The following is a 55,824-nucleotide window of genomic DNA, read 5'->3' as shown; positions in this document are numbered from 1 at the left end:
GACCGGTTCGTCTGAACCCGCGCACTCAGTTGGCAATGACGCTCATGTTCCTGCCACTGGCCTTGGCGACATAGAGCGCCTTGTCCGCTGCGCCAATCAGTTCGTCAGCCTGGGCTTGTGAGGCCGGATCGTAGGCGGCGACACCCAGGCTGACCGTCACCACGCCTTCCGCGCCTTCACTGTGGCGAATACCGGCCAGCAGCACCGCGCGGCGGATTTTTTCCGCCACCAGAAACGCCCCGACATAGTCGGTCCCGGGCAGCACCACTGCAAACTCTTCGCCGCCGTAGCGAGCCGCCAGATCCCCGGGACGCTGGATGTTTTCGGTGATGATCGCGCTGATTTTGCGCAAGCACTCATCACCGGCCAAGTGACCGTAGTGGTCGTTGAACAGCTTGAAGTGATCGACATCAATCATCAGCAGTGCCAGGCCGGTCAGGCTGCGTCTGGAGCGGCCGATTTCCGAATGGATGAACAAATCGAACTGACGCCGGTTGGACAGCCCCGTCAACGCGTCCTCCAGGGCCAGCAGTTCCAGGCTGCGATTGACCTCGATCAGTTTCTCCTGGGCATCCAGCAACTGGCTCTGGATGCGGTTCTGCTGCTTCATCAGATTGATCAGGCGATAACCCAGCACACCGAGAAAACCCAGCAACAGCGCGACGATGCCGGCACTGAGCAAGGACTCCTCACGCCAGCCGGTCAGGACTTCCTCTTTGTCGACCGCGGCGAAAACGATAAGCGGATACCCCTCGACCCGGCGAAACCCCACGACCCGTTCAACGCCATCGATAACTGACTTGACCGTTGCCGTCCCTGAGCTGCCCGTGGGCAACAATTGCTTGAACAACGGGCCGTTGGCGAGGCTGGTACCGATTTCCGCTTCTTTGAATGGCCGGCGAACGACAATGGTGGCGTTGTCGGCGATCAGGTTGATCACGCCGTTGCGGCCCATGTCGATGCTGTCGTACAGGGACAGAAAATGGCTGATGTAGATCGTAGCCAGCGCCACACCGGCAAAACGGCCGTCGGCGTGATTGATCCTGCGTGACACGGTCATGATCCATTCGCCGCTGGAACGGCTTTTGATCGCCGGACCGATGTGCGGCCCACGGTCGGGATGATCGCGATGGTAGATGAAATACTCACGGTCGCCGTTGTTGGCCTCCGGCAGGACAGCGCCGTTGGAATTGGCAATCCAGCGCCCCTTCTCGTCATAGACAAACATGCCGTGCAACTGGCTCAGCTCACTGCGCTGGGCACTGAGCAAGCGTTCGAGGTGAGGCAACCGGGCCGGGTCGAAGCCCTCGTTTTCCAGACGCTCCACCAGCGTAAACAGCAGCGTGTCGGCTTGCTTGATCGTCGCCTGCGCTTGCGAGGCCAGGGTCTGCGCAAGGTTGGACATCGCCACTTCCTTGTCATGCAGATGGTACTGGCGCGAATTCCAGGCTTCCCAGATCACGATGGCGATCATGGACAGGCACACTGCGACGAGCAAAACCACCGCTGAACGGACCTTGAGCGTTGCTCCGACCTGCTCGGAGACCAAAAGCACGCCGTGGCGGCTTTGTTCGATTCGGTCTTTGACGGACGGATGTCCCATGACTCTCCCTGAATCTTTTTATTATGACGATGCCCCGGCTTCGCACCGGTTACGCTGGCGTCTGCTTCACTGCCTCAAGCCACGCCGGGTTCAATTGCGTCTGCTCGGTCTCGATGCCCAGCGCTTCCATCCGGGCCTTGTGCACGTCCATCTCGCGAATCAGTTGGCTGTGATCGCTGGAGTTGCCGTCCAGCTCGTGCATCTGGCTCAAGCCCAGATGATAGAAGCGCAGCAGCTTCATGGCGCCGGGATCATCCTTCGCAACCGCAGCGGTCACCTGATGCATGACGTTGGTGACACTCATCAGGCTGCGCTTGAGCTGCCAGCCGTACACGGCGGGCGCCATCCACGCCTGATGCCAGAACGTGCCGCGCATCAGCGCCACCATCAGCAGCACCGCGACAAACACGCCGCCCACGTTGAAGCGTAGATTGTCGCCCCCCGGTTCGCCGAACATCGCCACCGCCGCGGTCGACAACACCATCGCCAGCGCCAGGAAAACCAGGGCGATGATGATCGTGCTGCGGCGCGTCTGGCTTCGATAAAGCTCGGGGTTCTGCGGCTGGATTTCGAACATCGCGACGGGTTTCCTCGGGGGCATGGGCAAAAAGACTGCGGTGCATTATCGCCTCTGCGGGGGATTTAGCTATGCTGGGGCTCCTTTTCATCTTTTCATCGTCAAAGGGGAACATGGCGATAGCGCGCAGTTCGTGCCATCTTCTTTTGTGGATACATACTATTCGGATGTCATGCGTCCTCGGCGGGTGACATCGTTTTAAGGATCATTGAATGTCCCAACGACAAGTAATCAACGCCTCGGTCAGCCCGAAAGGCAGCCTGGAAACCCTCTCTCAACGTGAAGTACAGCAACTGAGCGAAGCCGGATCCGGCAGCACCTACACCCTCTTCCGCCAGTGCGCCCTGGCCATCCTCAATACCGGCGCCCATGTCGATAACGCAAAAACCATCCTCGAAGCCTACAAGGACTTCGAAATCCGCATCCACCAGCAGGACCGCGGCGTACGCCTGGAACTGCTGAACGCCCCGGCCGACGCCTTCGTTGATGGCGAAATGATCGCCAGCACCCGGGAAATGCTCTTCAGCGCCTTGCGCGACATCGTCTACACCGAAAACGAACTCGACGCCCAGCGCATCGACCTGAGCACTTCCCAGGGCATCAGCGACTACGTGTTCCACCTGCTGCGCAACGCCCGCACCCTGCGCCCCGGCGTCGAGCCGAAGATCGTGGTGTGCTGGGGTGGCCATTCGATCAACACCGAAGAATACAAATACACCAAGAAAGTCGGCCACGAACTGGGCCTGCGCAGCCTCGACATCTGCACCGGTTGCGGCCCCGGCGTGATGAAAGGCCCGATGAAAGGCGCGACCATCGCCCACGCCAAGCAGCGCATCCACGGCGGTCGTTACCTCGGCCTGACCGAACCCGGCATCATCGCCGCCGAAGCGCCGAACCCGATCGTCAATGAGCTGGTGATCCTGCCGGACATCGAAAAACGCCTGGAAGCGTTCGTGCGCGTGGGTCACGGCATCATCATTTTCCCGGGCGGCGCGGGCACGGCTGAAGAGTTCCTGTACCTGCTCGGCATCCTGATGCACCCGGACAACAAGGGCCTGCCCTTCCCCGTCATCCTCACCGGGCCGAAGCACGCCGCGCCATATCTGGAGCAACTGGACGCGTTCGTCGGCGCCACCCTGGGTGACGCGGCGAAGCAACATTACGAGATCATCATCGACGATCCGGCTGAAGTTGCGCGGCAGATGACTGCGGGCCTGAAAGCGGTGAAACAGTTCCGCCGCGAGCGTAACGACGCGTTCCATTTCAACTGGTTGCTGAAGATCGACGAAGGCTTCCAGCGCCCGTTCGATCCGACCCACGAAAACATGGCCAACCTGAAACTGAGCCGCAGCCTGCCCGCTCACGAACTGGCCGCCAACCTGCGTCGCGCGTTCTCCGGCATCGTCGCCGGCAACGTCAAGGACAAGGGCATTCGTCTGATCGAAGAGCACGGGCCGTATCAGATCCGTGGCGACGCGGCGGTGATGCAGCCGCTGGATCAACTGCTCAAGGCCTTCGTTGCCCAGCACCGGATGAAATTGCCGGGTGGCGCGGCGTATGTGCCGTGTTACCGCGTGGTTGCATAAGGAGATTCCACCTTCGAACGGTGTCGGACGCAGCCTTTGTGCTCGACACTGTTCAACTGTGGGAGCTGGCTTGCCTGCGATAGCGGCCGGGCAGGCAACAATAATGTTGAAAGTGATGGCCTCATCGCGGGCAAGCCACGCTCCCACAGGGGATGGTGTCGTGCACAAACGTCGTGCTCGACACCGTTCAACTGTGGGAGCTGGCTTGCCTGCGATAGCGGCCGGGCAGGCAACAATGATGTTGAAAGTGATGGCCTCATCGCGGGCAAGCCACGCTCCCACAGGGGATTGTGTCGTGCACAAACGTTGCGCTCGACACTGTTCAACTGTGGGAGCTGGCTTGCCTGCGATAGCGGCCGGGCAGGCAACAATAATGTTGAAAGTGGTGGCCTCATCGCGGGCAAGCCGCGCTCCCACAGGGGATTGTGTCGTGCACAAACGTTACGCTCGACACCGTTCAACTGTGGGAGCTGGCTTGCCTGCGATAGCGGCCGGGCAGGCAACAATAATGTTGAAAGTGATGGCCTCATCGCGGGCAAGCCACGCTCCCACAGGGGATTGTGTCGTGCACAAACGTTGCGCTCGACACCGTTCAACTGTGGGAGCTGGCTTGCCTGCGATAGCGGCCGGGCAGGCAACAATGATGTTGAAAGTGATGGCCTCATCGCGGGCAAGCCACGCTCCCACAGGGGATTGTGTCGTGCACAAACGTTGCGTTCGACACCGTTCAACTGTGGGAGCTGGCTTGCCTGCGATAGCGGCCGGGCAGGCAACAATAATGTTGAAAGTGATGGCCTCATCGCGGGCAAGCCACGCTCCCACAGGGGATTGTGTCGTGCACAAATGTTGCGCTCGACACCGTTCAACTGTGGGAGCTGGCTTGCCTGCGATAGCGGCCGGGCAGGCAACAATAATGTTGAAAGTGATGACCTCATCGCGGGCAAGCCACGCTCCCACAAGGGATGGTGTCGTGCACGAACGTTGCGCTCGACACCGTTCAACTGTGGGAGCGGGCTTGCCAGCGATAGCAGCCGGGCAGGCAACAATGATGTTGAAAGTGATGGCCTCATCGCGGGCAAGCCACGCTCCCACAGGGCATTGTGTCGTGCACAAACGTTGCGCTCGACACCGTTCAACTGTGGGAGCTGGCTTGCCTGCGATAGCGGCCGGGCAGGCAACAATGATGTTGAAAGTGCTGGCCTCATCGCGGGCAAGCCACGCTCCCACAGGGGATGGTGTCGTGCACGAACGTTGCGCTCGACACCGTTCAACTGTGGGAGCTAGCTGGCTTGCCTGCGATAGCAGCCGGGCAGGCAACAATGATGTTGAAAGTGATGGCCTCATCGCGGGCAAGCCACGCTCCCACAAGGGATGGTGTCGTGCACGAACGTTGCGCTCGACACCGTTCAACTGTGGGAGCTGGCTTGCCTGCGATAGCGGCCGGGCAGGCAACAATGATGTTGAAAGTGGTGGCCTCATCGCGGGCAAGCCACGCTCCCACAGGGGATGGTGTCGTGCACAAACGTTGCGCTCGACACCGTTCAACTGTGGGAGCTGGCTTGCCTGCGATAGCAGCCGGGCAGGCAACAATAATGTTGAAAGTGATGGCCTCATCGCGGGCAAGCCACGCTCCCACAGGGGATTGTGTCGTGCACAAACGTTGCGCTCGACACCGTTCAACTGTGGGAGCTGGCTTGCCTGCGATAGCGGCCGGGCAGGCAACAATGATGTTGAAAGTGGTGGCCTCATCGCGGGCAAGCCACGCTCCCACAGGGGATTGTGTCGCGCACGAACGTTGTGCTCGACACCCTCCCGGCGATCAACCGCCCTGGTTGCCGCACTCTGCAAACTTGCTGTAATCCAGCACTTTCTGTGTGCCGCTGGAGTCCAGGTACGTCATCCGCGCATTGACGATCCCGCAATGGCTGCCGCCGTCATCTACCGTTGAAATAACCTTCTTGATGTCCAGATGGGTGCCGCCGGCGTGTGTCTGCGATGGGGGCTGGACATCGGCGTGGGCGGAAAACGCAGCGATGTTCAGAATGGCAAAGACGCTGGCAGCGAAGAGTGTGTTCCGGTTCATGGTGATGTCCTCAAGGTTTCAATGGGTAGTCGGTGTGAGGCAAGTTGTCTTGTCTCGATGGAACCCATTTAATCGATCCGAGGTATCTGCCATGTGTCGCAAAACCGGGGCTTTTAAGGCGTAAGGTGTCACACGGGGTGCTCGATACACTTCGATACACCCGCCCCCGAAAAATGCTGCCGTGTATACCAATGTATCTATGACATCTTCAGATACAGTGAGATACAAAGGCCGGCAGGCAGCAGCGATGCGGCTCCCTAGAATGCGCAACGTGCGAATAACAAGAGGGTTGAGCGATGGAACATGTGAACCACATCCTGATCGTCGACGACGATCGCGAGATCCGCGAGCTGGTCGGCAATTACCTGAAGAAGAACGGCCTGCGCACCACCGTGGTTGCCGATGGCCGGCAGATGCGCAGCTTTCTGGAAACCAACCAGGTGGACCTGATCGTGCTGGACATCATGATGCCCGGCGATGACGGCCTGTTGCTGTGCCGAGAATTGCGCTCGGGCAAGCACAAGGCCACGCCGATCCTGATGCTCACCGCCCGCAACGACGAAACCGACCGCATCCTCGGTCTGGAAATGGGTGCCGACGATTACCTGACCAAACCCTTCGCCGCCCGCGAACTGCTGGCGCGGATCAATGCTGTGCTGCGTCGCACCCGGATGCTCCCGCCCAACCTGCTGATCACCGAAAGCGGTCGATTGCTGGGTTTCGGTCGCTGGCGCCTGGACACCACCGCCCGGCACCTGCTGGACGAAGACGGCACCATGGTCGCCCTCAGCGGCGCCGAATATCGACTGCTGCGCGTGTTCCTCGATCATCCGCAACGGGTGCTCAGTCGCGACCAGTTGCTGAACCTGACCCAGGGTCGCGATGCCGACCTGTTCGACCGTTCCATCGATTTGCTGGTGAGCCGCCTGCGTCAGCGGTTGATGGATGACTCGCGGGAATCGACCTACATCAAAACCGTGCGCAGCGAAGGCTACGTGTTTTCCTATCCGGTGGAATTGCTTGGCGCCGAGTCATGAAATTCGCCCTGTGCTGGCCGCGGACGCTGGCCTCTCAGCTGTCACTGATTTTCCTGGTGGGCCTGATCGTCGCCCACGGTTTGTCCTTCGGCGTGCAGTTCTATGAACGCTATCGCAGCGCCGAGGCGATGCTGTTGGGCAACCTGGAAAACGACGTGTCGATCGCGGTCTCGATCCTCGACCGCTTGCCCGCTGCCGAACGGGCCGACTGGGTGCCGCGCTTCGAACGTCGTACCTATCGCTATCTGCTGGGCGAAGGCCTGCCGGGCACACCGATTGACCCTAAAGATGCCCATGACGCGGTGCAGTCGATTGAAGATGCGGTGGGTCGGCAATATGCGCTGGCCTTCACCCGGATCGAAGGTGCGCAGCAACATTTCCAGGCGCACTTGAAGCTCGCCGATGGCAGCCCGCTGACCATTGATGTGCGGCCTTCGGTGATGCCGCTGTCCTCGTGGCTGCCGATGGTGTTGCTGGTGCAGCTGACGCTGTTGCTGATCTGCACCTGGCTGGCGGTCAGGGTCGCCATTCGCCCGCTGACCCGACTGGCTCGAGCGGTGGATACCCTCGACCCCAACACCCACGCGGTGCACCTGGACGAAAAAGGCCCGACCGAAGTCGCTCACGCGGCCAAGGCGTTCAATGCCATGCAGGCACGCATTGCGGCTTATCTTAAAGAGCGCATGCAACTGCTGGCGGCGATTTCCCATGACCTGCAAACGCCGATCACGCGCATGAAACTGCGCGCCGAATTCATGGACGACTCCAGCGAGAAAGACAAACTCTCGAACGACCTCAGCGAAATCGAGCACCTGGTGCGCGAAGGCGTGGCGTATGCCCGCAGCGTTCACGGCGCCACCGAGGCCAGTTGCCGGATCGATCTGAATTCGTTTCTCGTCAGCCTGGTGTTCGACTATCAGGACATGGGCAAGGCCGTGGAACTGAGCGGGGACACTGCCGGGGTGATTGATACTCGGCCCCATGCGCTACGTCGGGTTCTGGTCAATCTGACGGATAACGCGCTGAAATTCGCCGGCGCTGCCGAGTTGTGGGTGGAATCAAAAGTCGACGGCACGCAATCGATCAAAGTGCTGGATCGCGGGCCGGGGATCGCTGAAGAAGAGCTGGCGCAGGTCTTGATGCCGTTCTATCGCGTGGAAAATTCGCGTAACCGCAACACCGGCGGCACAGGGCTGGGCCTGGCCATCGCCCAGCAACTGGCACTGGCCATTGGCGGCTCGCTGACGCTAAGCAACCGCGAAGGCGGCGGCTTGTGTGCGGAACTGACGCTCTCGACACCGACATAGCGGCGCTGTAAACGTTGATCTCGATCCCCGATCTGCTGCGGTTTTGCGCAGCGCTACTGCTGGCTGCGACGCTCTCTTTCAGCCTTGACGTTAGCAGCGCGCTGGCCGCGGAACCCACCGTGGCGCCACTGGAACTGGTGGTGCTGGGCTCGGGCGGACCCGGCGCCGGCGGCCGTGCCGGCGCCGGTTACGTATTGCTGCTGGATGGCACGCCACGAATCCTGCTGGATGCCGGGCCGGGAACGTTCGTACGGCTGGGTGAAGCGAAGCTCGACATCCGCCGCCTGGACATCGTGCTGCTGACCCATTTGCACGTGGACCACGTGGCGGAACTGCCAGGCATCGTCAAGGCGCGGGCCGTGGCTTCACGCTCGGACATCACCTTTGAAGTGTTCGGACCGGGTGCCGCTCAACCGTTCCCTTCCACTCGCCGCTACATCGACCTGATGTTCGGCGAGCACGGCGCCTTCAGCTATTTGCAGGACTTCGCCGGCACCGTGAGTTTCAACACCACAGACCATGAGAACGTCACGGCACCCAAGACCCTCCTCAGCCGGAACGGCCTGATGATCAGCGCCGTGACCGGCCACCATCGCGACGCACCGGCCGTGATCTACCGCGTCGATTACCGGGGTAAAAGCATCACCTTCAGCGGCGATATCGATGCCCACGGCCATGCCGCGCTAACACGCATCGCAAGGAATTCCGACCTGCTGGTGTTCAACGCGCCAGTCCTCGATCCTCCCGCCTCCCCACCCGCGCTCTACAGCCTGCACACCGCGCCCGGCGACATCGGCAAGATCAGCGCCACAGCACAGGTGTCGGGCCTGCTGCTCAGCCATCTGTCCCGGGACATCGACGAATCCCGCGATACAGTCATGCAGTCGATCCACCGTGCTTACCAGGGCCCGGTGCAGTTCGCCGAGGATGGCTTGCGTATTCGGCCCTGAACGCAAACGAGCGGGTCAGGCAGGCATCGCGGTTTTTTCATGGGGATTTGTATCCTTGTGTATAGGAAGCCACGCCAGATACGCAGAAGCCGATTTCGCCCCGTTCAGGCACACATCCGCGATACACCCGAGCGTTTAACTGTGTTCACCGGATAGCAGCAGCTACCGACTCACTCAAACTCAAGCGCACGGAGAATCACCCATGTTCAACTTCTCGAAAGTCTCGTCCCTGGCACTCGGTCTGGCACTGGTAGGCGGTCTTGGCCTGTCGAACCTGGCCTCGGCCAACACCCTGAGCGCCGCGTCCCACAGCCAGGTCCAGCAACTGCTGGTGGAAGGTGGTTCGGATCGCCTGCAACAGAATCGTGTGGCTGAAGGTGGTGCTGATCGTCTGCAAGAGCTGCGTGAACGTGTGGCTGAAGGTGGCTCCGATCGCCTGATCGAAAATCGCGTCGCTGAAGGCGGTGCGGATCGTCTGCAGGAACTGCGCGAACGTGTTGCGCTGGTCAGCCCGGACAACGCCGTGAAAGGGGGTGTGGTGGTTGCAGAAAACCGCGCCGAGTTCGGTTCGAAATATCAGCGGTATTGATCTCCCGTTAATCCGCAACACCCCAAGCCCGGAGACCCCGGGCTTTTTTGTTGCCTGATCGTTCCCACCGTGGCGTGCGATACGCATAAATCCTGAGTTCTGACGCAAAAGCCCGACGATTGCGCGGGACAGTTGCAGCAGGCGCGTACTAAGATTTGCGCTTCATTTCATCAAGGACGATTCATGAAGCGCTTGGCCGGTTGTCTGCTGATTTTCCTGACGTTCACTGCGACCGCGGCAGACCTGAACATGCTCACCGACAACCACCCGCCCCTGCATTTTCAGCAGGGCAACGCGCTGGTGGGGTTTGGCGTGGATGTGGTGCAGGCGCTGGCCGACACCGCTGGCGACCAGGTGCACTTTCAGCAAGTGCCGTTGCTGCGCGCCTTGCACATAGCGAGCACCGAGCCCGCCACCGGCGTGTTCACCGTGATGCGCACCGCCGAGCGTGACAGCCAGTATCAGTGGGTCGGCCCCTTGATGGAGGTGGAAACCGCACTGTTCTCCACGGACAGCAGCCAACGGGTGCGCAGTCTGCTGGAGGCCAGCCGTCAGGGTCGAATTGCCGTTCCACGGAAATGGCTGGTCTACAGCTACTTGCAGAAACAGGACCTGAGCAATCTGTACGGCGTGGAAACCCCCGAACAAATGATGCGTCTGGCGCGCCTGGGCCGAACCGAATTTGTGGTGGCCGACACGCTGTCCGTCACCAGCATGGCCCGTGAGGAAGGTTTGCCACCCGAGCAATTGCACTATCAGATCCCGTTGATGAAGCAAGCCACCTACATTGCCTTTTCACCGCGGACCGATGCGCGCCAGGTCGCGCGCTGGCAGCAGGCGCTGGACGAGATGAGCCGGGATGGCCGGCTGGAACAACTCAAGCAGCGCTGGCTGGTGGATCGCACACCGCGCTGATGGCGGATCAACGTTCTCGATAACGACTATGCGTCAGGGTGTTTTTTCATCGTGCAGCTCCAGCACTACAGTGGACCCATCTTCTTCCCACGCTTCTGGAGCTACATCATGAAAAGCATTATCGGTCTTGGTTTCGCCCTGTCGGTTCTTGGTGCTACGTCGGCTTTTGCTGCGCCTCACGCTACTTTGCCAGTGGTTGCGGCGGCAGCGAAGGTGAGTCAGCCAGCTACTTTGAATGTGAATACGGTGGGTGTTGATCGTAAAGACAGCCAGGCGAGCACACTTTATGTGGCTGAAAACCGTCCTGAGTTTGGTTCCAAGTATCAGCGTTATTGATTGGGCGGCTTGTGCTGCTGGAAACACGAACCCCCGGGAGATTTGGTCTTTCCGGGGGTTCTTTTTTTGGGGCATATCCGTTGCTGCGGTAACGGCGGCTATTGGTTTCGCCCTTACGGCGGGGCGACCATCGCCAATGCAACCGAGGCGGCCTACCGGCCGGCCTGGCTCTTCAAACGGGCGCGCTTCGCTGACTTGATCATTCACATTCTTCTGGACCAACCTCGATTAACTGTGGGAGCGGGCTTGCTCGCGAAGAGGCCGTATCAGTCGACATTTATGTTGAATGTAAGTCCGCCTTCGCGAGCAAGCCCGCTCCCACAGGGGATTGTAGGGGGCATGAAATTGATATTCACCCCCAATGATCCTGACGAACTTCAGGCCGGCTCTCAGGCCGCCTCGCTTTGCTTTTGATCTTGATCTGCCCCGTCGGAAGGCCGTACGTCAGGGGCGCTTGGTTACTTGGCGCTTTTCCAAGTAACTCGCTGTAAGAGCGAAACCGCCAGCCGCCGTTACCGAAGAAACGGATATGACCCCTACCCCATCCCAGCCAAACGCAGAGCCAAAGCCTTGGCCTGACTAGCCACATCAGTCACCGCCGTACTCTCCCACCACATCCCCCGCAACGGCGGCCCCATGGCAAACAACCGACCGACAACCCGCCCATCTTCCCCCAGCACCGCGCCATCAACCGCCGCCGCAATCCCCAACGCCAACGGCCCTGGCCGCACCAACCCGCGCGCCAGCAACTGCTGCGGCAACGGTCGCGCCACCCGCCGCCAGTCGTACTCGATGCCGCTGGAATTGATCAACGCCGCCCCGCTGACAACAACCGTTTCACCTTCACCACGACGACGGACCCGAATGCTCACCTCACCCCCCGAAGAAGGCTCAAGCCCCTTGAACGAAGCCGCCTGAATCCGCAACCGCCCTTCCCCGTGCAATCGCGCCACCAGTTCCGCACTCAACGGCGGCGAACGATGGTGATGACTCTCCCACCACGGCCGCACATGCCGCACAAACTGTCGACGCTGCACGTCCGTCGCCTGATTCCACAAACGGCCAATGTGCGCCCGCACGGTGTCGAGCGGGGCCTGCCAATCGATGCCCCGAGCGATAGCGTCCCGGCAGTGCCGACGCAGTTCGCGCACCAACTGTCGCGGCGTACGAATGCTGTGATCCTCGGCCAGAAAATCCGCCCAGGCCGGCGGTTGCCGACGCACGTGCGGCAGCAGCCCATGCCGGGAAAACACTTCGATCGGCCCGCGATGCCCGGCCTGTTCCAGCGACACCACGGCATCGACCATGGTCAGCCCCGAACCGATGATCAGCACCGTCGATTGCGGGTCGAGCTGACGCATGGCCGCGACGTCCCACGGATCGAGTGCCGCAGCGTTCAAACCGCTGGACTCGGTCTGCGGCGTGCGTGCGGCAGGGAACATTCCCGTGGCCAGCACTGCATGCCCACCCTGCAATCGCTGGCCGTCACTCAATCTCAGCCGCACCGAATCGTCCAGCGCTTCCAGGTCAACCACCTCGGCCCGTACATGTTCGACGGTCGAGCCATTCAAGGCGCCCACCGCTTGCGCTTCGGCCAGGCGTTGCTGCACATACACACCGAAGAGTCCCCGTGGCGGAAACAGCTCGCTGACCGGCACATGCTGCTCATCCGACTCCGGCCAGCCACCGGCCGCGATGTACGCGGTCAGCCATTGGGTCAGGTCATCGGCGTTGTCCGGGTCGACGCTCATGCGCGCCGCGTTGCCGTTGAGTGTATGGCCCAGCTCGACCGCGCTGTACGCCTCGCCCCGGCCAAGCTCGGCGCGGGGCTCGATCACCAGCAACGAGCGCTTGCCGGGCAGGCGCAACAACTGCGCCGCCAGCATCGCGCCGCTGAGGCCGCCGCCGATGATCAGGATGTCTGCGTGGCGGATGACGTCGGTCGCCTGTCCGCTTCGGGTTTCAGTCATGGCATTCCCAATGATCAATGTTTACCTAGATAAAAATCGTGCAGATCGCCCCGCGCCAGCAACGCTTCGCTGCTGCCGGACAACACCACCCGGCCGGTGTCGAGGACGTAGGCCTGTGATGCGTACTTGAGCGCCACATTAATGTTTTGCTCGGCAATCAGGAAGCTCACCTGCTCCTCGCGATTGAGTTGCGCGACGATCTCGAAAATCTCCTGGACGATAATAGGCGCCAAACCCATGGAAGGTTCATCAAGCAGTACCAAAGTAGGACGGGTCATCAACGCCCGGCCGATGGCGACCATCTGCTGCTCGCCACCGGAGGTCAGTCCGGCCTGGGTCTTGCGCTTGGTTTTCAGGCGTGGAAACCAGGCGTAGATCCGCTCCAGGTCCCGGGCCATGTCCTGGCGACTCAACCCCCGTACAAAACCGCCACTGCGCAGGTTGTCTTCGACCGTCAGCTGCGGAAACACGTGTCGTCCCTCCAGCACATGCACCATCCCTTGGCGCACCCGCACACTCGGATCGACACCCGCCGTATCGCGACCGAGGAACTCGATCGTGCCGCGACTGACCTCCGCCCGCTCGGCCCGCACCAACCCGGAAATCGCCTTGAGCGTGGTGCTTTTGCCCGCGCCGTTGGCGCCGAGCAAGGCGACGATGCCGCCCTTGGGCACCGTCAGCGACACCCCGGCCACCGCCAGGATCGCGCCGTCGTAGATCACCTCGATGTCGTTGACTCGCAGCAGTTCGTTGGCAGCAATATCACTGGCGGCTTCGCTCATGGGTTACTCGTCCCCGGTGCAGGTGCGTGGCGTCAGGCCTTTTTCCTTGGCGAAGGCCGCGGATTTTTCGTCGATCAAGGGCCGCAGCAAGGCGCGGTCGGCGGCGATCCAGTCACTGATCAGCGTCCAGTTGGCGCCGTCCCACTGCTGGACCCGCGCCGAACCGCCGCCTTCGTGATCCTTGCACGACAGTTTGAGGTTCTGCATCAGGCCGAAATAGCCCATGTCCTTGAGCCGTGCGTCGTCAATGTTCAGGTGTTCCAGCCCCCAGCGTCCTTCCTCGCCATTCAACGGACGCTTGCCAAATTTGCCCTGGGCCGTGCGGATCGCTTCGACCATCACCGCCGCGTTCACCAGCCCGGAGTTGTAATAGACGCTGCCGAAATTCTTCAGGTCCTTGAGGTCGCTTTTGCCCTTGTCGAGAATGTATTGCTTGAGGCGCTTGTGGATCTCGAAGTCGGTGCCGGCCGGGTATGGCGTCAGCGCCAGGTAACCCTTGGCGGCAGCGCCTGCGGGCAATACGTCCTCGCTCGAACTGGCCCAGATGTCGCCGACGATATGGTCAACCGGAAAGCCGAAACGCGCCGCGGTTTTCACCGCTACCGGCGTCGACACGCCCCAGGTGCGCAGGAACACCCAGTCCGGGTTGACCTGGCGAATCTGCCGCCATTGTGCCGATTGCTCGTTGCCCGGATCGGCCACCGGGATCTGGATATTTTCGAAACCGTATTTCTCCGCCAGCAACTTCAGCGGCCCAAGGGTTTCGCGACCGTAGGCCGAGTCGTGGTAGACCGTGGCGATTTTCTTGCCCTTGAGCTTGTCGAAGCCGCCCTCGCGCTGGGCGATGTAATTGATCAGGCTCGACGCCTCGCTGTAGAAGGTCAGCATCACCGGGAAGTTGTAGGGGAACACCGTGCCGTCGGTGGCTTCGGTGCGCCCGTAGCCGAGGGTGATCAGCGGGATCTTGTCGACTTCCGCGCGCTCGCTCAGCGCATACGCCGCCGGGGCGCCGTTGGGTGAATAGATCGCCACCGGGGCGCCATCCAGGCCGTTCTTGAAGCGCTCGTAGCACTCGATGCCTTTCTCCGCCGTCCACTCGGTTTCGCATTCCTGCCAGACCAGTTTGACGCCGTTGATCCCGCCTTCCACCTCATTGATGTAGTTCAGGTAATCGAGCATGCCGGCCCAGACCTGCACACCGCTGGAGGCATAAGCGCCGACGCGGTAAGTGGCCAATGGAAAGAATTGCTGGTCTGCCGAGGCCTGGACCACCGGCACCGCACTGCTGAAAACGGCCAGCGTCAAAGCGGCGCCGACCAACGAACGTTTCAAGGATGCACGCATGTTGTCTCTCTAATAGTGGGAAGGATTCAGAAGCGCAGCGGCCAGTGACTCAGCCGTTCACGAAGGTTGCCCAGCAGGCGGATCAGGCCTTCCGGCTCCTTGATCAGGAACAGGATGATCAGCACGCCGAAGATGATTTTTTGCAGGTTCTGCAGTTGCCCCGCGTCCACCGATCCACCGAACAGCGCTTGCCCGGCGTGGCTGAGCAGGATCGGCAACAGGCTGATAAACGCCGCACCGACGAAGTTGCCGGCAATGCTGCCCATGCCGCCGATAATGATGATGAACAGGATCTGGAACGATCGATTGATATCGAAGCTGCTGGCGCTGGCCGTACCCAGATAGGCGAAGGCCCACAGCGCCCCGGCGATGCCGAGGTAGAACGAGCTGACGGCGAACGCCAGGTGCTTGTAGCGCACCACCGGAATGCCGATCACGGCGGCGGCAGTGTCCATGTCGCGGATCGCCATCCAGTTGCGGCCGATCTGGCTTTTCACCAGGTTCACCGCCACCCAGGTCAGCAACAACACGGTCGTCAGGGTCAGGAGATAACGGCCGAGTGGCGTGTTCAGGTCCTGACCGAACAACGCCAGTTTCGGTGCGGAAATGGTCCCGGACGAACCGTAGTTGTAGAACCAGGGGAATTTGACGAACAGCCATTCGAGGAAAAACTGCGCAGCCAATGTGGTGACCATCAGGTAAAACCCTTTGATCCGCGAGCTCGGCAGGCCAAAGATGAAACCCACCACGGCACTGATCAATCCGCCGCCGAGCAACGCGACGGGCAGACCGAGTTCAGGCAAGCGCAGCAAAAATCCGTAGGTGGCGAACGCCCCGACCGCCATGAACCCGGCCGCGCCGACCGAAGTCTGGCCGGTGTAGCCGGTGAGCAAGTTCAGGCCGAGGCCGGCCAGGGACAACACCAGAAACGGGATCAGGATCGCGTTCAGCCAATAGTCGTTGCCGGTCAGCGGGACGACAACGAAGGCGATCAATAACAGGCCAAGCAGTCCAAACGGCACACGACGCTGGGTCAACACCGATGGCGCGGTTTCGCGGGTAAGGGAAATCGACATGGGTTCAGACTCGCTCGATGGCGCGCTCGCCGAACAGGCCGGCGGGACGGATGTACAGGAAGGCCAGGGCCAGGACGTAGGCGAACCACGGCGTGATGCCGCCACCGATCAGCGGACCGATGTAGACCTCGGCGAGGTTCTCCGCCGCGCCGACAATCAACCCGCCGACGATGGCGCCGCCAATCGAGGTGAAGCCGCCGATGATCAACACGGGCAAGGCCTTGAGCACCACCAGCGACAGGGAAAACTGCACGCCCTGGCGAGCGCCCCAGAGCAATCCCGCCACCAGCCCGACAATGCCCGCCACGGCCCAGACGATCTGCCAGATGCGGTTGAGGTTGATGCCGATCGATAACGCGGCCGTCGTGTCATCGGCGACCGCGCGCAGCGACACGCCAATGCGGGTCTTGTTGAACAACAGCGCCAGCACCGTCACCAGCACAATGGCGGCGGCCGCCGCGATCAGATCGAACTGGCTGACCATCATCCCGCCGATGAACACCGGCACGTCGTCGATGCCCAGGTCCAACGCCCGCACTTGCGAACCCATCAAGCCTTGGGCCAGGCCCTCGATGATGAACGACAACCCGAGGGTCGCCATGAACAAGGTGATCTGCGAGCGATTGACCAGTGGCCGCAGCACCAGCCGTTCGATCAGCAACGCGCCGATGATCATCACCACCACCGTCAGCAACAGTGCCAAAGCGAATGGCACACCCTGATCGTGCAGGCTGACGAAGGTCAGCGCGGCGAACAGCAGCATCGCGCCCTGGGCGAAATTGAACACGCCGCTGGCCTTGTAGATCAGCACGAAGCCGATGGCGACCAGCGAATACATGGTCCCGGCGAGCAGGCCGCCGAGCAGGGTTTCGAAAAAGAACGTCATCAGTGCACCACTCCCAGATACGCCGCGATCACTTCCGGATCGGCCTGCATTTCGGCGGGCGTGCCGTCGCCGACCTTGCGTCCGTAATCGAGGACCACGACGTGGTCGGACAGGCCCATGACCACGCTCATGTCGTGCTCGATCAACACCACTGTGGTGCCGAGGTCGCGGTTGATGTCGGCGATGAAACGGGCCATTTCCTGTTTCTCTTCGGCGTTCATCCCGGCCATCGGCTCATCCAGCAGCAACAGGCGCGGACCGGCGATCAGGGCGCGGCCCAGTTCCACTCGTTTTTGCAGGCCGTAGGAAAGGTTTCCCACCGGCACATCGCGGTGGGCTTGCAGTTCAAGGAATTCGAGAATGCCCTGGGCTTGCTGGCGGAAGTCTTCAGCCTCACGCCGTGCTCGCGGCAGGTTGAGCGCCTGTTCGATGAAGCTGCTGCGCAGGTGCCGCGACAGGCCGGTGAGGATGTTGTCGATCACGCTCATCTTCTTGAACAGCGCGTTGTTCTGGAACGTCCGGCCAATGCCCCGGCGCGCTGCGCTCAACGGGTCGATGCGTTTGAACGGCTGCTGCTCGAAGACGATCGAACCGGCGTCGAAGCGGTACACGCCGTTCAGCACATTGAGCAGCGAACTCTTGCCCGCGCCGTTGGGGCCGATCAGCGCGCAGATCTCGCCCCGACGCACGTCGAAGGACAGTTCGTTGATCGCTTTCACGCCTTTGAAGGACAGGGAAATGCCGCTGACTTGCAGGATGGAATCGGTCGAAGTCATGCGATGTCCCGTTTGAATTCAGATAACCAGTCCGGCGCAACGTGTACGTCTGGAGTGCGCGTGGCTTGCCAGATGAAATGCAGGTTGTGGAAACCGAGCAGTCGACGAACGCGATTTTTGATCAGGCGTTGCAGGCCTTTTTCCGGATGGGCGATGGCCCAGTCGCACAGGCGCCGGCGCCAGGTGCCTTGTGGGGCGAGGCGGCTTTCGATTTCCGCCGCCAGCAGGTGCAGGCGTTCCGCCGAGAGCAACAGCCCGGAAGGCGCCACTTCGCGACGGTCGCGGCTGGCGCTGCCGGGGCTTTCCGGGAAGGCCAGGGAGTGGCCGCTGGTCAGCCACTGCTCAAGCAAGACCGTGAGGCCGGCCTGCCATTGCGTGCCCTCTTCGCTCCACAGTTGCGGGCTCTTGCTCCAGCGGTTGAGCCGTTGCGGGGTTTCCACCGGGCCGAGCAGGTCGTTGAAGTTCAGCAGGGATTGGCCCTGATTGAGCCAGAGTTGCTGCGTCTGCCGACCTTTGACGAAGGCGTGAGTGGGACGGCTGCGCCACAGGGCTTTGTGCAGGGTTTCGGGGTCGAGGTTGTCCGGCAGCGTCAGCAATTGCCCGCCGATGTGTTGGGCGGCCAGGGTCAGCAGCAACAGATCCGGCTCGAACGCACCGCTGAGGGCCAGCCGTGAATCCTCGGTGAAACCTTGCTGGCGCAAACCGTCGGCCAGACGCTCGACATCGCGCAAGACATCGATCCAGCGCCAGACACACCACTGGCCGTGGCGCTTATGGCGCAGTGCCGGTTGCAACGGACTGATCTGCGCCCAGTGGCGCAATTGCTCCAGCGCCCGGGGCACCGCGACCCGCCACTCGGCAGTGTCCGCAACGGGCGGACGTTTGAGTTCATGCACGCTCATGGGTTGACCTCCTGTTCATGGGCAAAAGCGTGCGGTGGTCCGCTGGGCTGAAGGATTAACGCAATCTCGAAAACACCACTTCCCCTGTGGGAGCGTGGCTTGCCCGCGATGGCGGTGCGACAGACAACATCAATATTGCAAGTGCCGGCCTCATCGCGGGCAACCCCGCTCCCACAGTGGTTATTGTCTGTCCGGACATTTGTGTACGACTCGATCAACTGTGGGAGCGTGGCTTGCCCGCGAAGGGGCCTACGCCGACGCCACTTGCTTCTCCTGCTGCCGCAACGCCCCCAAGTCCCGATACCCCGCCCCGGGATGAATCTCCGGCAGCCGCGCCCCCTCCCCAAACAACTTCTCGCGCAAGGTCCCCGGCGCGTACTCGGTCTTGTACACCCCGCGCTTCTGCAACTCCGGCACCAGCAACTCGACAGCGTCGATAAAGGTTTCGTGAGTCAACGCATAAGCCAGGTTGAAGCCATCCACATCGGTCTCCTCAACCCACTCCTGCAACAGATCGGCAACCGTCTCGGGGCTGCCGACAAACAACGGGCCAAAACCACCGATGCCCACCCAGTCAGCCAGTTCGTTCGGCGTCCAGACCTTGTTCGGATCGGCTGTGGAGAACGCTTCCACCGCCGATTGAATGGCGTTGGTGTGCACATGCTTGAGCGGCTCATCCGGTTTGAACTGACTGAAATCGATCCCCGTCCAGCCCGAAATCAGCGCCATGGCCCCTTCGTAACTGACCCAGGTTTTGTATTCCTCGAACTTGGCTTTGGCCTTGGCATCGGTCTCGCCGAGGATCACGGTTTGCAGGTTGAAAATCAGGATTTTCTTCGGATCACGCCCGGCCTCGGCGGCACGACGACGGATGTCGGCGACGGTCTTTTTCAGCAGCACTTTCGACGGCGCCGCCACAAATACGCACTCGGCGTGTTCAGCGGCGAACTGTTTGCCGCGACTCGATGCGCCGGCCTGATACAGCACGGGCGTGCGTTGCGGCGAAGGTTCGCAAAGGTGAATGCCCGGCACCTGGAAGTGTTTACCAACGTGGCGGATTTCATGGATTTTGCTCGGATCGCTGAAGATCCTGCGCTCGCGATCCCGCAGGATCGCGCCCTCTTCCCAACTGCCTTCCCAGAGTTTGTAGCAAACCTCCAGATACTCTTCGGCGAAGTCGTAACGGGCGTCGTGTTCGGTCTGGTTTTTCTGGCCGAGGTTCTTCGCGCCGCTTTCCAGATAGGAGGTGACGATGTTCCAGCCGGCGCGCCCCTTGGTGAGATGGTCGAGGGTCGACAGGCGCCGGGCGAACGGGTACGGATGTTCGAACGACAGCGACGCGGTCAGGCCAAAACCCAGATGCTCGGTGACCAGCGCCATCGGCGGAATCAGTTGCAGCGGATCGTTGACCGGCACCTGCGCCGCCTGACGAATCGCCGCGTCGCCGTTGCCGTTGTAGACGTCGTAGATGCCCAGCACATCGGCAATGAACAAGCCGTCGAACTTGCCGCGCTCTAGGATTTTCGCCAGGTCGGTCCAGTATTCGAGGTCCTTGTACTGCCACGAGCGATCCCGCGGATGCGCCCACAAACCCGGCGACTGGTGGCCGACACAGTTCATGTCAAACGCGTTGAGACGAATTTCACGGGCCATCAAACGGCACTCCGCAAGCTGGGTGGATGGATGCCGTTGAGGCGGAAGTTACCGATGAGATGGAGTTTCCAGCGCAGCGGATCGTGCAGTGATCCGTGCAACACCGTGCGTTGGCCGGTGAGTTCGAATTCAGCGTTGCTGACGGTGTTCAACGCCTCTGCACTGGCCAGATGCGACTCGGCGATGGCGACGCTGATTTCGGTGTCGTCTTCGTGACTGTTCAGAAAACCTTCGGCACGCTCCAGCAGTGCGGCAGCCACCTCGATGCGTATGTGCAAATCACCGAAACGGCTGATGACGTAAGGGTCATCCTTGATCTGGCTTTGTTGGCGAACGAAACGCAGGGTCGCGTCGAGCAAACTGCGGGCGTTGTACAAGTCGTGCTGACTTTTGGCCAGGGGTTGCCCGGCAGCAATCGATTGGGTCAAGGCATTCATGGTGGGCTCCTCAGTTCCAGGCGTGGCGCGCGGGCTTCACGCCGTTGAGCAGGTAGTTGCCGATCAGGTGGTATTTCCAGCGCGCCGGGTCGTGCAGCGTGTGAGTGCGCGCGTTGCGCCAGTGGCGGTCGAGGTTGTACTTGCCGAGCACCGAGCGGGTGCCGGCCAGTTCGAAGAGTTTGCTGCTGGCGAGCAAGGCGATCTCGGCGGACAGGACTTTGGCCTGGGCGACCACCACCGAGGCATGGGCCACCGTGTCTTCATTGGCGTTGAGCAACGCCGCGTCGATGGCCTGGCCGGCCTTCTTGAGAATCGCTTCGGTGCCGTGGACGCGCCATTCGAGGTCACCGATGGCGGCGATACTGAACGGGTCCTGCCAGCCGTGATCCTGGCCGCTGTCGATCCATGGCCGGGATTCGCGGGCGTAGCGCTTGGTTTCTTCCAGCGCGCCAACGGCGATGCCGGTGTCCACCGCGGCTTGAATGATTTGTGAAATCGGGCCGTCGGCGGTGGGTTCGTCGAACGCTTTGTGAGCCGGGATCACCGCACTCAGCGGGACCTTCACCGCGTTCAGGGTGACGCCGCCACTGGCGGTGGTGCGCTGGCCAAAACCGTCCCAGCTGTCGATCACGGTCAAACCGGGATTGTCGCGCTCGATGAACGCGATGAAGGCCTGGTTCTGCGCGTTGACCGCAACGGCCGGGACGATGTGCGCGAACAGTGCGCCAGTGCAGTAAAACTTCTCGCCGTCGATCTGCGCGGTGTCCTGATCGAAACCAATACGGGTTTCGAACGCCCCGGCGTTTTTGCTTTTGGATTCGGAGAAAGCGTTGCCGAACCGGTAACCCTGCAGGACTTTGCCGAAGTAGTAGCGCTTCTGCTCTTCAGTGGCGGTTTGCAGGAGGATGTCGAGCACGCCGAGGTGGTTCTGCGGGATCTGGCCGAGGGAGGAGTCGGCAGCGGAAATGATCTTGATCACTTCCGCCACCGTCACATAAGAAACGCCGGCGCCGCCGTATGCCTTGGGAACGGTGATGCCCCAAAGGCCGCTGGCGGAGAACTCGTCGAGCTCGGCGATCGGCAGGCGTCGCTCGCGATCGCGCAAGCTGGCTTCGACGGCGAAACGTGCAGCGAGCTTGTGAGCGACGGCAATCGCCTCGGCGTCCGAGCGGATCACGTGGGCAGTGCGAGGGGGTTGGGCAGAGGCTGTCATGTGCCGACTCCGGGATTCTGGTGGATGCACCAGAGCTTTTGCAGGAGTCGTGCCTGAAATTAATTTCGTTTAGTTTCAAGAGGTTGATGAATTATTCGAGAAATACGCGCAGCTTCAAAACAGCAATGTGTCTATCCGGTGTTGATCGGCGAACAGTTAGATCACCACGTTTCTCACGAACCGCGCCGCCACCGGCCCGTCGTTGCGATAGGCATGCGGCTGGTTGCTGGCGAACATATAGAACTCACCGGCGGCAATCTCATGAGGCGTGTCGCCAATCATCAGAGTCAGGCAACCTTCGAACACGAAGATCTGCTCGCTCCAGCCGTCGGCATCCGGTTGCGACGGGTAAAGTTCTCCCGGTTGCAGGCACCATTCCCATTGTTCCACTTCGCGGGTGGCGGTGGCTTTGGAGAGTAGAACGGCTTTGCTGCCGGGAATCGTCCCGGCCCAGGCCACTTCATTGATGCGGCTCGGATCGCGGGCATCCGGAGCCTGGATCAGGTCGCTGAACGCGACGTCCAGCGCTTCCGCCACGCGGTCAAGCGTGGTCAGGCTGACATTCTTCTCGCCGGCCTCGATGGCCACCAGCATGCGGCGACTGACCCCGGACTTTTCCGCCAGGGCGGTCTGGCTCATGTCGGCCGCATGGCGCAGGCGCCGAACGTTCAGGCTGACGTGCTGAAGGACCGAAGCCCGTTGCGTTGAATCTTTGTGCACTATATTGCTCACTTGGTGGGGTTGGGCAGTATACTGCGCAACATTCGACGCATTGTGCGTCGCCCTCAGGTAGCGCGCAAGGTCATGACGTCGTTGAACTCCTCCCCGGCTTCTTCCCGATTCTCCCGGTTCAGCAAGGCCGAGTGCGTGCTGGTGCTGATCACCATGGTCTGGGGCGGCACCTTCCTGCTGGTGCAGCACGCCATGACCGTCAGCGGTCCGATGTTCTTCGTCGGCCTGCGCTTTGCGGCGGCAGCGATTATCGTCTCGCTGTTCTCCTGGCGTCATTTGCGGGAACTGAGCCTGTTCGAACTCAAGGCCGGCGCCTTTATCGGCGTGGCGATCATGCTCGGCTACGGCTTGCAGACTGTCGGGTTGCAGAGCATTCCCAGCAGCCAGTCGGCCTTCATTACCGCGTTGTACGTGCCCTTCGTGCCGTTGCTGCAATGGCTGGTGCTGGGACGCCGTCCGGGGTTGATGCCGAGTATCGGCATCATGCTGGCCTTTACCGGGCTGATGCTGTTGTCGGGACCTGCGGGTGCGTCGTTCAATTTCAGCCCCGGTGAAATCGCCACGCTGATCAGCGCCATTGCGATTGCCGCTGAAATTATTCTGATCAGCACTTACGCCGGCCAGGTCGATGTTCGGCGGGTGACAGTGGTGCAATTGGCGACCACGTCGGTGCTGGCGTTTTTGATGGTGGTGCCGACCCAGGAAGTCATTCCCGACTTCTCATGGTTCCTGCTGTGCAGCGCCCTCGGCCTCGGCGCGGCGAGTGCGGCGATACAGGTGGCGATGAACTGGGCGCAGAAGAGTGTTTCGCCAACCCGGGCGACATTGATTTATGCGGGAGAGCCTGTGTGGGCCGGTATTGTCGGACGGATCGCCGGGGAGCGGTTGCCGGCGATTGCATTGGTGGGCGCGGGGTTGATTGTCGCGGCGGTGATTGTGAGTGAGTTGAAGACCAAGGGTAAGGCTGCGTCGGCTGAGGAAGAGTTGGAGCGGGAGACACAGGGTTAGGACATAACATTTGTAGCGCCAAGTCGACTGCCTTCGCGGGCAAGCCTCGCTCCTACAGGTTTTGAGTCGTTCGCAAGTTTGGGTATCCACACAAAACTGTAGGAGCGAGGCTTGCCCGCGAAGGGGCAGACCCGCTGAACACATCCCTCTGAAACAATGTGAACCAGGCTTTTTCCATCTACCGTGTAGGATTCTGCGACAGCTTGCCGTTTGGCGATCCGGGGAGTGGCACGTATGATGCTTCACAAACTTCCGCAGATTAGAAGCCTATGTCCCTGATAGTTCTACTGCTTCTGCCTTTTATCGGCAGCTGTGTTGCGGCTTTGCTGCCGCACAACGCGCGTAACACCGAATCGCTGTTGGCTGGCCTGGTTGCCTTGATTGGCACCATTCAGGTCGCCCTCCTGTACCCGCAAATCGCCCATGGCGGCGTGATCCGCGAAGAATTTTTCTGGTTGCCCAGCCTGGGCCTGAACTTCGTTCTGCGCATGGACGGGTTTGCCTGGCTGTTCTCGTTGCTGGTGCTGGGCATCGGCACGCTGGTGTCGCTGTACGCCCGTTACTACATGTCGCCGGACGATCCGGTGCCACGGTTCTTCGCGTTTTTCCTGGCGTTCATGGGGGCCATGCTCGGGTTGGTGATTTCCGGCAACCTGATCCAGATCGTGTTTTTCTGGGAGCTGACCAGCCTCTTTTCATTCCTGTTGATCGGCTACTGGCACCACCGCGCCGACGCACGTCGCGGCGCCTACATGGCGCTGATGGTCACAGGTGCGGGCGGCTTGTGCTTGCTGGCGGGGGTCATGCTGCTTGGCCATGTGGTCGGCAGCTATGACCTGGACAAGGTCCTGGCCGCCGGCGATCTGATTCGCGCACATGCCCTCTACCCTGTTTTGTTACCCCTGATCCTGATCGGCGCCCTGAGCAAAAGCGCGCAGTTCCCCTTCCATTTCTGGCTGCCCCACGCGATGGCGGCGCCGACTCCGGTCTCGGCCTATCTGCATTCGGCGACCATGGTCAAGGCTGGGGTTTTTCTTCTGGCGCGGTTGTGGCCTTCGTTGTCCGGCAGTGAAGAATGGTTCTACATCGTCAGCGGCGCCGGCGCGTGCACCTTGTTGCTCGGCGCGTATTGCGCAATGTTCCAGAACGACCTCAAGGGTCTGCTGGCCTACTCGACCATCAGCCACCTCGGCCTGATCACCCTGCTGCTGGGCCTGAACAGTCCGCTGGCCGCCGTGGCCGCCGTGTTCCACATTCTCAACCACGCCACGTTCAAGGCGTCGCTGTTCATGGCCGCCGGGATCATCGACCACGAGAGCGGCACCCGTGACATTCGCAAGCTCAGCGGCCTGATCAAACTGATTCCGTTCACCGCCACCCTGGCCATGGTCGCCAGCGCCTCGATGGCCGGTGTGCCGCTGCTCAACGGCTTCCTGTCGAAAGAGATGTTCTTCGCCGAAACCATGTTTATCAATGCGACCGCCTGGGTCGAGATGACCCTGCCGATCGTCGCGACCATCGCCGGCACGTTCAGCGTTGCCTATTCACTGCGCTTCACGGTTGACGTGTTCTTCGGCCCGACCGCCACCGACCTGCCGCACACCCCGCACGAGCCTCCGCGCTGGATGCGGGCGCCGGTGGAGCTGCTGGTGTTCACCTGCCTGATCGTGGGGATTTTCCCGGCGCAAGTGGTCGGCTCGTTGCTGGCCGCTGCGGCCCTGCCCGTCGTCGGCGGCACGCTGCCGGAATACAGCCTCGCCATCTGGCACGGCTGGAACGCGCCGATGATCATGAGCCTGATCGCCATGTCCGGCGGCATCGTGCTTTACCTGCTGCTGCGCAACCAGCTCAAGCGCGGACGGTTCAAATACCCACCGGTCATTGGCCTGTTCAACGGCAAGCGCCTGTTCGAGCGCAGCCTGGTGATCATGATGCGCCTGGCCCGTCGCCTGGAGCGGCGGATCAGCACCAAGCGCCTGCAAACCCAACTGTTCCTGATGGTGCTCGCCGCGGTACTGGCCGGGCTGATCCCGATGCTCCACAGCAGCCTGAGCTGGGGCGACCGGCCGAAGATTCCGGGCTCGATCGTGTTCGTGACCTTGTGGCTCCTGGCGATTGCCTGCGCCCTCGGCGCGGCGTGGCAAGCCAAGTATCACCGGCTCGCGGCCCTGACCATGGTCAGTGTCTGCGGATTGATGACTTGCGTCACCTTCGTCTGGTTCTCCGCGCCGGACCTGGCGTTGACGCAACTGGTGGTCGAAGTGGTGACCACCGTGCTGATCCTGCTAGGCCTGCGCTGGTTGCCTCGGCGGATCGAAGAAGTTTCCCCACTACCGAGCACACTGCGCAAGGCGCGCATCCGGCGTCTGCGCGACTTGCTGCTGTCGATCGCTGTAGGCGGTGGGATGGCGTTACTTTCGTACGCAATGCTGACGCGTCAGACACCCAACGATATTTCCTCGTTCTACCTCAGCCGCGCCCTGCCTGAAGGCGGTGGCAGCAACGTGGTCAACGTGATGCTGGTGGACTTCCGCGGCTTCGACACCCTCGGCGAAATCACCGTGCTGGTGGCGGTGGCCTTGACCGTGTTCGCCCTGCTGCGACGCTTCCGCCCGCCAAAAGAAAGCCTGCAATTGCCCGCCCAACAGCGTTTGCTCGCGCCGGACGTGGTCACCGATCTGGTCAACCCGCGTCAGGCCAGCGACACCGCACTCGGGTTCATGATGGTGCCGGCGGTGCTGGTTCGCCTGCTGCTGCCGATCGCGTTCGTGGTGTCGATCTACCTGTTCATGCGCGGGCACAACCAGCCCGGCGGCGGGTTTGTCGCAGGACTGGTGATGTCGGTCGCGTTCATCCTGCAATACATGGTCGCCGGCACGCAGTGGGTCGAGGCGCAAATGAGCCTGCGACCGCTGCGCTGGATGGGCACTGGTTTGCTGTTCGCCACAGCCACCGGGCTCGGGGCGATGGCGGTCGGGTATCCGTTCCTGACCACCCACACCTGGCATTTCGAACTGCCGCTGCTCGGTGACATCCACATCGCCAGCGCGCTGTTCTTCGACATTGGCGTGTACTCGGTGGTGGTCGGCTCGACGCTGTTGATCCTCACCGCCCTCGCACACCAATCGGTACGCGGCCACAAAACCGCGGCCCTGCCCAGATCCGTCGCCACGAAAGGAGCCGTCTGATGGAAGAAGTCATCGCAATCGCCATCGGCGTACTGGCCGCGTCCGGCGTCTGGCTGGTGCTGCGGCCACGGACGTTCCAGGTGGTCATGGGCCTGTGCCTGCTGTCCTATGGCGTCAACCTGTTCATCTTCAGCATGGGCAGCCTGTTTATCGGCAAGGAGCCGATCATCAAGGACGGCGTGCCCCAGGATCTGCTGCATTACACCGACCCGCTGCCGCAAGCGCTGGTGCTGACCGCCATCGTGATCAGCTTCGCCATGACCGCGCTGTTTCTCGTGGTGCTGCTCGCTTCTCGCGGCCTGACCGGTACCGACCATGTGGATGGCCGGGAGCCAAAAGAATGAATGCGATGACGCACCTGATCGCGGCACCGATTCTGCTGCCGCTGCTGACCGCCGCGATCATGCTGATGCTGGGCGAGAAACATCGCCCGCTGAAGGCCAAAATCAACTTGTTCTCCAGCCTGCTCGGTCTCGGGATATCCGTGCTGTTGCTGCAATGGACGCAAACCACCGGCGTGCCCGGCTCCATCGGCGTGTACCTGCCGGGCAACTGGCAAGTGCCGTTCGGCATCGTGCTGGTGGTCGATCGCTTGTCCGCGCTGATGCTGGTGCTGACCGGGATCATCGGCGTCAGCGCCCTGCTGTTCGCCATGGCCCGCTGGGATGGCGCCGGTTCGAGTTTCCACGCGCTGTTCCAGATTCAGATGATGGGCCTGTACGGCGCGTTCCTGACGGCGGACCTGTTCAACCTGTTCGTGTTTTTCGAGGTGCTGCTGGCGGCCTCCTACGGTCTGATGCTCCACGGTTCGGGCCGGGCGCGGGTGTCGTCGGGGCTGCATTACATCTCGATCAATCTGTTGGCCTCGTCGCTGTTCCTGATTGGCGCGGCGCTGATCTACGGCGTCACCGGCACCCTGAACATGGCCGATCTGGCCCTGAAAATCCCGCTGGTGCCGGAAGCCGATCGCGGCCTGCTGCATGCCGGCGCGGCGATTCTCGCCGTGGCGTTCCTGGCCAAGGCCGGCATGTGGCCGCTGAACTTCTGGTTGGTGCCAGCCTATTCCTCGGCCAGCGCGCCAGTGGCGGCGATGTTCGCGATCATGACCAAGGTCGGCGTCTACACCTTGCTGCGCTTATGGACTTTGCTGTTCTCCGGTCAGGCCGGCGCGTCGGCGTATTTTGGCGGCGACTGGCTGATCTACGGCGGCATGGCGACCATCGTTTGCGCCGGCGTGGCGATCCTCGCGGCGCAACGGCTGGAACGCATGGCCAGCCTGAGCATTCTGGTGTCGGCGGGAATTCTGCTGTCGGCCATCGGTTTCGCCCAGCCGAACCTGATTGGCGCGGCGCTGTTCTATCTGGTCAGCTCGACCCTGGCGTTGAGCGCGCTGTTCCTGCTGGCCGAATTGATCGAGCGTTCGCGTTCGGCCAACGAAATGCCGCTGTTCGATGACGGCGACCTGATTGCCCGGCCGCTGGAATCCCTGCAACCGCCCAAAGGCATCAACCTCGATGACGAACAGAAAGCCGTGGTCGGCCAGGTGATTCCCTGGACCATGGCCTTCCTCGGCTTGAGTTTCATTGCTTGCGCGTTGCTGATCATCGGCATGCCGCCGCTGTCCGGGTTCATCGGCAAACTGGGCTTGCTCAGCGCCTTGCTCAATCCGCTGGGGTTGGGCAATGGCGCGGATGAACCGGTGTCGAACGCCGCGTGGGGCTTGCTGGCGTTGCTGATTCTCTCCGGGCTGGCGTCGCTGATTACCTTTTCGCGCTTGGGCATCCAGCGCTTCTGGACCCCGCAAGAGCGGCCTTCGCCATTACTGCGCCGGCTCGAATGCGTGCCGATCATCGCGCTGTTGGGCTTGAGCATTGTGCTGACCTTCAAGGCCGAGCCGCTGCTGCGCTACACCCAGGCGGCCGCGCAGGCCTTGAACAATCCGCAGCAATACGTGATGGCGGTGCTCGGCACCCGCGCGGTTCCGAGCCCGGAAGCCAAGGCAGCGGTCGCGGAGGTGCAGCCATGAAGCGTCTGTTTCCTGCACCGTGGCTGTCGCTGGCGCTGTGGGTGTTGTGGCTGGTGCTGAACCTGTCGATCAGCCCCGGCAATCTGCTGCTGGGTGCGGTGCTTGGTTTTATCGCGCCGCTGATGATGCGCAAGTTGCGCCCCCTGCCGATCCGCATCCGGCATCCCGGCGTGATCCTGCGTTTGTTCTTCATCGTCGGGCGTGACGTGCTGGTCTCCAACCTCGCCGTGGCCTGGAGCGTCTTGAACGCCGGTCGGTGCCCGCCGCGTTCGAAGTTCATCAAGGTGCCGCTGGACTTGCGTGACGCCAACGGCCTGGCGGCGCTGGCGATGATCTGCACGGTGGTGCCCGGTACGGTCTGGTCGGAACTGGCGCTGGACCGCAGCATTCTATTGCTGCACGTCTTCGATCTGGAGGACGAAGCATTGTTCATCCAGCACTTCAAGGCGACCTACGAGCGCCCCTTGATGGAGATCTTCGAATGAGCCCGTTGCTGTCGAATGCGGTTCTCTTGAGCCTGTTCATTTTTTCCGTGGCGATGGTGCTGACGCTGATCCGCCTGTTCAAAGGGCCGTCGGCGCAGGACCGGGTTCTGGCGCTGGATTACCTGTACATCATCGCGATGCTGATGATGCTGACGCTGGGTATTCGTTACGCCAGTGACACTTACTTCGAAGCGGCGCTGCTGATCGCGCTGTTCGGCTTCGTCGGCTCGTTTGCCCTGGCGAAATTCCTGCTGCGTGGCGAGGTGATCGAATGAGCGCTGAACTGTCTCTGTGGGTGGAAATCCCGGTGGCGATCCTGCTGGTACTCAGCAGTGTTTTTGCGTTGATCGGCGCGATCGGACTGGTGCGGATGAAGGATTACTTCCAGCGCATGCACCCGCCGGCACTGGCCTCGACATTGGGTGCGTGGTGCGTGGCGCTGGCATCGATCATCTACTTTTCGGCGCTCAAGTCAGGGCCGGTGTTGCATGCCTGGCTGATACCGATTCTGCTGGCGATTACCGTGCCGGTCACGACGCTGCTGCTGGCGCGGGCAGCGTTGTTCCGCAAGCGCATGGCGGGGGATGATGTGCCGGCTGAGGTGAGTAGCCGGCGCAGTGAGAGCGGGAGTTAGGTTTTGATATTTGTATTGATTGATAGGGCCTCTTCGCGGGCAAGCCTCGCTCCTACGGGTTTTATGTCGATCACAAATGGGTGATCCAACTCAAAACCCGTAGGAGCGAGGCTTGCCCGCGAAGCTTTTCAAACCCAGGCAACAGCCAACAACCCCGCGCCCAACACCACACACAACGGCGAATAAACCCACGTATCCAGCCGGGCAAATTTCGAGTCTTTGACGTCTTTGAAGAACCCCACCAGGTTCGAATCGCCAATCGCCCGGGCGAACATCAGCATGGCGATGGCGCTGATCACCCATTGCAGCGATTGATGGGACACCGCCGGTATCCACCAGCCGACCCGCAAGCACACCAGCGCAGCGATCAGCAGCAATCCGAAAGCCACCAGCAACGTCAACCACCCCGAAGGCTTGAACGCGGGCCGTGATCTCGCGCCGTTCTCCCCTGGCACCTGCGGTACGGCCGCCACGGCAGCCCACTCGCCACCCAGCGCCCAGTAGACATGTATCAGGCTGATCACCGCGAAGATGGTCACCAGCCATTGAGCCAACACAAATGTCATGGTCGAGAATCCTTGAAAGGGATTTGAACAGAATCATCCTAGTCGGCATTTTTAGAAGTGCGCAGTCAGTGTGGAGCGAGCCGCCGCCAGGCAGTCCGAGGAAAGCGGCATCCGGCTTACTGCATTATTTCAATTCGGCGAACACCTTATCCGCCACATCCTTCGGCACCCACGCCTGCCACACATCCGGGTGCGCCTTCATGAACGCCTCCGCCGCCTGCCGTGGCGGGGTATGTTTCTCGCTCATTTCAGCCAGCGCCTTGTTCAACGGATCGATGGGGAAATCGACCTTGGTAAAGAAATCGGCGATCTGCGGGTACTGTTTCTGGAACGGTGTGGACACGCCAATCGACAGTTTCGAGGGCAATGAGCGGGTCGGTTTAGGGTTCGGGTTATCGGCGTCGGTCAGGGTTTTCCAGGCTTCGGCGTCGAACGGCGGCTCTTCCAGCTGAACCAGTTTGAAACGCCCAAGCAACGGTGTCGGCGACCAGTAATAGAAAAGAACCGGCTTGCCACGACGAATCGACGAACTGATTTCCGCATCCAGTGCCGCCCCGGAGCCGCTGCGGAAATTCACATAGCTGTCGTCCAGGCCATACGCCTTGAGCTTCTGCTTGTTGACCACCTCCGACGTCCAGCCGATCGGGCTGTTGAGGAAGCGGCCCTTGCCCGGGGATTCCGGATCACTGAACACACCCTTGTATTTCGGCAGGTCGCTGACGCTGCGCAGGTCCGGCGCCAGCGCCTTGATGCCTTTCGCCGGGTCGCCCTTGATCACGTATTCGGGCACCCACCAGCCTTCGGTGGCGCCCTTCACCGTATCGCCCAGGCTGACGACCTTGCCTTCGGCCTCGGCCTTGACCCAGACCGGGCTGCGACCGGCCCATTCTTCGCCAATGACCTGAATGTCATTGTTGGCCAGGGCGGTCTCCAGCGTGATGGTTGTCCCCGGCAGGGTATCGGTCGGCAACCCATAGCCCTTCTCGACGATGATCCGCAGGATATCGGTGATCAGGCTGCCGCTTTCCCAATTCAGGTCGGCGAAGTGGATTGGCGCCTGGGCGGCGAGTACCGGAACGGGCGAACCCAGACCGATAACGACCAGGACAGCGGTCAGCAACCGTTGAAATCCGTTCATGCTTTTGCACCTCGTGCTGTTCACAGCAATAGCAGGATGGCCTGATAAAGACCGCAAGCCTCAAAATACTCAGTCAACTGACTGTAGTAGAGGTTCCTGCTTTCGAGGGGTGAGGATTAATTTTCGGAAAGAGCCTGCAAGCCCGAAGCCATTACTCGCTGGCCTTGAACGTCACCAGTTCACCCTTGCGCCACTTGGCTGCCTTGGCCGTCACGGCTTTCAGGGTTTTGGTCAAGCCTTCCTGCAACTGTTGGTGAGCGGCAAACACCATCACCACGCTGTGACCTTCCTTGAACACGATCCCATGGCCGTCGGCCGTGGTCACGAAGGCGTAATCGCCGAGGCCGTACACCGTCAGTTTGATTTCGCGGAACTTGATCTCCAGCTTGCCGCCTTCACGGCTGGGCAACACCGATGCGCTGAAATGATCGCCAACCTTGAGCTTCAAGCCCGGCTTGTCGTCCACCACCAGCGCAGATTCGGTGTCGAGTTCGGCAATGTAAATGCCTTCAGCGTTCTGTTCGGTGATGTAAACAAAACGTGACTGGAACTGTTTAACCAGCTTTGCGCGCAAATCACCCAGCACGAACAAAGCATGCATATCGAGATTACTTACTGCCAAGGAAACATCCCCACATCTGAAAATGATGCTGCACGCTGTCAGGCAGCGCCCAGCAGAAAAAAGCGGCAATGCCGAAGATTGTAGCCAAAGGGCCCGGGTCGAATCCGGAAACGAGCAGAGTGCCCATCCATCGCGAGGCGTGAGAAGACTACTGGAATGTCACTCGCGGCGTCTTGCCTGGCGTTCGTCAGAAGTTGAAGGAAAACGCCCTTCTGTCCGCCGGAAAAACAGGATTACCAACCTTAGGGAAAAAACGCTGCAAAAAAAGCATTTTTCCGACATATCGCCCGCAAAAAATTGCTTTAGATGAACATCAATCACCAACCCGTGGCGGTGATTCTAGAGCAGCGATGCTCATCGAGACTACCCAAAACGACGTACACACGTCGGCAAAACCATGAAAAGGACTTCATATGTGCACACTGACACACTTCACGCCTCACACAAACCATCCATCCACGCTGCCCCCTGCGATGTTCCCGCACACGGCGTTTCACCCTGCCGAGCCCGCCATGCCGCGCTTCCAGGTGGTATTGGCCGGTAATGCCTTCTTCCACATCAAGGAAATTTCCACGGGCCACGTAAGAGGTTTCCGCAGCAATCATAACGAAGCCTGTGCGCTTGCTCGCGCGCTCGAGTTACGCAGCTGAACGTTCTGCCTCATTCCCTTCCTATAGACGTTTCGTCACGCCGACGAGTTAACTCAGCCGTCGGCAAGCAACTACTGCCATACTGCCGAACCAATGAAACCCGTTCCCAAGCCGGACGGCGTTCAACACAATAGAATATTTCCAAGGGAAGGCTGCTACGTGACGGAATTTGATATCGGTGAATTTTTTATCCGGGGCGAAGCCAGAGAAGTCGAAGGCGAATTCCAGGCCGTCATTATCATGCGCGCCAAACCGCCTCTCACCACGGTGACGTATCACCAGGTCGAGAAAGATCGCTGGTTCAAAACTTCGGACATCGCCGCCATCGCCGCCCAGGAAGCCGCCAAGGCCCTGAAGCTCGCTGTCGATGAAGGTGCGTTGAAAGCCTGAACACGACTCGCCGACGCCCTGACGGGCCGGAAGAACTGTATTAAACGATTGAAGTAACGGATTGAACAACTTCAACCGAAGTTGTGCCGGGCCAATCCCCGTCTGGAACAGGTACCTCGGCCCGCGAGGTACCTGCGGTGTGCACGCCTTGAACAGGCTGCACGGTGTCTCGACAAGGTCAGATCAGTTTGCGTTTGACTGCTTCATCCAGCGTGCTTTGGGTCAGGTGCTTGAGCAGCGCATCCCCGCGTTCATTGAATGGCAAACCGACAATCAGCAGGACCTGCAACCAGGTGCGAGTACTTTCCTGTTTGACGATCTTGCCCAGCACATTGCCTTCCTGATCCTTGAATACCGTTTCCAGCGTGAACGTGTTGCTGAACGTGGTAGGAATCACGAACAGCGTGAACCCGGTCAGCCAGGCACTGGCCAGATTCCCTTGCTCGTTGTTGGTCAAGGTACTCGATACGTACAGGCTCGAATCGACCTTGTCCGTCGTCACGCTTTTGAATTGCCCGGACTCCTTGAACGTTTCCAGAATGTGCTTTTGCACCAACTCCGCATTCCCCACACCACCCGACAGTTCGCCGTTGAACTGACTCTGGGTGGTCACATGCAGATAAGCCGTGGGCTTGTCCTGCCTGGCCTGGGCTGGCGGCCACTGTTCGACTGGCGGCAATTGATGCTGGGAGTAGGAGATGCAACCCGTCAGGGTGCTGCTGACCAACAGCAACAAAATCAGTAGGTACTTATTCATGTGCAGCCAGCTCCTTGGACGGGGTTCGCAGTTGAGGGGTGGCACTGGCCAGCAATTGAGCGATCAATTCGCGCAACTGTGTACCGCCAAGACGAGGATTGAGGTAATCGGCATTCCACAGGCCGACATTCTTGTCGAGCTTGACCTGCTCGACCGACCTGGCCAATTGCTTGCCCTGGCGGTCTTCGATGATCAGTTCGCCGGCAAGGTCGTACTTGTCGACGTAGATCGGGCCGTCGACCCAGATCCAGATCGTCAGCGTAACCAGCGCACCCGGGATGTAAGCCGGGTGCATGGTGCGTTTTCCAGCCAGTGAGGTCAGGTTGAACTTGAGGACCACGTCGTCCTCGCCGGCCTTCGCCGGGAACACCACGATCCGCTTGAAATAGTCGCTTTTATCGACATAGGCGCTGACCTGATCGGTCAACTGCCGGCTACCGGCGGCACGCTCCTTATCGTCCAGATCGGGAGCGGAAATCACCACATCGCTGATCTCGGCACTACGATCGAGGGTGGACGGCGCAGCACTCAGGGGTTCGCCGATAGGCCCCAGCGGCGTGAATGACACACAGCCGGTCAACGACAGGCCAAGCGCGATGGCCATCAAATAAGCTAGACGCTTCACTGTTTACATCCTTTTTCATGCGGGATCGGAGTCGCGTCGGCTCAAAAGAAATCGCACAAAGGATGGGACGGATCAGCACCGGAAGGTGTTAAACCTTGGGAACGAGTGTCGACTACATCCGTGTATGGACTCTTTGACTGGCGGCAGAGTGACGCCAGAAACGCGACGGCATCGTAATCCTTGAAATGCCACCAGGCAATAGCCCATTGCCATCATTGGTGGCGAATCCGGAGAAAGCTGCTAAACCCCTATCGAACTCTTGGCGCGCCGTTCTCTCAGATGCATAGCCACTGCACAGTGGATTGCGCACTGCTCGCGATCGATTAACTGCAAGGAGATGAAGATGGACTCACCGACACACGACTTGAAAGGCTTGTTCGACCAACTTGGCCTGGACTCCAGCGAAAAGGCCATCGACGATTTCATCGCCAGCCATTCCCCTCTGCCCGACGATAAAAAGCTCATCGATGCTGAATTCTGGACACCGCAACAAGCTGGCTTCCTGAAAGAGCAATTGCGTGAAGATGCTGATTGGGCGCGGGTGGTCGACGACTTGAACCTGCGGATGCATCAGGTTCACTAGTCAATGCAGGCTGTCGGGGGCTTCGGCACTTAGTTGCGCCAACCAGGCAGCCCTGCACTCTTGTGCTTCTTCGCGACTGGAGAATGCCGTCCCCCGGCGTTCGCCGTTCAGCAACACGACCCAGCAGACACTCTGCCCCGCCGCACGCAAACAGGCGGGCACGCCGCTGCCAATCATCACCGCGACATCGACTCTGGTTTGCATGCTGACCTCTTGATTTCATTAGCTACCTAACCATGCGGACAGGGTAATGAGTTCATCGGCGAGGAAAAAGCGACTGCGCTGCATAGATTAATTGCCAGAACCGCAATAATGCCGTGATGCAGATTGCTTGAGAAAATGGCTGCCGGTTCAGGTCCCGCGGATGGTCGCGGAACCCTGTGGGAGCTGGCTTGCCTGCGATGGCTGTGTGTTGGGCGATGTAGGGTTTGATGGTGTACATATCCGTTGCTGCGGTAACGGCGACTTATGGTTTCGCCCTTACGGCGAGTTACTTGGAAAAGCGCCAAGTAACCAAGCGCCAAGCGCCCCTGACGTACGGTGGCTCGCCTAGGCTCGCCATTCCCTCGCTCCGGTCCTGCTCCGTGGGCCCGCCGCCATCGGCCATCCATGGCCGGGGGCGGCTAACCCGGCATCCCTGCCGGGTTGCCCACTCCGCAGCACCTGCGCTCGGCCTTCCGACGGGGCAGATCAAGATCAAAAGCCAGATCAAAAACCAAAGCGAGGCGGCCTGAGAGCCGGCCTGAAGTTCGTCAGGATCATCGGGGGTGAACACCAATGTAACGCCCACCAACAATCCACTGTGGGAGCGGGCTTGCTCGCGAATGCGGCCTGACAGACGACCTGTTCTTGCGGATGTATCCGGAACCCTGTGGGAGACAACCTGTTTTTGCGGATGTACCCAGAACCCTGTGGGAGCTGGCTTGCCAGCGATGAACGCCCAGACGCCGCGTTCCTTCAGACCGCACGCGTCATCGTTAACGACCATCGCTGGCAAGCCAGCTCCCACAGGGGAATGCATATATCCGAAGAGCCAGGTCGGCCCGAAGGCCGCCTCGCGGTGCTGTCGCGGTCGTCGCCCCCTCGAGAGGCCGAGTGGAGGTTCTGCGCAGTGGGCAACCCGGCAGGGATGCCGGGTTAGCCGCCCCCGGCCATGGATGGCCGATGGCGGCGGGCCCACGGAGCAGGACCGGAAGGAGGGCATGGCGAGCCTTAGCGAGCCACCGAACGAAAGGGGCAAAAGCGCTTGGTTACTTGGCGCTTCTCCAAGTGACTCGCCGTAAGGGCGAAACCATTAGCCGCCGTTACCGCAGAAATGGATATGCCCCCAACCGCTCAACTCAGCGAGCATTCTCCGGCTTATACCCCAAACGCAACCCACCCCAATGCCGCCCCTTGACCATGATCGGCACCGAAAGATCATGCATCAGTTCCCCGGTATCCCGCGTATACGTCTGCAACAAAACAGCCTGTTGATGGCTGCCACACCGAATCCCGGTACGGTCGGCAAACTTGCGTTTCGTACGGTTCTGCAACGTATCAACCTGCACATCCCCCGTCAGCGGCTGGCTGAACACTTTGTTATGGGTCGGCACATAACCCTGCTGCGTACAGGCGATGGCAAACACCAGCCCTTCATGACGCGGCAACAACGGCTCCTGAATCGCCGGCAAAATCTTATCGGTGTAACGGTCGAAACGCGTCTGGAACTTCGCCGGGCTGGTATTGGGAATGGCCTGATAACTGCGATCAAACAAATCATCAAGACTGACAACGCCCTGGTCGATATCAGCTTCGAAACGCGCCGCTATCTGACTCGCGCCTTCACGGGCAAGGTCATAAATCCGCTGGTGATAGTCATCCAGTCCGACTTCGGCGAGACGCTCACTGATGGTTTCAGCCTGCCCTTCCATCTGCACCGCAGCCTGAGCCAGGCGCTGAGTCTGTTGATCGCTGATCGCCAGGTCGCCGCGCATCTGCTCGATGGCATGAAACAGGCTGTCGAGCTGCTCACGGTTGGTCTCGGCACCCCTGGCGATTTCGCCGACCTGACTTTCGACGCCAGCCGCCAGGCGCGCGATGTTTTCCAGGTGCTCACCGGTGTGCTCGACCTGTTGGACGCCGATGTCGAGATCGCTGGACAACTGGCGGATCTGCTCCACCACCTGCGCGGTGCGTTGCTGGATATCGGCGACCATCTCGCCAACTTCACCGGTCGCCGTTGCCGTACGCGCAGCCAGGCCGCGCACCTCATCCGCGACCACAGCAAACCCGCGCCCGTGTTCTCCGGCCCGGGCCGCTTCGATTGCCGCGTTCAAGGCCAGCAGGTTGGTCTGGCTGGCGATGGACTGGATCACCAGCGTGACCCGCTGGATATCGTCGCTGCGCAAGCTCAGGGCTTCGATCAGCTCACGGCTGTTGCTGGCGCGCTGACTGAGTTGATGCATGCGGCTGATGGACTCGACCAGCTCCGTGCGCCCTGCCGCGCTGCTCTGGTGAGCTTCGCTGGCGGCGCTGAGGGCGGCTCGACTGAGGGTCGAGGTCGCGTGTTCGGTGGCGATCATCACTTCGGCGTTGCTGACAATCTGTGCCGCGGCACCGAGTTGCGATTGCAGTTTGTCCGCCAACTGTTTGACCGAATAGGCCACGCCAGCGGCTGACAGAGCGTTGTGACTGGTGGTGTAGGAAAGATCGCGAGTCAGCTCGGCGATTGCGCTGGAGCTGTCGGCGGATAGTTCTTTGGGGATGGCTCGGGAACGTAGCCGAGGTAGCCAGATAATCAGCACGGCCAGCGGCAGGCCGAGGTAAAGCGACCAGCCGCCCAGCGTCATGCCACACAGCAAGAGCACCAGCGCGATGCTTTGCAGGGTCGGCGTCAGCCAGCGGTTTTCCGGTAAAGGCACTGGTGCAGGCACTGCCCCAACCAGAGATCCGTCTCTCGTCATCTTCGTCACCCCACTTAACTTCTAATTATTGTGTCTGCATTAAACGCCACTACAACGCCATTATCCATGGTCCATTAGTAGTGGGCATGCAGCAGATCAATAGAAGTGCCCGAGGTTTTTCGCAGACGAAAAAAAGCATCGCGGGCCAGCCTTGCTCCTCAGGAGTGGGACTGGCCCGCGATGCGGGGCGCTACGAAATCAGGCCTGACGCTGGTGCTTGTCGATCTGTTCGTGACGCTCTTGAGCTTCGATGCAGTACTTGGTGGTCGGGCTGATCAGCAGGCGTTTCAGGCCAATGGCCTCGCCGCTGTCGTCGCACCAGCCGAAGCTGTCTTCCTTGATGCGCTCCAGTGCCTGTTCCAACTGAGGCAACATGCGCTGGTCGCGATCGATCGCGTTCACCAGCCAGGTGCGCTCTTCTTCGACAGACGCCGCGTCAGCCGGATCGGCCGGGGTGTCCAGGCTTTCGATGGCGATGCGGTTCTGCTCGATGCGCTCGTGGGTTTCGACTTTCATGTTCTGCAACAGCTCAGAGAAAAAAGCATGTTGCTCGGCATTCATGTAGTCATCCGCCGGCATGGCCAGCAACTTGTCCTTTGTCATTGATATCTCTATAAAAAAACGTGCATTAAGGCGAATTAGGGAGCGTTCCGGCTGACCGTGTCTGGCCGTCGGAAAGGCGCCGTTTATTCCAAGCGCCACCCGGCACTCAATTTACGAGGGGCGGCAGTCTAAGGCCGACTTGAGGCCCCAGCAACTGAAAAGTCAGCGAATTTGTCCGACAAAGCCCTGAAAGTGCTCTATGGCAGCCTTTGCGGTGGTTATCGGAGTGCGTTTATAGCAAGAAATTCAATCGAGCGGCTGTATATAGAAGACAAACGGCTGCGACTGAAGGGGTTATCGACCGCATTTGCGGGTAGATGAGCCGCAAGTGCAACAGGTTTTTGCAGCACGTGGAACCTCGGCTAAGGTTATCCATCCCGAAACGGTCATCTGAAGGAGCGGTGCAATGAAACTGATCGGCATGCTGGATTCGCCCTACGTACGACGGGTAGCCATTACGGCCAAACGCCTGGGCATCGACCTCGATCACCAATCGGTTTCGGTGTTTCGGCACTTCGAGCAATTCCAGCAGATCAACCCGGTGGTCAAGGCGCCGACGCTGGTGCTGGATGATGGCGAGGTGCTGATCGACTCGACATTGATCATCGAATACCTGGAGGCGTTGGCGGCACCGGGTAAAAGCCTGATGCCCGACAAACTCGACCAACGCCTGCGTTCGTTACGCTTGATCGGCCTGGCGCTGGCAGCGTGCGAGAAGTCCGTGCAGCTTTATTACGAACGCAACCTGCGCCCCGCCGAGATTCAGTTCGAGCCGTGGGTGGAACGGGTCGAAGGGCAACTGGCGGCGGCGTTCTCGGCGCTGGAGCGGGAGTTGGAAATGCAACCGCTGAAGACTGACGGCTCGATCGATCAGGACGGGATTACGCTGGCGGTGGCCTGGAGCTTCACCCATCTGGTGGTGCCTGACCAGGTGGAGGATCAGCCGTTTCCACACATCAGCGCATTCGCCGCCTATGCCGAGGGTTTAAAAGAGTTTGTCAGTACCCCCATGCTCGAGGACTGAATCCATAGCGCTTCAGATCATAGACCCGGGAGTGCCCAGTATTTCAAGCAGTCGCTGTGCTGTCCCCCCGTGCTCCGGCTTCATCATCACACAACGGATGCCATGGAGAACCGGGGCTCCCGGGCTTTCAAACAGCATCGTCGCCACATGGATGCCGGCAGTCTTCAAACGGGTGACATCCTGCTGGACCATTGTCAGCTGGTCGACCGGATCAGCACACGCTCTGGGGACAAGGCACACGATATCGGTGTCCGGTTTCAAGAGCGGGCGATAACGGGGATGATCCAGCAATGCTTCGTAGAAGGCGATTGCCTGATCATGGCAAGTACGTAATCGCTCGCCAAACCGCCCTTCGGCAACCAACGGAAATGCCTGCAATGTGGCCCATAGTGCGGCGGCGGCTGCACCCGGTCGAGAGCACTCGAGGCTGATCAACCCAAGGTGGTCCCTTGTCTTGTCTCCATAGGTGTAGGGTGCTTCGTGGGCATACACCCGTTGCCGGTCATCGCGAAACAGCACCGCCCCGCAACCAAACCCCTGCATTCCGTGCTTGTGCGGGTCTACTACAACTGAATCGGCAAGCGTGATGGCGCGCAAGTCACTGCCAACCTTCTTGTCGAGGCATGAGGCTACAAGCCTGTAGTACCCGCCATAGGCAGCATCGACATGCAGCAATGACGAATGCGACATCGCCAGACTGGCCAGCTGCGCAATGCCATCCACCGCGCCAACGGCTGTCGTACCGCACGTCGCGACGATAACCGCAGAACCAGACCCGGCGAGCATTTCGCTGACATGTTCCAGGTCGATGCGATGCTGTTCATCGACGCGGGCTTCCAGGTAAGTCATCCCGAGAATGCCCGCTGCGCGCTTATGGCAGTAGTGAGCGCTGCGGCTGGCAATCACAACGTTACAGCCCTGCTCTCTGGCACTCCAGAGTGCTTCAAAATTACCGATTGTACCGCCACTGCACAAATGCCCTTGTGCAGTGTTCCAGCCAAACAGGTTACCGAGTTCGCTGATGCACTCATGCTCCAGCTCAGTCGTCGCGCGTCCGCCGTCATAAGAGTGGTTGTTGCTGTTGAGCTGCATGGCTAACCAATAAGCTGACGAGGAAAGCGGATGCACGTACGAGGACATATGCCCCATATAGTCAGGTGAAAAATAAGGATCTGTATTTTTCAGCCGCTGAACCAGCGATTCTAATATTTCTTGATCATGATGATCCAAGGGGATGGAGAAATCGCTACCCGGAGAAAACCCGCTTTTTAATTTATGCATCAACTCAGGCAACACACTCAGCGACTGTTGATCAATCATGCGGCCACCATCTCTTGCAAAGTAGAACGGGTAAACTCAAGCAACTCCGCTTTTCCCTGATGTAGAAAATAGCAATGCGGAAGCCCATCGGCACTGATATCCGCGTTCAATACCGATTCTTTCGAGGCAAATAAAATCGGTGATTCCTTTATGTTTAAAAAAGCTCTTCTGGAACTGATAAGCCCGGCACCAAACGCCTTGAGCTGTCCTTTCTCAAGCACCAGCCCAAATTCAAAAACATGAAACCATAGTTTCATCAACTGATCCTTAACAGCATCATCCACAGTGCTGTTCAGATGATGACAAAGGCCAAGCATTAATTGGACAACTTCGTCATCCTGCAAATAAGGAACATGGCCGATCATATCGTGCAGGAAATCAGGTTCCTCACAGTTTTCCAACTGCTCGACAGGCCTGGTAACGGGCGAGATGGGAAAAACGCCCTGGCCGACGCATTGATAAAAGCTGTCGACACCGACACCCGAGGCCTTAAGATCAAGCACCTTACCCTTCAAGCCCCGGTCACGCGTTTGGGAAAAAGCCAACATCCTGGATAGATCTTCTAATCCGAAATCGCGAAAGATAGTGAGGTATGCCTCACAGGCGATGAGTTCGGCATGCTGACACATTTCCCCATACATAAACTCAACTTCACCCCCTTTTAACAACGACCAATCATGGAGCGGGAAGTATTTTTGCATTGATGGTTCAACAGGAAGGTACGCCTCTAACGAATCCATGTATCTCTCGATAAATTTCATGAAGTAGAAGCGCAGCAATGCTATTCAAAAAATAATATCCAGCAAGCGAGAACAATAGACAGGATGTAACACCACAAGCTCAGCACTGTAAAAACACCACCCCCACCTGCACTTCCAGCACTCTCATGAGTGCACCAAATGAGAATACGCATCATCTGTATCTCAGAAAAATAGCAACTAACCCCGCAACATCGACCCACTAATTAATTTGTTTCAGCTTATATCTAATTAAAAAATCATCTTTCGAGGTTATCAGCCGCATGAAACGCAAAACGCCGCTTCTGCCCGAGGCAGAAGCGGCAGAGGCATGAGCCTCAGAGGATCAATGCATGAACAGGGCGATCAGGATGATGATCGGGATGGGTACACCGAGAAAGAACAATAGTAATGAGCGCATGATGATTCTCCAGGGTTAGCGAACAGGCACGGTGGTCACGTAATCATCTGTTTCCAGATACACCACGGCATCCCGACGACGACCGCCGAACGTGGCGGCGAGGCTGGCAAAAAACGCACCGATCAGCAGTGCAATGAACATCCACAACGATGTCCATGCAGCGACTTTGGCAGCCGTGTCGGCAGCTTGTTGAGCGGCCAGTTTCGCGTCGGCAACGGCTTTCTGGGTGCGGGCATAGACTTCATCGACACGACGTTCAGCGTCGGCCTGAGTGAGGTTGGTCCGTTGCGCCACCAGTTGCGCCAGATACGTGCGGTCTTCGGCCGCCAGTTGACCGTCGTTGCTCAGGGAGCGCACGAAGATGCGGGTCACCGTGCCGCGGGCAGCGTCATCACTGATGGCGGCCGGGCGATCGTCGCGGAACAGACTGTCGACAAAATAGCCGTACTGGTCGCTGTCGGTGTTACCGGCGGCGGTGCCGGCCGCTTGCGTCGCCGCACTGGCGGCCCCACCGACCATATTCGCACCGGCTTGCACACCGCCACTGACGACGCCGCTGACCGAGCCGACGACCAGCATCGCGGTCACCAGCGTCGCCACGCACCAGGCCAGGAAGCCGTGGGCCGTGTCGCGGAAGTAGACTTCATCGCCATGCATGTTCGCCCATTTCACCCGCAGGCGACCGGCAATGTAACCACCCAGTCCGGAAGCGACGATTTGGGTCACGGCCAGCCAGATAATGGTTGAAATGCCCAGGCCCTTGGCGCTGACGCCTTCATCGGCCCAAGGGGAAACCGCCGAAAAACCCAGACCGACTCCGAGCAGTACCAGGATCAACGACAACGCCGCCGCCGCAGCGGCACCGGCGAAAATCGCGCCCCAGGAAACGCCCGACAACGTGCTGGACTCTTCTGCGGCAGGATAGAAACCATCAGAGGATCTATTCATTGTTATGTCGCTCCAGGCAGGAAAGATGTTGTTACAACTCGTCAAAAGAGGAATTGCAGTCAACGTGCCAGTCGCAAGATCTCAATAAATTAATATTTTTCAATGACTTACAAAGTTTGAACTTCTCATGTCCATGCATTTTGCAAGGAATGGCCGCTCGCAGCGGGTTTTATGCATTGCGGATGAATTACTTGCGCTTGTAGCTCTTGTTACCGCTGGGCGTCAGGCAGTAAACCCCACCTCGTGGCCCTGTACAAAACGAGCCCGAGCCGCAGGTGCAGCCATCGGCGCTCTTCAACAAGGTTTGGGGGCGAGCCTGGTTTGAATCGCCATAAATGGACGAACAACTTTTCTTCGACGCGCTGATAGAGCCGTCATTACACAGGAACAGGTCGCCATCACAGCGATCGATACCGCCCTTCTTTCCCGAACACGGCGTGTTACCCGCCCAGGCACTACCGCTGATGACACACAGCAACAACACAATAATCGGCATCCCGCCCCGGCGAATCCATGTGCGCACAGTGCAGCTCCCTTTAAATTTATGGCTATATGATATCAACGATCCCGGCATCCCATGCGCCACATGAAAGTTAATTTAAAAAGTCGACGGCATTTCTTGGCAGAATGCCCACACACTTGCCTTGAACTGACTATCAGGTCCGCCCTATGACCCGCATATTGACCATCGAAGACGACGCCGTGACCGCCCGGGAAATCGTCGCCGAACTGAGCAGCCACGGCCTCGATGTCGATTGGGTCGACAATGGCCGCGAAGGCCTTGAGCGCGCGGTCAGCGGCAACTATGACCTGATCACCCTGGACCGCATGTTGCCCGAGCTCGATGGCCTGGCGATTGTCACAACGTTGCGAACCATGGGCGTGTCGACGCCGATCCTGATGATCAGCGCCCTCTCCGATGTCGATGAGCGCGTGCGCGGTTTGCGTGCCGGGGGTGACGATTACCTGACCAAACCCTTCGCCACCGATGAAATGGCCGCGCGGGTCGAAGTGTTGCTGCGCCGCCAGAACACCGTGACCGCCAAGGCCACCACGCTGCGGGTGGCGGACCTGGAGCTGAACCTGATCAGCCACGAAGCCAGCCGCGACGGGCAACTGCTGACGCTGTTGCCCACCGAGTACAAGTTGCTGGAATTCCTGATGCGCAACACCGGGCAGATTCTGTCGCGGATGATGATTTTCGAAGAGGTCTGGGGTTATCACTTCGACCCCGGCACCAACCTGATCGACGTGCACATCGGCCGATTGCGCAAGAAGATCGACCCGCCCGGCAATGTCCCACTGATTCGGACCGTGCGAGGCTCGGGTTATGTCATTGCCGAACCCCTCTAAAGGCTGGCGTTCTTCCAGCAGCCGGTTGCTGGCGCTCTACAGTTCGCTGTTCGTGCTCTGGAGCGGGATCCTCATGGGGGTCATGTACTACGAGGTGTCCGCTTACCTGGATAACCTGGCCAAACACTCGCTGATGCAACGCCAGCATTTGTTCTCGCGCTTTTCCGGCGAACAACTGGTGGACGCCCTCGCCGTCAGCATGACCTTCGACATTCGTGGCATCGACGCCTACGGCCTGTTCGATGCCGAGCATCGCTACCTCAGCGGCGCCCTGCGGCACATACCGGCAGGTCTGCCGCTGGACGGCAGGATCCACATGCTCGACGACTGCGCCGATTCCGACGACCCGACCCTGCCCCGCGACAGTTGCGATGCGGTGGCTACCCAGACGCGTGACGGTCGCTGGCTGATACTGGTGCGCGACAACGGCTCGCTGTTCGCCGTGACCCGGATCATCCTCCACGCATTGTTATGGGGCGTGACCCTGACCATTTTGCCGGGCATCGTCGGTTGGCACCTGTTGCGCCGCCGACCACTGCGGCGCATTCGCGGGATTCAGGCCAGTGCCGAGGCGATTGTGGCCGGGGACCTGACCCGGCGCCTGCCGTTGTCCAATCGCCGCGACGAACTGGACATGCTCGCCACCATCGTCAACGCCATGCTCGAACGCATCGAGCGTTTGATGAATGAGGTCAAGGGGGTGTGCGACAACATTGCCCACGATTTGCGAACGCCACTGACCCGCTTGCGCGCGCAGTTGTACCGTATGCAGCAGCAGGCGGGCGAAGGGTCCCCGGAAGCGGCGCAACTGGATTCCGTGTTGAGTGAAGCGGACACGCTGATGGCGCGCTTTCGCGGTTTGCTGCGGATTTCCGAACTGGAAGACCGGCAGCGGCGTTCCGGTTTTGTGCAGCTCGACCCGGTGTCGTTGCTGCAGGAACTGCACGACTTCTATCTGCCGCTGGCGGAGGAAGACGCGCTGGTTTTCCAGCTGCAATTGCCCGAATCGTTGCCTGCGCTGAACGGTGACCGGGCGCTGTTGTTCGAAGCCGTGGCGAACCTGCTGAGCAATTCGATCAAATTCACCCCGCCGGGCGGCGAGGTGATTTTGCGCGGGGTCAATGAAAATGGGCACACGCGAATCGAAGTGCTCGACTCCGGGCCGGGCATTCCTGCGGCCGAACGCGAGGCGGTGTTCCAGCGTTTCTATCGCGCCGAAGGCGGCAATCAGCAAAGCGGGTTCGGGCTGGGGCTGTCGATCGTGGCGGCGATCGCCGGGCTGCATGGGTTTACGCTTGAAGTGGGCGAAAGTGAACTGGGAGGCGCGCGGTTGGTGCTGGATTGTCGGCAGAGTTTGATTCCACAGACCTGACACAAATCTCCCGAACTGACACAAAACCTGTGGGAGCGGGCTTGCTCGCGAAAGCAGAGTGTCAGGCGACGATATCATTGACTGACACTACGCCTTCGCGAGCAAGCCCGGTCCCACAGGGGTTGGTGGTGTTTGTCAGGTCGGGTAGTTGGCCCGAAGGAGCGGGTTCGGGCTGGGGCTGTCGATCGTGGCGGCGATTGCCGGCCTGGCAGAGTTTGATTCCACAGGCCTGACACAAGTCTCCTGAACTGACACAAAACCTGTGGGAGCGGGCTTGCTCGCGAAGGCAGAGTGTCAGGCGACGATATCATTGACTGACACTACGCCTTCGCGAGCAAGCCCGCTCCCACATTGGATTTTTGGTGTTTGTCAGGTCGGGTAATTGGCTCGAAGGAAGCGGGTTCGGGCTGGGGCTGTCGATCGTGGCGGCGATTGCCGGCCTGGCAGAGTTTGATTTCAAAGACCTGACACAAATCTCCCGAACTGACACAAAACCTGTGGGAGCGGGCTTGCCCGCGAAGGCAGAGTGTCAGGCGACGATATCATTGACTGACACTACGCCTTCGCGAGCAAGCCCGCTCCCACATTGGATTTTTGGTGTTTGTCAGGTCGGGTAGTTGGCCCGAAGGAAGCGGGTTCGGGCTGGAGCTGTCGATCGTGGCGGCGATTGCCGGCCTGGCAGAGTTTGATTCCACAGACCTGACACAAATCTCCCGAACTGACACAAAACCTGTGGGAGCGGGCTTGCTCGCGAAGGCAGAGTGTCAGGCGACGATATCATTGACTGACACTACGCCTTCGCGAGCAAGCCCGGTCCCACAGGGGTTGGTGGTGTTTGTCAGGTCGGGTAGTTGGCTCGAAGGAGCGGGTTCGGGCTGGAGCTGTCGATCGTGGCGGCGATTGCCGGCCTGGCAGAGTTTGATTCCACAGACCTGACACAAATCTCCCGAACTGACACAAAACCTGTGGGAGCGGGCTTGCTCGCGAAGGCAGAGTGTCAGGCGACGATATCATTGACTGACACTACGCCTTCGCGAGCAAGCCCGCTCCCACAGGGGTTGGTGGTGTTTGTCAGGTCGGGTAGTTGGCCCGAAGGAGCGGGTTCGGGCTGGAGCTGTCGATCGTGGCGGCGATTGCCGGCCTGGCAGAGTTTGATTCCACAGACCTGACACAAATCTCCCGAACTGACACAAAACCTGTGGGAGCGGGCTTGCTCGCGAAGGCAGAGTGTCAGGCGACGATATCATTGACTGACACTACGCCTTCGCGAGCAAGCCCGCTCCCACAGGGGTTGGTGGTGTTTGTCAGGTCGGGTAATTGGCTCGAAGGAAGCGGGTTCGGGCTGGGGCTGTCGATCGTGGCGGCGATTGCCGGCCTGGCAGAGTTTGATTTCACAGACCTGACACAAATCTCCCGAACTGACACAAAACCTGTGGGAGCGGGCTTGCCCGCTCCCACAGGGGTTGGTGGTGTTTGTCAGGTCGGGTAGTTGGCTCGAAGGGCTTCGAGGCCGCCCTGGTAGATACCGGCAAACAACGCCGTCACCTCCTCCTCACTCACCCCGACCGGTGCAAACCGCCCCGACCAGGTCACCCGCGCGCCCTCATCCTGTGCTTCAACGCGAATCGTCGCCAGGTAATCAGTCGCCGGAAACGGCGCCTGCAAAATCGAGTAGCTGTACGTCTTCCCGGCGTTATCAAACACCTCGAGCCGCTCAACAACCACCGCCCCATCCGCCGTTTGCAGACTGCGCACACGCCCGCCTTCGCTCAGCTCGCTTTTGGGAATGAACGGCAGCCAGTCCGGCAGCGAATTGAAACCGCCGATCAATTGCCAGACCTGGTCGGCCGAAGCCGGGATGTCGATAAACGCTGATGCAGTTGCCATGTAATGTTCTCTCAATCAAAAAATTCAGATTGCCATGCTGTCGACGACACCGCCGTCGACTCGAAGGGCTGCGCCGGTTGTGGCCGACGACAGCGGCGAAGCGATGTAGGCCACCAGGTTGGCGACTTCCTCGACATCCGCCACGCGCTGGATGATCGACGTCGGCCGGGCCTTGCGCACGAAGGCGTCGGCTTCTTCCCGGACACTGCGCCCCGATTCGGCCGTGGCGTCCTTGAGCATCTGCTCCAGCCCATCGGTCAACGTCGGGCCGGGCAGGATCGCATTGACCGTCACGCCAGTCCCCGCCAGCCGCTTGGCCAGGCCGTGGGATACGGCGAGGTTGGCGCTTTTGGTCACGCCATAGTTGAGCATGTCGGCCGGTATCGCGATGCCGGATTCCGAGGACAGGAAGATCACCCGCCCCCAGCCCTGCTTGACCATGTCCGGTACGTAATGCCGTGACAGGCGCACACCGGAGATCACGTTGACCTCGTAGAAACGCGTCCACTCGCTGTCCGGCGTGTCGAAGAAATCCACCTCGTTAAAGATCCCGAGGTTGTTGACCAGGATGTCGGCGCGCGGCTCGGCGGCGAACAATTGTTCGGCGCCTTCAGCGGTGCCGAGGTCGGCGGTCAGGCCACGCAGTTGCGCACCCGGCACGCTCTGGCGAATGCTCGCCAGCGCTTGCTCGACCTTGGCGGTTTCGCGGCCGATCACCACCACCGTAGCGCCGGACTCGGCCAGTGCCTTGCTGATGCCCAGGCCAATGCCGGCGGTACTGCCGCTGACGATGGCCAGTTTTCCAGTCAGATCGATCTTCATGTTCAAACTCCTGTGACAGGCAATGGAGCGCGTTCGGACACCAGTTTCGCTTCGCGCATCGCTTGCCAGAACGCAGCGGGAATGACTGCCGACAACGCAGCCATATCTTCAGCAATCCGGTCCGGACGGCTGGAACCTGGGATCACCGCCGCGACGGCAGGATTCGCCAGGGAGAACTGCAACGCAGCGGCCTTGATGTCAACGCCGTGAGCCGCAGCGATACGTTTGATCTGCTCGACTTTATGGATGATCGCCGGGCTGGCCTTCTGGTATTCGAAGTGCGCGCCGCCGGCCAGAATGCCGGAGCTGTACGGGCCACCGACGACGATCTCGACATTCTGCGCCAGCGCCGCGTCCATCAGGCGTTGCAAGGCACGGTCGTGGTCGAGCAGCGTGTAGCGGCCCGCCAGCAGAAATCCGTCCGGTTGGGCTTCGGTCAGATCAAGGGTCAGTTCGCACGGCTCGACCTTGTTTACGCCCAGGCCCCAGCCCTTGATCACGCCTTCTTCACGCAAACGGGTCAGCACCTTGAACGCTCCGGTGCGGGCCTGGTTGAAGTACTCCAGCCATTGATCGCCGTAGAAGTCCTGCGCGATGTCATGCACCCAAACGATGTCCAGGCGGTCGGTTTGCAGACGCTTGAGGCTGTCTTCGATGGAACGCATCGTCGCGTCGGCGCTGTAGTCGTTGACGATCTTGTTCGGGCGACCGTGTTCGAACACCCCGCTCTTCTCGCCCAGATCACGGGCAGCGGCGTCTTCGACTTCGTCGAGAATCACCCGGCCGACCTTGCTGCTCAACACGTAGTCATCACGGTTGTATTGGGCCAGCGCGGCGCCGAGACGAATTTCCGACAGGCCCGAGCCGTAAAATGGCGCGGTATCGAAATACCGCACGCCGGCATCCCAGGCGGCGTGCACGGTGGCCATCGCCTCGTCTTCCGGGATGGCGCGGAACATGTTGCCCAGTGGGGCGGTGCCGAAACCCAGCTTGCCGGGCAGTTTGTCTTTCAAGCTCATGGGTAATTCCTCTTCGTGTCAGTGGTCAGTTCAAATGACCGATGAGCAAATCCTAGATTGCCGGGATCGGACCGTCCAAGACATAATGCGCAGCACTTGAGTCCCTATAGGTCTTACATGATCGACATCCGCCAATTGCGCTACTTCGTGGCCGTCGCCGAGGAAGAACACGTCGGTCGCGCCGCCGAGCGCCTGCATATTTCCCAGTCGCCCCTGAGCCGGCAGATCGCTCAGCTCGAAGAACGCCTGGGCCTGACCCTGTTCGAGCGCAGCCAGCAGCGCATTCGCCTGACCCGCGACGGCCAGACCTTCCTCGCCGAAACCCGCGCCCTGCTGACCCACGCCAATCGCCTGGAATCCCTCGGCAAACGCCTCGGTCGCGGCGAAGAAGGCGGCCTGTGCATCGGCTACATCGAAAACGCCATGCACGCCGGTGTGCTGCCCAATGCCTTGCGGGTGTTGCGCGTTGACCGGCCGAACGTGCACGTCGCGCTGTACAACCTCAGCTCCGCTGAACAACTCGAAGGCCTGCGTCAGCGTAGTCTCGATATCGCCCTGGTCAGCGAACCGCCCGTCGCCGACGATCCGGACTTGCTGGGTTTCCAGGTGCTCGACGACCCGATGCTGCTGGCCCTGCCCGAGCACCATCCACTGGCCCACCAAGCGACGCTGAGCCCGGCAGACCTGGCCGACCAGGAATGGATCGGTGTGCAACACCGCCAGAACTGCGCCAGCCGCGAAGACTTCGTCAGCGCTTGCATCCGCGCCGGGTTCACCCCGGACATCCGCATGGAAGCGACCGAGCCTTTCACTGCGCTTGGATTGGTGGCGTCGGGGCTGGGGATTGCGATGATACAAAAAGGCCTGAGCCGCAATGCACCACCGGGTGTGGTGCTGCGCGAAGTGCCGTGGATTGCGTTCACCACGCCGCTGTGGGCAGCGTGGCACCGGATCAATTTGCGGCCGTTGGTGGAGACGTTCCGCAAGGTGTTGACCGAGCCGGAAGCGGCCAAATAAAAGAACGGAGGACCCCGATCTCGTCAGCTAAACCGCAGTCCCTGTGGCGAGGGGATTTATCCCCGTTGGGGCGCGCAGCGGCCCTGAAACCTGCAACCTCGCTCATTCAGGGAAACCGCGTTCGCAGGGTTTACGACTGCTGCACAGCCGAACGGGGCGGTGCGACGTTTCGATAAATCCCCTCGCCACAGTAAATCCTGTCACCCCTAGGGTCTGCGGCTCCTGACCCGGGAGTTCGGTGCTTTACTGAGTAAAACCCGAAGCCCTGCGAGTAGCCCCGCCATGAACCGCAACGACCTGCGCCGTGTGGACATGAACCTGTTGGTGATTTTCGAAACCCTGATGTTCGAAAAGAACCTGACCCGGGCCGGGGAAAAGCTGTTCCTCGGCCAGCCCGCCGTCAGCGCTTCACTGGCGAAGTTGCGCGATCTGTTCGATGACCCGCTGCTGGTGCGCAACGGTCGAGTGCTGGAGCCGACCCAACGGGCGCTGCAGATTCTCAAGGAACTGCAACCGGCGATGGACACCATTTCCGGCGCGGTCAGCCGGGCCAAGGATTTCGACCCGGCCACCAGCCGCGACGTGTTCCGCATCGGTCTGTCCGACGACGCCGAGTTCGGTCTGTTTCCGCCGCTGCTCAAGCAGATCCGCGAAGAGGCGCAGAACGTCGTGGTCGTCGTGCGGCGGGTGAATTTCCTGTTGATGTCGTCGATGCTTGCCAGCGGCGAGATTTCCGTCGGGATCAGCTACACCACGGAACTGCCAGCCAACGCCAAGCGCAAGAAACTGCGGGACCTGAGCGTGAAGATCCTGCGCGGCGACAACCGTCCCGGCGCCCTGACGCTGGATGATTACTGCGAACGACCGCATGCGCTGGTGTCGTTTTCCGGTGACCTGACCGGCGCTATCGACAACGATCTGGCGCGCATTGGCCGCTCACGCCGTGTGGTGCTGGCGGTGCCGCAGTTCGCCGGGCTGCGCGCCCTGCTGGCCGGCACCGACCTGCTCGCCACGGTGCCGGACTACGCCGCGTGTGCGCTGATCGAAGGCAGCAGCCAGTTGCGCGCCGACGACCCGCCGTTCGACATCAACCTGTCCGAGCTGTCGATGGTGTGGAACGGGGTCAACGATAACGATCCGGCAGAACGTTGGTTGCGCTCGCGAATTGCCCAACACATGTCGGCGCCACTGCCGGGGCATTGACCGAGTTGAAGCCCGGGTCGGTTTCGCGCAGGAAAATCGGCAGGTCCGTCATCGGCGGCATGGCCGGGATGTCGAAGTACATCTGGATCACCCAGCCACGGTGATAGCTGGCGTGATTGACCACGTGCAGCAGCATCGCGCCAGCGCTCATGGTGCCGCTTTCGCCCGAGACAAACGTGAACTCGACAGGTTTATCCAGCGACGCCTCGGTTTGCCGGTCGCTCCAGTTGCAGTACCAATGATCGATGTCCTTTTGCGCCTGGCGCAGATCGGCGAGGTCGGGATGCAGCAGATCGTGCGAGGTCTTGAAGCCGTGGCCCCGGCCTTCGAGGTGAGCCTGCCAGATGCAGTCCACCACGTAGATGTGGTTGAGGGTGCCGATCATGTTCTTGAACACCGAGACCCGCGCTTTGTTGACCTCGCCCGGCGGCAAATCGGCCAGGCTGTCAAAGAGGCGCTGATTGGCCCAGCGTTTGTAATCGGCCAGCATGCGGGCCGTGCGTACATTGATCATCGCAGGTCTCCCATTGCAATGGGCGCACTGCAAAGCATAGCCCTCATCACGCGTGGCAGCTCAAACGCTGATCATCGGTCAATCAAAACGTGCCGGGATAACTGCCGCCATCCAGCAACAGGTTTTGCCCGGTCAGGAAACCCGCGTGGGCGCTGCAAATGAACGCGCAATAGGCACCGAACTCATCGGGCTGGCCAAAGCGCTGGGCCGGCACGTTTTTGCGCCGTTGCGCGCTGATTTGTTCGACGCTGGCGCCATTGGCCTCGGCGGCGGCGCTCAGGGTCTTGTGCAGGCGCTCGGTCTCGAACGGGCCGGGCAGCAGATTGTTGATCGTGACGTTGTTCCCCGCCAGTCGCGACTGACGCGCGAGCCCGGCGATGAAACCGGTCAGGCCGCTACGGGCGCCGTTGGACAGACCGAGCACATCGATGGGTGCCTTCACCGCACCGGAGGTGATGTTGACGACGCGTCCGAAACCGCGCTCTGCCATGCCATCGACGCACGCTTTGATCAGCTCGATGGGCGTGAGCATGTTGGCGTCCAGCGCCTTCAACCAGTCCTCGCGGTCCCAGTCGCGGAAGTCACCCGGCGGTGGGCCGCCCGCGTTGTTGATCAGGATGTCGACTTGCGGACAGGCCGCCAATACCTGCTCACGCACGGCCGGCTCGCTGATGTCCCCGGCGACCGTGCGCACTTCGATGCTCGGCGCCAGGCTGCGCAATTCGACGGCGGCGGCCTGCAAGGTGTCGTTACCACGGGCGTTGATCACCAGGTTCACGCCCTCCTTCGCCAAGGCGCGCGCACAGGCCAGCCCCAAGCCCTTGCTGGCGGCGCAGACGATCGCCCAGCGGCCCGATATTCCCAATTCCATGACGATGCTCCCGACGGTTCAAATGCCCTAAGTTACCACCGTGCGCCGGATGAATGCCGAGGGTAAACAGCCCTGTCCCGGCAATTCAATTGTTCCGGAATGTCACGAGTGGGTACGACGCACTACACAGGGTCTCTTGTAGGAGCTAGTGCTGTTCACTCAAGAAAATCTTCAGGCGGGCAAGAGATCCCCTCGCCACAATGTGCGTGCCCGCGCTTGTGTGAACAGCATTACCTTGCAGGAGCTGCCACAGACTGCAATCTTTTAAAGGTGTTGCGTCAATGCCGTGTCCTGCGCTCCAGCAACCTCACCCCCAACGACAGCGGATAACACAGCGCAAAATAAATCGCGCCGACGAGGATGTAGATTTCCAGCGGCATGAAGTACACGGAGCTCAAATCCTGCGCGCGCAGCATCAAGTCCGGCGCGGCGATCAGCGAGGCCACGGAGGTGTCTTTCAACAGCGAGATCGCGACGTTGCCGATCGGCGCCAGCACGATGCGAATGGCCTGGGGCAACACGACCCAACGCAACACCTTCAGATGAGGCATGCCAATCGCCTTCGCCGCTTCCACCTGCCCTTTGGGCACCGCCTCCAGCCCCGAGCGGTAAATCTCCGAGAGATAGGCCGCCGCGTTCAGCCCCAGGCCGATCATCGCCGCTTGAAACGAACTGAACTGAACACCGATTTCGGTCAGGCTGAAATAGACGATGAACAGTTGCACCAACGCCGGCGTACCGCGAAAGACCTCGATGTAAATCAGCGCCGCACGGCGTAACGGCCGGTTCTTCGAAAGCCTCGCCAACGCCACCAGCAGACCGACAATCAAGCCGATCACCAACGCGCCAAATGCCAGTTGCAACGTCGCCCAGGCCGCCGCCAGCAATTCGACATGGGTTGCTTCCCACAGGTCGCCATAGCCCATATCAGTTCTCCTTGACCACTTTCAGACGGCGCTCGGTGCGCGCCGCCCAGTGGGAAAGCACCAGGCTCAAGGCCAGGTAGATGATTGCCAGCAGGAAGTAGATCAAGTTGGTCTGGTAGGTTTCGCTGACCAGCATCCGCGCCTTGAAGGTCAGCTCCGGCACCGCCGCTGCCGAAGCGAGCGAGGTGTCCTTGAGCAGGCCGATGGCGAAGTTGGCCATCCCCGGAATCGCCACTTTGAACGCCTGGGGCAACACGATGATGCGCATCGCCAGCGAGCGGGTCATGCCGATGGAATACGCCGCTTCGCTTTGCCCGCGATCGATGGTGCGGATGCTCGAACGGAACACTTCCGACAGAATCGCCGCGCCATTCAGACCGAAGCCGATGATCGCCGCACCAATCGCCGGCAACGTGATGCCGATGTAGGTAAGCCCGAAATACAGAATGAACAGTTGCGTCAGGATCGGTATGTTGCGAAACACCTCCAGGTACACGCTGGCGATCAGGCTCAGCACGCGACTGCGCGACAGCCGCATCAGCGCGAGGCAAAACCCGAGCAAGGCCGCGACGACGAACGCGGCCGCCGTCAGGCCGACGGTGGTCAGCGCGCCGAGCCCCAGCACCTTCAGAAAGTACGGCAGCATCTCGATGGCTTTGTGCAGTGCGGTCGAATCGAACATCGATCAATGCTCCTGCACGGCGCGGATGAAGTTTCGGGTGCGTTCGACCTGGCTCTCGCGAAAAATCTGCCGGGGCGGGCCCTGTTCGACGATGTTGCCGTCGGCCATGAAAATCACCTGGTCGGAGACACTCTCGGCGAAGCTCATTTCGTGGGTCACGATGATCATCGTCATGCCCTCCTCCGCCAGCTTGCGCATCACCCCCAGCACTTCGCCCACCAGTTCCGGGTCCAGCGCCGAGGTGGCCTCGTCGAACAGCATCAGCTTGGGTTTCATCGCCAGCGCCCGGGCGATGGCGATCCGTTGCTGCTGCCCGCCGGAGAGCTGTTCCGGAAACGCGTCGCGCTTGGCGAACATGCCGACCTTGTTCAGCAGATCCTCGGCCAGCTCCACGGCTTCGGCGCGGTTGCGCTGCTGCACCTTGAGCGGACCGAGGATGATGTTGTCCAGCACCGACAAGTGCGGGAACAGGTTGAAGCGCTGGAACACCATGCCGATCTCGGCGCGCATCCGCGCCAGCTCCTTGTCGCTCATGGGCACTTTGCGCGTGCCCGCCAGACGCTGGCCGATCAGTTCGTTATCGATATAAATGTCGCCCTTGGTCGGCTCTTCCAGGTAATTGACGCAGCGCAACAAGGTGGTCTTGCCCGAGCCGCTGGGGCCGATGAGCGAGATCTTCTGACCTTGTTGCACGTTGAGGTCGATGCCCTTGAGAACGTCCAGGCTGCCGAAGG

At 60.4% G+C, this 55,824-nt stretch carries 57 protein-coding genes (1 of these 57 only partly in view); 23 read left to right on the top strand and 34 right to left on the bottom strand.

What is annotated here, in order from left to right; all coding sequences use genetic code 11:
* Positions 1 to 15: the 3' portion of a LysR family transcriptional regulator gene (locus tag J2Y86_RS00285; RefSeq protein WP_253427207.1), read on the top strand. The gene continues 903 nt to the left of window position 1, outside the view; 15 of the gene's 918 nt are visible here — the last part of the coding sequence; its start codon lies beyond the left edge, outside the window; it ends in the stop codon at positions 13 to 15.
* Positions 16 to 25: 10 nt separating this feature from the next.
* Here the strand turns inward: J2Y86_RS00285 and J2Y86_RS00280 are convergent, their stop codons facing one another.
* Both J2Y86_RS00280 and J2Y86_RS00275 read right to left on the bottom strand, forming a co-directional pair.
* A complete protein-coding gene (locus J2Y86_RS00280; RefSeq protein ID WP_253427205.1) occupies positions 26 to 1,603 on the bottom strand; it encodes a sensor domain-containing diguanylate cyclase in 1,578 nt (525 codons plus the stop codon).
* A 49-nt stretch (positions 1,604 to 1,652) separates the two neighbouring features.
* On the bottom strand, positions 1,653 to 2,180 hold the full coding sequence (locus J2Y86_RS00275; protein WP_253427203.1) for a DUF3087 family protein: 528 nt from the start codon (positions 2,178 to 2,180) through the stop codon (positions 1,653 to 1,655).
* Between the two features lie 212 nt (positions 2,181 to 2,392).
* On the opposite strand from J2Y86_RS00275, the gene ppnN reads away from it, so the two are divergent.
* Entirely contained in the window at positions 2,393 to 3,766 is a 1,374-nt protein-coding gene (gene ppnN / locus J2Y86_RS00270; RefSeq protein ID WP_253427201.1) for a nucleotide 5'-monophosphate nucleosidase PpnN, read from the top strand.
* A 1,819-nt stretch (positions 3,767 to 5,585) separates the two neighbouring features.
* Here ppnN and J2Y86_RS00265 read toward each other — a convergent pair.
* Positions 5,586 to 5,849, bottom strand: a complete 264-nt coding sequence (locus J2Y86_RS00265; protein ID WP_253427199.1) for a DUF2790 domain-containing protein — start codon at positions 5,847 to 5,849, stop codon at positions 5,586 to 5,588.
* 296 nt (positions 5,850 to 6,145) lie between these two features.
* On the opposite strand from J2Y86_RS00265, the gene J2Y86_RS00260 reads away from it, so the two are divergent.
* The 6 genes from J2Y86_RS00260 (at position 6,146) to J2Y86_RS00235 (ending at position 10,983) form a co-directional block, all read left to right on the top strand.
* Positions 6,146 to 6,886 (top strand): response regulator, encoded by a 741-nt coding sequence (locus tag J2Y86_RS00260; RefSeq protein ID WP_017339377.1) that lies wholly within the window; start codon positions 6,146 to 6,148, stop codon positions 6,884 to 6,886.
* Positions 6,883 to 8,193 (top strand): ATP-binding protein, encoded by a 1,311-nt coding sequence (locus tag J2Y86_RS00255; protein ID WP_253427197.1) that lies wholly within the window; start codon positions 6,883 to 6,885, stop codon positions 8,191 to 8,193. The genes J2Y86_RS00260 and J2Y86_RS00255 overlap by 4 nt, the downstream gene beginning before the upstream one ends.
* A 14-nt stretch (positions 8,194 to 8,207) precedes the next feature.
* On the top strand, positions 8,208 to 9,143 hold the full coding sequence (locus tag J2Y86_RS00250; RefSeq protein ID WP_253427195.1) for an MBL fold metallo-hydrolase: 936 nt from the start codon (positions 8,208 to 8,210) through the stop codon (positions 9,141 to 9,143).
* 202 nt (positions 9,144 to 9,345) lie between these two features.
* A complete protein-coding gene (locus J2Y86_RS00245; protein ID WP_253427193.1) occupies positions 9,346 to 9,732 on the top strand; it encodes a hypothetical protein in 387 nt (128 codons plus the stop codon).
* A gap of 183 nt (positions 9,733 to 9,915) precedes the next feature.
* A complete protein-coding gene (locus tag J2Y86_RS00240) occupies positions 9,916 to 10,647 on the top strand; it encodes a substrate-binding periplasmic protein (RefSeq protein ID WP_253427192.1) in 732 nt (243 codons plus the stop codon).
* Between the two features lie 108 nt (positions 10,648 to 10,755).
* A complete protein-coding gene (locus J2Y86_RS00235; protein ID WP_253427191.1) occupies positions 10,756 to 10,983 on the top strand; it encodes a hypothetical protein in 228 nt (75 codons plus the stop codon).
* Positions 10,984 to 11,519: 536 nt separating this feature from the next.
* Here the strand turns inward: J2Y86_RS00235 and J2Y86_RS00230 are convergent.
* The 11 genes from J2Y86_RS00230 to J2Y86_RS00180 form a co-directional block, all read right to left on the bottom strand.
* Positions 11,520 to 12,953 carry an FAD/NAD(P)-binding protein gene (locus J2Y86_RS00230; protein WP_253427190.1) on the bottom strand — a complete coding sequence of 478 codons (1,434 nt, stop codon included), beginning with the start codon at positions 12,951 to 12,953 and terminating at the stop codon, positions 11,520 to 11,522.
* Between the two features lie 14 nt (positions 12,954 to 12,967).
* A complete protein-coding gene (locus J2Y86_RS00225; RefSeq protein ID WP_253427189.1) occupies positions 12,968 to 13,735 on the bottom strand; it encodes an ABC transporter ATP-binding protein in 768 nt (255 codons plus the stop codon).
* Positions 13,736 to 13,738: 3 nt separating this feature from the next.
* Positions 13,739 to 15,079, bottom strand: a complete 1,341-nt coding sequence (locus J2Y86_RS00220) for an ABC transporter substrate-binding protein (RefSeq protein WP_253427188.1) — start codon at positions 15,077 to 15,079, stop codon at positions 13,739 to 13,741.
* Between the two features lie 26 nt (positions 15,080 to 15,105).
* Positions 15,106 to 16,155 (bottom strand): branched-chain amino acid ABC transporter permease, encoded by a 1,050-nt coding sequence (locus tag J2Y86_RS00215; RefSeq protein ID WP_253427186.1) that lies wholly within the window; start codon positions 16,153 to 16,155, stop codon positions 15,106 to 15,108.
* Between the two features lie 4 nt (positions 16,156 to 16,159).
* Positions 16,160 to 17,041, bottom strand: a complete 882-nt coding sequence (locus J2Y86_RS00210) for a branched-chain amino acid ABC transporter permease (RefSeq protein ID WP_253427184.1) — start codon at positions 17,039 to 17,041, stop codon at positions 16,160 to 16,162.
* Positions 17,041 to 17,817 (bottom strand): ABC transporter ATP-binding protein, encoded by a 777-nt coding sequence (locus tag J2Y86_RS00205; protein WP_253427181.1) that lies wholly within the window; start codon positions 17,815 to 17,817, stop codon positions 17,041 to 17,043. The genes J2Y86_RS00210 and J2Y86_RS00205 overlap by 1 nt, the downstream gene beginning before the upstream one ends.
* Positions 17,814 to 18,719: an AMP-binding protein gene (locus J2Y86_RS00200; RefSeq protein ID WP_253427179.1), complete on the bottom strand. Its 906-nt coding sequence runs from the start codon at positions 18,717 to 18,719 to the stop codon at positions 17,814 to 17,816. Before J2Y86_RS00200 ends, J2Y86_RS00205 begins: the two co-directional genes overlap by 4 nt.
* Before the next feature lie 249 nt (positions 18,720 to 18,968).
* Positions 18,969 to 20,372 carry an LLM class flavin-dependent oxidoreductase gene (locus J2Y86_RS00195; protein ID WP_253427177.1) on the bottom strand — a complete coding sequence of 468 codons (1,404 nt, stop codon included), beginning with the start codon at positions 20,370 to 20,372 and terminating at the stop codon, positions 18,969 to 18,971.
* Positions 20,372 to 20,809 carry an acyl-CoA dehydrogenase gene (locus J2Y86_RS00190; RefSeq protein ID WP_253427175.1) on the bottom strand — a complete coding sequence of 146 codons (438 nt, stop codon included), beginning with the start codon at positions 20,807 to 20,809 and terminating at the stop codon, positions 20,372 to 20,374. The genes J2Y86_RS00195 and J2Y86_RS00190 overlap by 1 nt, the downstream gene beginning before the upstream one ends.
* A gap of 10 nt (positions 20,810 to 20,819) precedes the next feature.
* Positions 20,820 to 22,022 (bottom strand): SfnB family sulfur acquisition oxidoreductase, encoded by a 1,203-nt coding sequence (locus J2Y86_RS00185; RefSeq protein ID WP_253427173.1) that lies wholly within the window; start codon positions 22,020 to 22,022, stop codon positions 20,820 to 20,822.
* Between the two features lie 156 nt (positions 22,023 to 22,178).
* Positions 22,179 to 22,742 carry a helix-turn-helix domain-containing protein gene (locus tag J2Y86_RS00180; RefSeq protein ID WP_253427171.1) on the bottom strand — a complete coding sequence of 188 codons (564 nt, stop codon included), beginning with the start codon at positions 22,740 to 22,742 and terminating at the stop codon, positions 22,179 to 22,181.
* Between J2Y86_RS00180 and J2Y86_RS00175 the strand changes: the two genes are divergently transcribed.
* The 7 genes from J2Y86_RS00175 (at position 22,737) to J2Y86_RS00145 (ending at position 30,095) form a co-directional block, all read left to right on the top strand.
* The gene (locus J2Y86_RS00175; protein WP_253427170.1) at positions 22,737 to 23,762 is read left to right on the top strand and encodes a DMT family transporter; all 1,026 of its coding nucleotides are present in this window, start codon (positions 22,737 to 22,739) and stop codon (positions 23,760 to 23,762) included. The two genes, J2Y86_RS00180 and J2Y86_RS00175, sit on opposite strands and share 6 nt — an antisense overlap.
* Positions 23,763 to 24,031: 269 nt before the next feature.
* Positions 24,032 to 26,950, top strand: a complete 2,919-nt coding sequence (locus J2Y86_RS00170) for a monovalent cation/H+ antiporter subunit A (protein WP_253427169.1) — start codon at positions 24,032 to 24,034, stop codon at positions 26,948 to 26,950.
* Entirely contained in the window at positions 26,950 to 27,294 is a 345-nt protein-coding gene (locus J2Y86_RS00165) for a Na+/H+ antiporter subunit C (RefSeq protein WP_003202835.1), read from the top strand. Before J2Y86_RS00170 ends, J2Y86_RS00165 begins: the two co-directional genes overlap by 1 nt.
* Positions 27,291 to 28,976 carry a monovalent cation/H+ antiporter subunit D gene (locus J2Y86_RS00160; RefSeq protein ID WP_253427168.1) on the top strand — a complete coding sequence of 562 codons (1,686 nt, stop codon included), beginning with the start codon at positions 27,291 to 27,293 and terminating at the stop codon, positions 28,974 to 28,976. The genes J2Y86_RS00165 and J2Y86_RS00160 overlap by 4 nt, the downstream gene beginning before the upstream one ends.
* On the top strand, positions 28,973 to 29,461 hold the full coding sequence (locus tag J2Y86_RS00155; protein WP_253427167.1) for a Na+/H+ antiporter subunit E: 489 nt from the start codon (positions 28,973 to 28,975) through the stop codon (positions 29,459 to 29,461). Before J2Y86_RS00160 ends, J2Y86_RS00155 begins: the two co-directional genes overlap by 4 nt.
* The gene (locus J2Y86_RS00150; RefSeq protein WP_253427166.1) at positions 29,458 to 29,736 is read left to right on the top strand and encodes a K+/H+ antiporter subunit F; all 279 of its coding nucleotides are present in this window, start codon (positions 29,458 to 29,460) and stop codon (positions 29,734 to 29,736) included. Before J2Y86_RS00155 ends, J2Y86_RS00150 begins: the two co-directional genes overlap by 4 nt.
* Positions 29,733 to 30,095 (top strand): Na+/H+ antiporter subunit G, encoded by a 363-nt coding sequence (locus J2Y86_RS00145; protein ID WP_253427165.1) that lies wholly within the window; start codon positions 29,733 to 29,735, stop codon positions 30,093 to 30,095. Before J2Y86_RS00150 ends, J2Y86_RS00145 begins: the two co-directional genes overlap by 4 nt.
* Positions 30,096 to 30,223: 128 nt before the next feature.
* Here the strand turns inward: J2Y86_RS00145 and J2Y86_RS00140 are convergent, their stop codons facing one another.
* The 3 genes from J2Y86_RS00140 to J2Y86_RS00130 form a co-directional block, all read right to left on the bottom strand.
* Complete coding sequence (locus J2Y86_RS00140; protein WP_253427164.1) at positions 30,224 to 30,661, bottom strand: DUF3995 domain-containing protein; 438 nt, start codon at positions 30,659 to 30,661, stop codon at positions 30,224 to 30,226.
* Positions 30,662 to 30,785: 124 nt separating this feature from the next.
* Positions 30,786 to 31,799 (bottom strand): ABC transporter substrate-binding protein, encoded by a 1,014-nt coding sequence (locus J2Y86_RS00135; RefSeq protein WP_253427163.1) that lies wholly within the window; start codon positions 31,797 to 31,799, stop codon positions 30,786 to 30,788.
* Between the two features lie 151 nt (positions 31,800 to 31,950).
* The gene (locus J2Y86_RS00130; RefSeq protein ID WP_017339395.1) at positions 31,951 to 32,421 is read right to left on the bottom strand and encodes a hypothetical protein; all 471 of its coding nucleotides are present in this window, start codon (positions 32,419 to 32,421) and stop codon (positions 31,951 to 31,953) included.
* Positions 32,422 to 32,834: 413 nt separating this feature from the next.
* Here J2Y86_RS00130 and J2Y86_RS00125 point away from each other — a divergent pair, with 413 nt between their 5' ends.
* Positions 32,835 to 33,071, top strand: a complete 237-nt coding sequence (locus tag J2Y86_RS00125; RefSeq protein WP_253427161.1) for a hypothetical protein — start codon at positions 32,835 to 32,837, stop codon at positions 33,069 to 33,071.
* 159 nt (positions 33,072 to 33,230) lie between these two features.
* Positions 33,231 to 33,461, top strand: coding sequence for a hypothetical protein (locus tag J2Y86_RS00120; protein WP_253427160.1), 231 nt, complete (start codon positions 33,231 to 33,233; stop codon positions 33,459 to 33,461).
* Between the two features lie 178 nt (positions 33,462 to 33,639).
* Here the strand turns inward: J2Y86_RS00120 and J2Y86_RS00115 are convergent, their stop codons facing one another.
* Both J2Y86_RS00115 and J2Y86_RS00110 read right to left on the bottom strand, forming a co-directional pair.
* On the bottom strand, positions 33,640 to 34,218 hold the full coding sequence (locus tag J2Y86_RS00115; RefSeq protein WP_253427158.1) for a hypothetical protein: 579 nt from the start codon (positions 34,216 to 34,218) through the stop codon (positions 33,640 to 33,642).
* Positions 34,211 to 34,843 (bottom strand): hypothetical protein, encoded by a 633-nt coding sequence (locus J2Y86_RS00110; RefSeq protein WP_253427156.1) that lies wholly within the window; start codon positions 34,841 to 34,843, stop codon positions 34,211 to 34,213. Before J2Y86_RS00110 ends, J2Y86_RS00115 begins: the two co-directional genes overlap by 8 nt.
* Before the next feature lie 343 nt (positions 34,844 to 35,186).
* Between J2Y86_RS00110 and J2Y86_RS00105 the strand changes: the two genes are divergently transcribed.
* Positions 35,187 to 35,426, top strand: coding sequence for a DUF2789 domain-containing protein (locus J2Y86_RS00105; protein WP_054052826.1), 240 nt, complete (start codon positions 35,187 to 35,189; stop codon positions 35,424 to 35,426).
* On the opposite strand, the gene J2Y86_RS00100 is transcribed toward J2Y86_RS00105, so the two are convergent.
* The 3 genes from J2Y86_RS00100 to J2Y86_RS00090 form a co-directional block, all read right to left on the bottom strand.
* Positions 35,427 to 35,630, bottom strand: coding sequence for a hypothetical protein (locus J2Y86_RS00100; RefSeq protein WP_253427154.1), 204 nt, complete (start codon positions 35,628 to 35,630; stop codon positions 35,427 to 35,429).
* 1,136 nt (positions 35,631 to 36,766) lie between these two features.
* Positions 36,767 to 37,990 (bottom strand): methyl-accepting chemotaxis protein, encoded by a 1,224-nt coding sequence (locus J2Y86_RS00095; protein ID WP_437180674.1) that lies wholly within the window; start codon positions 37,988 to 37,990, stop codon positions 36,767 to 36,769.
* A 579-nt stretch (positions 37,991 to 38,569) separates the two neighbouring features.
* Positions 38,570 to 38,974, bottom strand: coding sequence for a TraR/DksA family transcriptional regulator (locus tag J2Y86_RS00090; RefSeq protein WP_007907888.1), 405 nt, complete (start codon positions 38,972 to 38,974; stop codon positions 38,570 to 38,572).
* A 406-nt stretch (positions 38,975 to 39,380) separates the two neighbouring features.
* On the opposite strand from J2Y86_RS00090, the gene J2Y86_RS00085 reads away from it, so the two are divergent.
* Positions 39,381 to 39,998, top strand: coding sequence for a glutathione S-transferase (locus J2Y86_RS00085; protein WP_253427150.1), 618 nt, complete (start codon positions 39,381 to 39,383; stop codon positions 39,996 to 39,998).
* Between the two features lie 12 nt (positions 39,999 to 40,010).
* Here the strand turns inward: J2Y86_RS00085 and J2Y86_RS00080 are convergent, their stop codons facing one another.
* The 4 genes from J2Y86_RS00080 to J2Y86_RS00065 form a co-directional block, all read right to left on the bottom strand.
* The gene (locus J2Y86_RS00080) at positions 40,011 to 41,318 is read right to left on the bottom strand and encodes a pyridoxal phosphate-dependent decarboxylase family protein (RefSeq protein WP_253427148.1); all 1,308 of its coding nucleotides are present in this window, start codon (positions 41,316 to 41,318) and stop codon (positions 40,011 to 40,013) included.
* Positions 41,315 to 42,058: a hypothetical protein gene (locus J2Y86_RS00075; protein ID WP_253427145.1), complete on the bottom strand. Its 744-nt coding sequence runs from the start codon at positions 42,056 to 42,058 to the stop codon at positions 41,315 to 41,317. The genes J2Y86_RS00080 and J2Y86_RS00075 overlap by 4 nt, the downstream gene beginning before the upstream one ends.
* A gap of 433 nt (positions 42,059 to 42,491) precedes the next feature.
* The gene (locus J2Y86_RS00070; protein WP_253427143.1) at positions 42,492 to 43,424 is read right to left on the bottom strand and encodes a hypothetical protein; all 933 of its coding nucleotides are present in this window, start codon (positions 43,422 to 43,424) and stop codon (positions 42,492 to 42,494) included.
* 187 nt (positions 43,425 to 43,611) lie between these two features.
* Positions 43,612 to 43,920 (bottom strand): hypothetical protein, encoded by a 309-nt coding sequence (locus J2Y86_RS00065; protein ID WP_253440037.1) that lies wholly within the window; start codon positions 43,918 to 43,920, stop codon positions 43,612 to 43,614.
* A gap of 173 nt (positions 43,921 to 44,093) precedes the next feature.
* Here J2Y86_RS00065 and J2Y86_RS00060 point away from each other — a divergent pair, with 173 nt between their 5' ends.
* Positions 44,094 to 44,777: a response regulator transcription factor gene (locus tag J2Y86_RS00060; protein WP_253427141.1), complete on the top strand. Its 684-nt coding sequence runs from the start codon at positions 44,094 to 44,096 to the stop codon at positions 44,775 to 44,777.
* Positions 44,755 to 46,149: a sensor histidine kinase gene (locus J2Y86_RS00055; protein WP_253427139.1), complete on the top strand. Its 1,395-nt coding sequence runs from the start codon at positions 44,755 to 44,757 to the stop codon at positions 46,147 to 46,149. Before J2Y86_RS00060 ends, J2Y86_RS00055 begins: the two co-directional genes overlap by 23 nt.
* A 1,476-nt stretch (positions 46,150 to 47,625) precedes the next feature.
* Here J2Y86_RS00055 and J2Y86_RS00050 read toward each other — a convergent pair.
* Genes J2Y86_RS00050 through J2Y86_RS00040 form a run of 3 tightly spaced genes read right to left on the bottom strand, consistent with a single transcriptional unit; the run spans position 47,626 to position 49,877 of the window.
* The gene (locus J2Y86_RS00050) at positions 47,626 to 48,036 is read right to left on the bottom strand and encodes an SRPBCC family protein (RefSeq protein WP_253427137.1); all 411 of its coding nucleotides are present in this window, start codon (positions 48,034 to 48,036) and stop codon (positions 47,626 to 47,628) included.
* A gap of 24 nt (positions 48,037 to 48,060) precedes the next feature.
* Entirely contained in the window at positions 48,061 to 48,858 is a 798-nt protein-coding gene (locus J2Y86_RS00045) for an SDR family NAD(P)-dependent oxidoreductase (RefSeq protein ID WP_109630147.1), read from the bottom strand.
* Positions 48,859 to 48,860: 2 nt separating this feature from the next.
* Positions 48,861 to 49,877 carry an aldo/keto reductase gene (locus tag J2Y86_RS00040; protein ID WP_253427135.1) on the bottom strand — a complete coding sequence of 339 codons (1,017 nt, stop codon included), beginning with the start codon at positions 49,875 to 49,877 and terminating at the stop codon, positions 48,861 to 48,863.
* Positions 49,878 to 49,994: 117 nt separating this feature from the next.
* Between J2Y86_RS00040 and J2Y86_RS00035 the strand changes: the two genes are divergently transcribed.
* Positions 49,995 to 50,894 (top strand): LysR substrate-binding domain-containing protein, encoded by a 900-nt coding sequence (locus J2Y86_RS00035; RefSeq protein WP_253427133.1) that lies wholly within the window; start codon positions 49,995 to 49,997, stop codon positions 50,892 to 50,894.
* 282 nt (positions 50,895 to 51,176) lie between these two features.
* Positions 51,177 to 52,097, top strand: a complete 921-nt coding sequence (locus J2Y86_RS00030; RefSeq protein ID WP_253427131.1) for a LysR substrate-binding domain-containing protein — start codon at positions 51,177 to 51,179, stop codon at positions 52,095 to 52,097.
* On the opposite strand, the gene J2Y86_RS00025 is transcribed toward J2Y86_RS00030, so the two are convergent.
* The 5 genes from J2Y86_RS00025 to J2Y86_RS00005 all read right to left on the bottom strand — a co-directional run.
* The gene (locus tag J2Y86_RS00025) at positions 52,018 to 52,611 is read right to left on the bottom strand and encodes a DinB family protein (protein WP_253427129.1); all 594 of its coding nucleotides are present in this window, start codon (positions 52,609 to 52,611) and stop codon (positions 52,018 to 52,020) included. The genes J2Y86_RS00030 and J2Y86_RS00025 overlap by 80 nt on opposite strands.
* An 82-nt stretch (positions 52,612 to 52,693) precedes the next feature.
* Entirely contained in the window at positions 52,694 to 53,482 is a 789-nt protein-coding gene (locus J2Y86_RS00020; RefSeq protein ID WP_253427127.1) for an SDR family oxidoreductase, read from the bottom strand.
* A gap of 278 nt (positions 53,483 to 53,760) precedes the next feature.
* On the bottom strand, positions 53,761 to 54,408 hold the full coding sequence (locus tag J2Y86_RS00015; RefSeq protein ID WP_253427125.1) for an amino acid ABC transporter permease: 648 nt from the start codon (positions 54,406 to 54,408) through the stop codon (positions 53,761 to 53,763).
* Between the two features lies 1 nt (position 54,409).
* On the bottom strand, positions 54,410 to 55,090 hold the full coding sequence (locus J2Y86_RS00010; RefSeq protein WP_253427123.1) for an amino acid ABC transporter permease: 681 nt from the start codon (positions 55,088 to 55,090) through the stop codon (positions 54,410 to 54,412).
* Positions 55,091 to 55,093: 3 nt separating this feature from the next.
* Positions 55,094 to 55,824: amino acid ABC transporter ATP-binding protein (locus J2Y86_RS00005; RefSeq protein WP_253427121.1), on the bottom strand; the 731-nt coding region annotated here is incomplete at its 5' end.

It is taken from the genome of Pseudomonas migulae, from assembly GCF_024169315.1.
Classification (GTDB): domain Bacteria; phylum Pseudomonadota; class Gammaproteobacteria; order Pseudomonadales; family Pseudomonadaceae; genus Aquipseudomonas; species Aquipseudomonas migulae_B.
The sequence above is the reverse complement of the archived record's forward strand: the minus strand, read 5'-3'. Positions and strand labels throughout refer to the sequence as shown.

Coding starts and splice junctions, on each gene's coding strand:
- J2Y86_RS00280 (WP_253427205.1), bottom strand. CDS start 1,603: ATGGGACATCCGTCCGTCAAAGACCGAATCGAACAAAGCCGCCACGGC.
- J2Y86_RS00275 (WP_253427203.1), bottom strand. CDS start 2,180: ATGTTCGAAATCCAGCCGCAGAACCCCGAGCTTTATCGAAGCCAGACG.
- ppnN (WP_253427201.1), top strand. CDS start 2,393: ATGTCCCAACGACAAGTAATCAACGCCTCGGTCAGCCCGAAAGGCAGC.
- J2Y86_RS00265 (WP_253427199.1), bottom strand. CDS start 5,849: ATGAACCGGAACACACTCTTCGCTGCCAGCGTCTTTGCCATTCTGAAC.
- J2Y86_RS00260 (WP_017339377.1), top strand. CDS start 6,146: ATGGAACATGTGAACCACATCCTGATCGTCGACGACGATCGCGAGATC.
- J2Y86_RS00255 (WP_253427197.1), top strand. CDS start 6,883: ATGAAATTCGCCCTGTGCTGGCCGCGGACGCTGGCCTCTCAGCTGTCA.
- J2Y86_RS00245 (WP_253427193.1), top strand. CDS start 9,346: ATGTTCAACTTCTCGAAAGTCTCGTCCCTGGCACTCGGTCTGGCACTG.
- J2Y86_RS00240 (WP_253427192.1), top strand. CDS start 9,916: ATGAAGCGCTTGGCCGGTTGTCTGCTGATTTTCCTGACGTTCACTGCG.
- J2Y86_RS00235 (WP_253427191.1), top strand. CDS start 10,756: ATGAAAAGCATTATCGGTCTTGGTTTCGCCCTGTCGGTTCTTGGTGCT.
- J2Y86_RS00230 (WP_253427190.1), bottom strand. CDS start 12,953: ATGACTGAAACCCGAAGCGGACAGGCGACCGACGTCATCCGCCACGCA.
- J2Y86_RS00225 (WP_253427189.1), bottom strand. CDS start 13,735: ATGAGCGAAGCCGCCAGTGATATTGCTGCCAACGAACTGCTGCGAGTC.
- J2Y86_RS00220 (WP_253427188.1), bottom strand. CDS start 15,079: ATGCGTGCATCCTTGAAACGTTCGTTGGTCGGCGCCGCTTTGACGCTG.
- J2Y86_RS00215 (WP_253427186.1), bottom strand. CDS start 16,155: ATGTCGATTTCCCTTACCCGCGAAACCGCGCCATCGGTGTTGACCCAG.
- J2Y86_RS00210 (WP_253427184.1), bottom strand. CDS start 17,041: ATGACGTTCTTTTTCGAAACCCTGCTCGGCGGCCTGCTCGCCGGGACC.
- J2Y86_RS00205 (WP_253427181.1), bottom strand. CDS start 17,817: ATGACTTCGACCGATTCCATCCTGCAAGTCAGCGGCATTTCCCTGTCC.
- J2Y86_RS00200 (WP_253427179.1), bottom strand. CDS start 18,719: ATGAGCGTGCATGAACTCAAACGTCCGCCCGTTGCGGACACTGCCGAG.
- J2Y86_RS00195 (WP_253427177.1), bottom strand. CDS start 20,372: ATGGCCCGTGAAATTCGTCTCAACGCGTTTGACATGAACTGTGTCGGC.
- J2Y86_RS00190 (WP_253427175.1), bottom strand. CDS start 20,809: ATGAATGCCTTGACCCAATCGATTGCTGCCGGGCAACCCCTGGCCAAA.
- J2Y86_RS00185 (WP_253427173.1), bottom strand. CDS start 22,022: ATGACAGCCTCTGCCCAACCCCCTCGCACTGCCCACGTGATCCGCTCG.
- J2Y86_RS00170 (WP_253427169.1), top strand. CDS start 24,032: ATGTCCCTGATAGTTCTACTGCTTCTGCCTTTTATCGGCAGCTGTGTT.
- J2Y86_RS00165 (WP_003202835.1), top strand. CDS start 26,950: ATGGAAGAAGTCATCGCAATCGCCATCGGCGTACTGGCCGCGTCCGGC.
- J2Y86_RS00160 (WP_253427168.1), top strand. CDS start 27,291: ATGAATGCGATGACGCACCTGATCGCGGCACCGATTCTGCTGCCGCTG.
- J2Y86_RS00155 (WP_253427167.1), top strand. CDS start 28,973: ATGAAGCGTCTGTTTCCTGCACCGTGGCTGTCGCTGGCGCTGTGGGTG.
- J2Y86_RS00150 (WP_253427166.1), top strand. CDS start 29,458: ATGAGCCCGTTGCTGTCGAATGCGGTTCTCTTGAGCCTGTTCATTTTT.
- J2Y86_RS00145 (WP_253427165.1), top strand. CDS start 29,733: ATGAGCGCTGAACTGTCTCTGTGGGTGGAAATCCCGGTGGCGATCCTG.
- J2Y86_RS00140 (WP_253427164.1), bottom strand. CDS start 30,661: ATGACATTTGTGTTGGCTCAATGGCTGGTGACCATCTTCGCGGTGATC.
- J2Y86_RS00135 (WP_253427163.1), bottom strand. CDS start 31,799: ATGAACGGATTTCAACGGTTGCTGACCGCTGTCCTGGTCGTTATCGGT.
- J2Y86_RS00125 (WP_253427161.1), top strand. CDS start 32,835: ATGTGCACACTGACACACTTCACGCCTCACACAAACCATCCATCCACG.
- J2Y86_RS00115 (WP_253427158.1), bottom strand. CDS start 34,218: ATGAATAAGTACCTACTGATTTTGTTGCTGTTGGTCAGCAGCACCCTG.
- J2Y86_RS00105 (WP_054052826.1), top strand. CDS start 35,187: ATGGACTCACCGACACACGACTTGAAAGGCTTGTTCGACCAACTTGGC.
- J2Y86_RS00100 (WP_253427154.1), bottom strand. CDS start 35,630: ATGCAAACCAGAGTCGATGTCGCGGTGATGATTGGCAGCGGCGTGCCC.
- J2Y86_RS00095 (WP_437180674.1), bottom strand. CDS start 37,990: ATGATCGCCACCGAACACGCGACCTCGACCCTCAGTCGAGCCGCCCTC.
- J2Y86_RS00090 (WP_007907888.1), bottom strand. CDS start 38,974: ATGACAAAGGACAAGTTGCTGGCCATGCCGGCGGATGACTACATGAAT.
- J2Y86_RS00085 (WP_253427150.1), top strand. CDS start 39,381: ATGAAACTGATCGGCATGCTGGATTCGCCCTACGTACGACGGGTAGCC.
- J2Y86_RS00080 (WP_253427148.1), bottom strand. CDS start 41,318: ATGATTGATCAACAGTCGCTGAGTGTGTTGCCTGAGTTGATGCATAAA.
- J2Y86_RS00075 (WP_253427145.1), bottom strand. CDS start 42,058: ATGGATTCGTTAGAGGCGTACCTTCCTGTTGAACCATCAATGCAAAAA.
- J2Y86_RS00070 (WP_253427143.1), bottom strand. CDS start 43,424: ATGAATAGATCCTCTGATGGTTTCTATCCTGCCGCAGAAGAGTCCAGC.
- J2Y86_RS00065 (WP_253440037.1), bottom strand. CDS start 43,920: ATGCCGATTATTGTGTTGTTGCTGTGTGTCATCAGCGGTAGTGCCTGG.
- J2Y86_RS00060 (WP_253427141.1), top strand. CDS start 44,094: ATGACCCGCATATTGACCATCGAAGACGACGCCGTGACCGCCCGGGAA.
- J2Y86_RS00055 (WP_253427139.1), top strand. CDS start 44,755: ATGTCATTGCCGAACCCCTCTAAAGGCTGGCGTTCTTCCAGCAGCCGG.
- J2Y86_RS00050 (WP_253427137.1), bottom strand. CDS start 48,036: ATGGCAACTGCATCAGCGTTTATCGACATCCCGGCTTCGGCCGACCAG.
- J2Y86_RS00045 (WP_109630147.1), bottom strand. CDS start 48,858: ATGAAGATCGATCTGACTGGAAAACTGGCCATCGTCAGCGGCAGTACC.
- J2Y86_RS00040 (WP_253427135.1), bottom strand. CDS start 49,877: ATGAGCTTGAAAGACAAACTGCCCGGCAAGCTGGGTTTCGGCACCGCC.
- J2Y86_RS00035 (WP_253427133.1), top strand. CDS start 49,995: ATGATCGACATCCGCCAATTGCGCTACTTCGTGGCCGTCGCCGAGGAA.
- J2Y86_RS00030 (WP_253427131.1), top strand. CDS start 51,177: ATGAACCGCAACGACCTGCGCCGTGTGGACATGAACCTGTTGGTGATT.
- J2Y86_RS00025 (WP_253427129.1), bottom strand. CDS start 52,611: ATGATCAATGTACGCACGGCCCGCATGCTGGCCGATTACAAACGCTGG.
- J2Y86_RS00020 (WP_253427127.1), bottom strand. CDS start 53,482: ATGGAATTGGGAATATCGGGCCGCTGGGCGATCGTCTGCGCCGCCAGC.
- J2Y86_RS00015 (WP_253427125.1), bottom strand. CDS start 54,408: ATGGGCTATGGCGACCTGTGGGAAGCAACCCATGTCGAATTGCTGGCG.
- J2Y86_RS00010 (WP_253427123.1), bottom strand. CDS start 55,090: ATGTTCGATTCGACCGCACTGCACAAAGCCATCGAGATGCTGCCGTAC.